At 40.6% G+C, this 57671-nt stretch carries 61 protein-coding genes (1 of these 61 running past the window's edge); 9 read left to right on the top strand and 52 right to left on the bottom strand.

Annotated features, from left to right (window positions below; all coding sequences use genetic code 11):
- The 11 genes from pgsA to CA598_RS07350 form a co-directional block, all read right to left on the bottom strand.
- A protein-coding gene (pgsA, locus tag CA598_RS07400) for a CDP-diacylglycerol--glycerol-3-phosphate 3-phosphatidyltransferase (protein WP_256990391.1) crosses the window boundary here: on the bottom strand, positions 1–17 show its start. 388 nt of this gene lie to the left of the window's left edge; the window shows 17 of its 405 coding nt (coding positions 1–17); it begins with the start codon at positions 15–17; its stop codon lies off the left edge, out of view.
- An 8-nt stretch (positions 18–25) separates the two neighbouring features.
- Positions 26–688, bottom strand: a complete 663-nt coding sequence (locus tag CA598_RS07395) for a uridine kinase family protein (RefSeq protein WP_094876094.1) — start codon at positions 686–688, stop codon at positions 26–28.
- 40 nt (positions 689–728) lie between these two features.
- Complete coding sequence (locus CA598_RS07390) at positions 729–965, bottom strand: DUF3977 family protein (protein ID WP_094869850.1); 237 nt, start codon at positions 963–965, stop codon at positions 729–731.
- Positions 966–1117: 152 nt separating this feature from the next.
- Positions 1118–1774 (bottom strand): CatB-related O-acetyltransferase, encoded by a 657-nt coding sequence (locus CA598_RS07385; RefSeq protein WP_094869849.1) that lies wholly within the window; start codon positions 1772–1774, stop codon positions 1118–1120.
- A gap of 186 nt (positions 1775–1960) precedes the next feature.
- The gene (locus CA598_RS07380; RefSeq protein WP_256990384.1) at positions 1961–2248 is read right to left on the bottom strand and encodes a DUF2691 family protein; all 288 of its coding nucleotides are present in this window, start codon (positions 2246–2248) and stop codon (positions 1961–1963) included.
- 83 nt (positions 2249–2331) lie between these two features.
- Positions 2332–3828 carry a malate:quinone oxidoreductase gene (locus CA598_RS07375; RefSeq protein WP_094876092.1) on the bottom strand — a complete coding sequence of 499 codons (1497 nt, stop codon included), beginning with the start codon at positions 3826–3828 and terminating at the stop codon, positions 2332–2334.
- Between the two features lie 246 nt (positions 3829–4074).
- Positions 4075–4335 (bottom strand): hypothetical protein, encoded by a 261-nt coding sequence (locus tag CA598_RS07370; RefSeq protein ID WP_094876091.1) that lies wholly within the window; start codon positions 4333–4335, stop codon positions 4075–4077.
- Between the two features lie 203 nt (positions 4336–4538).
- Positions 4539–5540 carry a Gfo/Idh/MocA family protein gene (locus CA598_RS07365; protein WP_094876090.1) on the bottom strand — a complete coding sequence of 334 codons (1002 nt, stop codon included), beginning with the start codon at positions 5538–5540 and terminating at the stop codon, positions 4539–4541.
- A gap of 30 nt (positions 5541–5570) precedes the next feature.
- Positions 5571–6659: a Gfo/Idh/MocA family protein gene (locus CA598_RS07360; protein WP_094876089.1), complete on the bottom strand. Its 1089-nt coding sequence runs from the start codon at positions 6657–6659 to the stop codon at positions 5571–5573.
- Positions 6660–6689: 30 nt separating this feature from the next.
- The gene (locus CA598_RS07355) at positions 6690–7451 is read right to left on the bottom strand and encodes a sugar phosphate isomerase/epimerase family protein (protein WP_094876088.1); all 762 of its coding nucleotides are present in this window, start codon (positions 7449–7451) and stop codon (positions 6690–6692) included.
- A 24-nt stretch (positions 7452–7475) separates the two neighbouring features.
- The gene (locus CA598_RS07350) at positions 7476–8639 is read right to left on the bottom strand and encodes a Gfo/Idh/MocA family protein (RefSeq protein WP_094876087.1); all 1164 of its coding nucleotides are present in this window, start codon (positions 8637–8639) and stop codon (positions 7476–7478) included.
- Between the two features lie 158 nt (positions 8640–8797).
- Between CA598_RS07350 and CA598_RS07345 the strand changes: the two genes are divergently transcribed.
- The 3 genes from CA598_RS07345 (at position 8798) to CA598_RS07335 (ending at position 11064) form a co-directional block, all read left to right on the top strand.
- The gene (locus tag CA598_RS07345) at positions 8798–9631 is read left to right on the top strand and encodes a helix-turn-helix domain-containing protein (protein WP_094876086.1); all 834 of its coding nucleotides are present in this window, start codon (positions 8798–8800) and stop codon (positions 9629–9631) included.
- 79 nt (positions 9632–9710) lie between these two features.
- Positions 9711–10142: a GNAT family N-acetyltransferase gene (locus CA598_RS07340; protein ID WP_094876085.1), complete on the top strand. Its 432-nt coding sequence runs from the start codon at positions 9711–9713 to the stop codon at positions 10140–10142.
- A gap of 31 nt (positions 10143–10173) precedes the next feature.
- A complete protein-coding gene (locus CA598_RS07335; protein WP_094876084.1) occupies positions 10174–11064 on the top strand; it encodes a LysR family transcriptional regulator in 891 nt (296 codons plus the stop codon).
- 290 nt (positions 11065–11354) lie between these two features.
- Here the strand turns inward: CA598_RS07335 and CA598_RS07325 are convergent, their stop codons facing one another.
- The 4 genes from CA598_RS07325 to CA598_RS07310 form a co-directional block, all read right to left on the bottom strand.
- Positions 11355–12047 (bottom strand): ABC transporter ATP-binding protein, encoded by a 693-nt coding sequence (locus CA598_RS07325; protein WP_094869838.1) that lies wholly within the window; start codon positions 12045–12047, stop codon positions 11355–11357.
- Entirely contained in the window at positions 12044–13162 is a 1119-nt protein-coding gene (locus CA598_RS07320) for an ABC transporter permease (RefSeq protein WP_094876083.1), read from the bottom strand. Before CA598_RS07320 ends, CA598_RS07325 begins: the two co-directional genes overlap by 4 nt.
- A 69-nt stretch (positions 13163–13231) precedes the next feature.
- Positions 13232–14608: a sensor histidine kinase gene (locus CA598_RS07315; RefSeq protein ID WP_094876082.1), complete on the bottom strand. Its 1377-nt coding sequence runs from the start codon at positions 14606–14608 to the stop codon at positions 13232–13234.
- Positions 14605–15282 carry a response regulator transcription factor gene (locus CA598_RS07310; RefSeq protein ID WP_094876081.1) on the bottom strand — a complete coding sequence of 226 codons (678 nt, stop codon included), beginning with the start codon at positions 15280–15282 and terminating at the stop codon, positions 14605–14607. The genes CA598_RS07315 and CA598_RS07310 overlap by 4 nt, the downstream gene beginning before the upstream one ends.
- A 139-nt stretch (positions 15283–15421) precedes the next feature.
- On the opposite strand from CA598_RS07310, the gene CA598_RS07305 reads away from it, so the two are divergent.
- Positions 15422–15895 carry a ferritin-like domain-containing protein gene (locus tag CA598_RS07305; protein ID WP_094876080.1) on the top strand — a complete coding sequence of 158 codons (474 nt, stop codon included), beginning with the start codon at positions 15422–15424 and terminating at the stop codon, positions 15893–15895.
- 186 nt (positions 15896–16081) lie between these two features.
- On the opposite strand, the gene CA598_RS07300 is transcribed toward CA598_RS07305, so the two are convergent.
- From CA598_RS07300 to CA598_RS07280, 5 genes are all read right to left on the bottom strand, one after another.
- Complete coding sequence (locus CA598_RS07300; protein ID WP_143812400.1) at positions 16082–16297, bottom strand: SDR family oxidoreductase; 216 nt, start codon at positions 16295–16297, stop codon at positions 16082–16084.
- 55 nt (positions 16298–16352) lie between these two features.
- Positions 16353–16817, bottom strand: coding sequence for a MarR family winged helix-turn-helix transcriptional regulator (locus tag CA598_RS07295; RefSeq protein ID WP_256990383.1), 465 nt, complete (start codon positions 16815–16817; stop codon positions 16353–16355).
- Positions 16818–16871: 54 nt separating this feature from the next.
- Complete coding sequence (locus CA598_RS07290; protein ID WP_094876078.1) at positions 16872–18065, bottom strand: metallophosphoesterase; 1194 nt, start codon at positions 18063–18065, stop codon at positions 16872–16874.
- Positions 18066–18252: 187 nt separating this feature from the next.
- Positions 18253–18663 carry a bacteriohemerythrin gene (locus tag CA598_RS07285; protein ID WP_094876077.1) on the bottom strand — a complete coding sequence of 137 codons (411 nt, stop codon included), beginning with the start codon at positions 18661–18663 and terminating at the stop codon, positions 18253–18255.
- A gap of 141 nt (positions 18664–18804) precedes the next feature.
- The gene (locus tag CA598_RS07280; RefSeq protein ID WP_094876076.1) at positions 18805–19674 is read right to left on the bottom strand and encodes a cation diffusion facilitator family transporter; all 870 of its coding nucleotides are present in this window, start codon (positions 19672–19674) and stop codon (positions 18805–18807) included.
- Between the two features lie 248 nt (positions 19675–19922).
- Between CA598_RS07280 and CA598_RS07275 the strand changes: the two genes are divergently transcribed.
- Entirely contained in the window at positions 19923–21281 is a 1359-nt protein-coding gene (locus CA598_RS07275; protein WP_094876075.1) for an outer membrane protein assembly factor BamB family protein, read from the top strand.
- 43 nt (positions 21282–21324) lie between these two features.
- On the opposite strand, the gene CA598_RS07270 is transcribed toward CA598_RS07275, so the two are convergent.
- Complete coding sequence (locus CA598_RS07270) at positions 21325–21828, bottom strand: ferritin (RefSeq protein WP_042127399.1); 504 nt, start codon at positions 21826–21828, stop codon at positions 21325–21327.
- Positions 21829–21956: 128 nt separating this feature from the next.
- On the opposite strand from CA598_RS07270, the gene nagZ reads away from it, so the two are divergent.
- Entirely contained in the window at positions 21957–23255 is a 1299-nt protein-coding gene (gene nagZ, locus CA598_RS07265; RefSeq protein WP_094876074.1) for a beta-N-acetylhexosaminidase, read from the top strand.
- 18 nt (positions 23256–23273) lie between these two features.
- On the opposite strand, the gene CA598_RS07260 is transcribed toward nagZ, so the two are convergent.
- The 11 genes from CA598_RS07260 to CA598_RS07210 all read right to left on the bottom strand — a co-directional run bounded on the left by CA598_RS07260 (position 23274) and on the right by CA598_RS07210 (position 37501).
- The gene (locus CA598_RS07260) at positions 23274–24362 is read right to left on the bottom strand and encodes an efflux RND transporter periplasmic adaptor subunit (protein WP_094876073.1); all 1089 of its coding nucleotides are present in this window, start codon (positions 24360–24362) and stop codon (positions 23274–23276) included.
- A gap of 31 nt (positions 24363–24393) precedes the next feature.
- Positions 24394–25767, bottom strand: coding sequence for an ABC transporter permease (locus CA598_RS07255; protein ID WP_179283610.1), 1374 nt, complete (start codon positions 25765–25767; stop codon positions 24394–24396).
- Positions 25757–26476: an ABC transporter ATP-binding protein gene (locus tag CA598_RS07250; RefSeq protein ID WP_094869825.1), complete on the bottom strand. Its 720-nt coding sequence runs from the start codon at positions 26474–26476 to the stop codon at positions 25757–25759. Before CA598_RS07250 ends, CA598_RS07255 begins: the two co-directional genes overlap by 11 nt.
- Positions 26477–26515: 39 nt before the next feature.
- Positions 26516–29101, bottom strand: a complete 2586-nt coding sequence (locus tag CA598_RS07245) for a hypothetical protein (protein WP_094876072.1) — start codon at positions 29099–29101, stop codon at positions 26516–26518.
- Positions 29102–29237: 136 nt separating this feature from the next.
- Positions 29238–30572, bottom strand: a complete 1335-nt coding sequence (locus CA598_RS07240; protein ID WP_094876071.1) for a hypothetical protein — start codon at positions 30570–30572, stop codon at positions 29238–29240.
- The gene (locus tag CA598_RS07235; RefSeq protein ID WP_094876070.1) at positions 30569–31657 is read right to left on the bottom strand and encodes a DUF58 domain-containing protein; all 1089 of its coding nucleotides are present in this window, start codon (positions 31655–31657) and stop codon (positions 30569–30571) included. The genes CA598_RS07240 and CA598_RS07235 overlap by 4 nt, the downstream gene beginning before the upstream one ends.
- A 3-nt stretch (positions 31658–31660) precedes the next feature.
- The gene (locus tag CA598_RS07230) at positions 31661–32638 is read right to left on the bottom strand and encodes an AAA family ATPase (RefSeq protein WP_094876069.1); all 978 of its coding nucleotides are present in this window, start codon (positions 32636–32638) and stop codon (positions 31661–31663) included.
- 139 nt (positions 32639–32777) lie between these two features.
- A complete protein-coding gene (locus tag CA598_RS07225; RefSeq protein ID WP_094876068.1) occupies positions 32778–33866 on the bottom strand; it encodes a GerAB/ArcD/ProY family transporter in 1089 nt (362 codons plus the stop codon).
- A gap of 20 nt (positions 33867–33886) precedes the next feature.
- On the bottom strand, positions 33887–35044 hold the full coding sequence (locus tag CA598_RS07220) for a Ger(x)C family spore germination protein (protein ID WP_094876067.1): 1158 nt from the start codon (positions 35042–35044) through the stop codon (positions 33887–33889).
- Positions 35041–36483 carry a spore germination protein gene (locus CA598_RS07215; protein WP_094876066.1) on the bottom strand — a complete coding sequence of 481 codons (1443 nt, stop codon included), beginning with the start codon at positions 36481–36483 and terminating at the stop codon, positions 35041–35043. Before CA598_RS07215 ends, CA598_RS07220 begins: the two co-directional genes overlap by 4 nt.
- Before the next feature lie 157 nt (positions 36484–36640).
- On the bottom strand, positions 36641–37501 hold the full coding sequence (locus CA598_RS07210) for a DUF421 domain-containing protein (protein ID WP_094876065.1): 861 nt from the start codon (positions 37499–37501) through the stop codon (positions 36641–36643).
- 206 nt (positions 37502–37707) lie between these two features.
- On the opposite strand from CA598_RS07210, the gene CA598_RS07205 reads away from it, so the two are divergent.
- Entirely contained in the window at positions 37708–37914 is a 207-nt protein-coding gene (locus tag CA598_RS07205) for a DUF1657 domain-containing protein (RefSeq protein ID WP_036678243.1), read from the top strand.
- A gap of 86 nt (positions 37915–38000) precedes the next feature.
- On the opposite strand, the gene CA598_RS07200 is transcribed toward CA598_RS07205, so the two are convergent.
- The 9 genes from CA598_RS07200 to CA598_RS07160 all read right to left on the bottom strand — a co-directional run bounded on the left by CA598_RS07200 (position 38001) and on the right by CA598_RS07160 (position 48295).
- Positions 38001–39749: a sensor histidine kinase gene (locus tag CA598_RS07200; protein WP_094876064.1), complete on the bottom strand. Its 1749-nt coding sequence runs from the start codon at positions 39747–39749 to the stop codon at positions 38001–38003.
- 12 nt (positions 39750–39761) lie between these two features.
- Positions 39762–41342, bottom strand: coding sequence for a response regulator transcription factor (locus CA598_RS07195; protein WP_094876063.1), 1581 nt, complete (start codon positions 41340–41342; stop codon positions 39762–39764).
- 167 nt (positions 41343–41509) lie between these two features.
- Positions 41510–43195, bottom strand: a complete 1686-nt coding sequence (locus CA598_RS07190) for an extracellular solute-binding protein (RefSeq protein ID WP_094869893.1) — start codon at positions 43193–43195, stop codon at positions 41510–41512.
- A gap of 72 nt (positions 43196–43267) precedes the next feature.
- Positions 43268–44164 carry a carbohydrate ABC transporter permease gene (locus CA598_RS07185; RefSeq protein ID WP_042127373.1) on the bottom strand — a complete coding sequence of 299 codons (897 nt, stop codon included), beginning with the start codon at positions 44162–44164 and terminating at the stop codon, positions 43268–43270.
- Positions 44165–44193: 29 nt separating this feature from the next.
- Positions 44194–45162 carry an ABC transporter permease gene (locus CA598_RS07180; RefSeq protein ID WP_094869814.1) on the bottom strand — a complete coding sequence of 323 codons (969 nt, stop codon included), beginning with the start codon at positions 45160–45162 and terminating at the stop codon, positions 44194–44196.
- Positions 45163–45425: 263 nt separating this feature from the next.
- Positions 45426–46646 (bottom strand): FAD-dependent oxidoreductase, encoded by a 1221-nt coding sequence (locus CA598_RS07175; RefSeq protein WP_094876062.1) that lies wholly within the window; start codon positions 46644–46646, stop codon positions 45426–45428.
- An 83-nt stretch (positions 46647–46729) separates the two neighbouring features.
- Complete coding sequence (locus tag CA598_RS07170) at positions 46730–47290, bottom strand: YeeE/YedE thiosulfate transporter family protein (protein ID WP_232061338.1); 561 nt, start codon at positions 47288–47290, stop codon at positions 46730–46732.
- 22 nt (positions 47291–47312) lie between these two features.
- Positions 47313–47540 carry a sulfurtransferase TusA family protein gene (locus tag CA598_RS07165; protein ID WP_094869812.1) on the bottom strand — a complete coding sequence of 76 codons (228 nt, stop codon included), beginning with the start codon at positions 47538–47540 and terminating at the stop codon, positions 47313–47315.
- A gap of 65 nt (positions 47541–47605) precedes the next feature.
- The gene (locus CA598_RS07160) at positions 47606–48295 is read right to left on the bottom strand and encodes a YeeE/YedE thiosulfate transporter family protein (RefSeq protein WP_094876061.1); all 690 of its coding nucleotides are present in this window, start codon (positions 48293–48295) and stop codon (positions 47606–47608) included.
- A 174-nt stretch (positions 48296–48469) separates the two neighbouring features.
- On the opposite strand from CA598_RS07160, the gene CA598_RS07155 reads away from it, so the two are divergent.
- Complete coding sequence (locus CA598_RS07155; protein WP_094876060.1) at positions 48470–49354, top strand: LysR family transcriptional regulator; 885 nt, start codon at positions 48470–48472, stop codon at positions 49352–49354.
- Positions 49355–49356: 2 nt separating this feature from the next.
- Here CA598_RS07155 and CA598_RS07150 read toward each other — a convergent pair whose 3' ends face one another.
- From CA598_RS07150 to CA598_RS07100, 11 genes are all read right to left on the bottom strand, one after another.
- Positions 49357–49572 (bottom strand): sulfurtransferase TusA family protein, encoded by a 216-nt coding sequence (locus CA598_RS07150; RefSeq protein WP_094869810.1) that lies wholly within the window; start codon positions 49570–49572, stop codon positions 49357–49359.
- A gap of 33 nt (positions 49573–49605) precedes the next feature.
- The gene (locus CA598_RS07145; protein WP_256990382.1) at positions 49606–50040 is read right to left on the bottom strand and encodes an NUDIX hydrolase; all 435 of its coding nucleotides are present in this window, start codon (positions 50038–50040) and stop codon (positions 49606–49608) included.
- Complete coding sequence (locus CA598_RS07140; RefSeq protein ID WP_094876059.1) at positions 50031–50924, bottom strand: PhzF family phenazine biosynthesis isomerase; 894 nt, start codon at positions 50922–50924, stop codon at positions 50031–50033. The genes CA598_RS07145 and CA598_RS07140 overlap by 10 nt, the downstream gene beginning before the upstream one ends.
- Positions 50925–50961: 37 nt before the next feature.
- Complete coding sequence (locus tag CA598_RS07135; protein ID WP_094876058.1) at positions 50962–51690, bottom strand: DUF5071 domain-containing protein; 729 nt, start codon at positions 51688–51690, stop codon at positions 50962–50964.
- 165 nt (positions 51691–51855) lie between these two features.
- Positions 51856–52293 (bottom strand): LPXTG cell wall anchor domain-containing protein, encoded by a 438-nt coding sequence (locus CA598_RS32185; protein ID WP_179283609.1) that lies wholly within the window; start codon positions 52291–52293, stop codon positions 51856–51858.
- 224 nt (positions 52294–52517) lie between these two features.
- Positions 52518–53060: a ClbS/DfsB family four-helix bundle protein gene (locus CA598_RS07125; protein ID WP_094876057.1), complete on the bottom strand. Its 543-nt coding sequence runs from the start codon at positions 53058–53060 to the stop codon at positions 52518–52520.
- Between the two features lie 30 nt (positions 53061–53090).
- A complete protein-coding gene (locus CA598_RS33440; protein ID WP_179283608.1) occupies positions 53091–53549 on the bottom strand; it encodes a DUF2569 family protein in 459 nt (152 codons plus the stop codon).
- A gap of 93 nt (positions 53550–53642) precedes the next feature.
- Entirely contained in the window at positions 53643–54500 is an 858-nt protein-coding gene (locus CA598_RS07115) for a S66 family peptidase (RefSeq protein WP_094876055.1), read from the bottom strand.
- Between the two features lie 20 nt (positions 54501–54520).
- Positions 54521–55156: a pyridoxamine 5'-phosphate oxidase family protein gene (locus tag CA598_RS07110; protein ID WP_094876054.1), complete on the bottom strand. Its 636-nt coding sequence runs from the start codon at positions 55154–55156 to the stop codon at positions 54521–54523.
- 11 nt (positions 55157–55167) lie between these two features.
- The gene (locus CA598_RS07105; RefSeq protein ID WP_094876053.1) at positions 55168–55929 is read right to left on the bottom strand and encodes a class I SAM-dependent methyltransferase; all 762 of its coding nucleotides are present in this window, start codon (positions 55927–55929) and stop codon (positions 55168–55170) included.
- A complete protein-coding gene (locus tag CA598_RS07100; protein ID WP_094876052.1) occupies positions 55926–56912 on the bottom strand; it encodes a phosphotransferase in 987 nt (328 codons plus the stop codon). Before CA598_RS07100 ends, CA598_RS07105 begins: the two co-directional genes overlap by 4 nt.
- A gap of 147 nt (positions 56913–57059) precedes the next feature.
- Between CA598_RS07100 and CA598_RS07095 the strand changes: the two genes are divergently transcribed.
- On the top strand, positions 57060–57554 hold the full coding sequence (locus CA598_RS07095) for a hypothetical protein (RefSeq protein WP_094876051.1): 495 nt from the start codon (positions 57060–57062) through the stop codon (positions 57552–57554).
- Positions 57555–57671: the final 117 nt, after the last annotated feature.

Here is a 57671-nt window from a genome sequence, read left to right as displayed (position 1 = left end):
TTATACTTTCTAGCAATATACCCATCTAGTTTGTCAGTGGCTTTTCCCTCCTGAATTCATTTTCAAGAATATAGCCTTCTTTGGAATTTTTTATAACGATATCAAAGTTTCGATGAAATGGATGCATGAATAACTCATATTGAATTCTACGGTCTTCATGAGATTTTCTTAAATATTTGATGTCTGTTCCTCTTTCAGAGACATCACGTATACTCCTTCTCATCAATTCAGTGTCTCCATCCGTATATAAGTAAACCTTCAGATCAAATAAATTTGGGTCTGCAAAAGCAACGCTCATGCCCTCTACAATATTCACTCTGTTTTGTGAAGCTATCATTGTACTCTTTACATAATTCGTGTCTATTGTATAAAAATCTAAACCATCACGCATCATTCGGATGTCTCTCTCTAGAGCAGATATATTATGAGCAGAAGGATGACAAGCTGTCATTTTATTACTATGACGTTCATTGTTATATTCATAATCGATTATAGTGTACTTTCTAAGATGAGAGCCGATAATATAGGGATCAGTATTCATATAATTCACATTCTCATGACCCAGGAGCTTTAAAAGATTATGGGCAAATGTTGTCTTTCCAGATGCACCATGACCCGAAATCCCAATAGTAACTCTTTTTTCCTCACTGCTTATCAAATTGGCTATTTCATTTAATATTTTATCCATAGTTCCCTCCATCTTGTCGTTATATGTACGCTCCTCTATTCTAGAGGCTTGTTATACCAAAAATAATCTTAAACGCGTTATAACTTTTCTTACTTTTTTTAAAACCTTCCTTTAAGTCTAGGATAACTACAGTTTTGCCAATCCAAATCCTGAGATATAACGAACGGAACCTTACCGGTTTCACAATTCCTTTTTCTTCAAATTCACTTCCATCCTCTAACTCCGTTTCAGTTCTAATAAACCATGTATTGCCGAGACCAAATTCAATATATTTCAGAATCTATCTCCCCCCATGAAAGAGTAGGCCTTACGCCCATTCATATTATCATACTAATTAGGATTAATATGGTAAATAACAATATTATCAAACTACCTTATCTGATAAAAGAACAGGCTGCCGAATAATTGTGGCAGCCTGTTGTGATTGTGTTATGATGTTATTTCCCTTAGATAAAACTCATATAATTGATCAATCGATGAACTTGAAAAGATAGATGTAGCTTGTTCGATTTTCTCACGTTTCCAATCGAACCAACGCATTTCCTTTAACTTTTCGATTTCACGATCTGCAAATCGTTTCCTAATCTCTTTAGCAGGGTTGCCACCAACTATTGTATATGGTGCAACATCTTTTACAACAACCGAACCTGCCGCAACAATAGCACCTTCACCTATTTTCACACCTGGCATAATCATTGCATTCATCCCAATCCAAGCATCACTTTCTATGATCGTATCCCCTTTGGGTTCATAAGAGGTTTCAATCTGGTCTAAAAAGGGATACACGGTAATCCATTCAGGATGATGATTGTGATTTCCACCCATTAAAATAATTACACCACTTGCAATACAAACATAATTTCCTATAATCAATTTATCTAAATGCCACCCAAAATCTTCGATCGGGTTAAATAACTTTCTTGACGGTTCATCTCCCCAAAGATATCTGACGCACCCGTCTTCAAAAGGATGACTATCGTAATAACCAGAGTAATATGAGTAATCCCCTACCTCAATCATTGGGTTGGTGACAATATCCTTCAAATACTTCGTTTCTGACCAGTGGTTAAACAATTGCTGTTTCATTCTTTCCCCTCGCTTCTAAGTAATTTATAGCATTTATACTTAGAAGCTTGATACAGTAGCGACATTCTTAAACCGTTTCAAACGACGAACCATCGTCCTCATCCTTTTCCTAATTGATGGGGCCATTGTAACAAACGAATGATTTGTTCGTCAAATCCCCTACGATCTAACAGAACTTTTATTTTTCTACCATACTGACAATCTTGTTCTGAAGTCATTTTCATTCGTAATGTACTGAACATCTTCATATCCATTTGCAATCGCATTATGGTACAGCGCTTCAAGCTTTCCTTGATCTTTACAATAAACTGTAGCATATTCACAATCAACGACTAAAAGTACAAGCTGGCAATCACTATTTAAGAACTCCTCATAGGTCTGAACATCAGTTACGTCCTTCTCTTGCGGAAAAGCCTTGAAGTTCGCAAAGATGATATAGTATTCGTTATTTCCAAAAGTTCTTTCAGAACTCAACAAAAAACCTATGAATTAAATCCATAGGCTTTCTCGAAGAAAATCTCTGTCAATTTTCAGACTTTCGAGCGATTGATCATTTTTTAACTATTCACTCGCTCTTTTCCACCTAGACCCAAAGTAGTTGCCGTTAATGTGTGCACTTCATGCAAAAGCTCTGGATTGTCCAGTAGTGACAGGCCATAAGAAGGAATCATTTCTTTTATTTTCGGTTCCCACTCTTTTATATGCTGAGGGAAACATTTATTAAGTACTTCAAGCATCACGTGAACAGCCGTAGAAGCACCTGGGGAAGCCCCAAGCAATGCTGCAATCGAACCATCTGCGGCGCTAATAACCTCTGTACCGAATTGAAGAATACCTTTGCCGTCCTCTGTATCTTTGATTACCTGCACGCGTTGGCCTGCTACGACTAGATCCCAATCCTCTATTTTGGCATTCGGGATAAACTCTCGTAATTCCTCCATGCGTTTTTCCTTCGATAACAACACTTGCTCGATTAGGTATTTGGTCAAAGACATGTTTTTTGCACCTGCAGACAACATCGTTAGGAGATTATCCGGTTTTACGGAAGTGATCAAATCAAACATTGAACCGGTTTTTAAAAATTTTGGTGAGAAACCAGCAAACGGTCCAAATAGCAACGATTTTTTGTTGTCAATAAATCTAGTGTCCAGATGCGGAACAGACATTGGAGGTGCTCCAACCTTAGCTTTACCGTATACTTTTGCATGATGCTGAGCTATAACTTCTGGTTTATTACACACCATAAATATTCCACTTACCGGGAATCCACCAATATGCTTCCCTTCAGGAATACCTGATTTTTGCAGGATATGCAAGCTTCCTCCCCCGCCACCAACAAAGACAAATTTTGCAGTATGATGTTCAATAGTACCGCTGTCGTTCTTCACTCTCAAGTCCCATGACCCATCGCTTGTACGTTTGATTCCATCCACACTATGTTTATAATGGAGATCTACATTTTTACTCTTTAAGTGATCAAATAATATACGCGTTAAAGCACCAAAGTTAACATCTGTGCCAGAGTCTATTTTTGTTGCTGCTATAGGTTCATTCGATGGACGATTTTGTATAATAAGCGGTATCCATTCCATTAATTTGCTAGAATCATCGGAAAATTCCATACCTTGAAACAATGGATTTTTTGAGAGCGCTTCAAATCTTCTCTTCAAAAAAGCTACATTCTTCTCCCCTAGTACTAAACTCATATGGGGCAAGGGCATGATAAAGTCCTGCGGATTATGTATCAGCTTACGATTTACCAAATAAGACCAAAATTGCATTGAAAGTTGAAACTGTTCATTAATTTGGATGGCTTTACTTATATCCACAGTTCCGTCGGATTTTTCGACAGTGTAGTTAAGCTCGCAGAGCGCCGCATGTCCAGTTCCTGCATTATTCCATTCATTAGAGCTTTCCTCACCTGCATTTTCGAGCTTTTCAAACACTTTAATCTTCCAATCCGGCACTAATTCTTTTAAAAGTGTTCCTAAAGTCGCACTCATGATTCCAGCACCAATTAAAATGACGTCTGTTTCAGTTGCACTTTTGCCCATTATTACCATCCTTATCCCCTGAATTTTGCAGAAAGGATGTGGGCGCTCCTTCTTAGGCGTCACACCTTTTCTGTCTCAATTATACCCTTATCCGAGTGTATTACAATTATTTATAAATTTAATATCTACTATTATATGAAAAAAATAAATTATTTAAAAGCTTGCAAAAAAGAGAGAAATAAGTCCTCTACGGTAAGGAACTTAAGCTACAGCCATAAACCCGCTTCATGCAAGGATTAATAACACCTAAGCATTATTAATAAAATAAATAAACATGCTGCCCACCGCAGCAAGATCAACGATTGCCCATAAGAAGCTTTTTCGAATTAACATGAGTAAAGCCGCAATTAAGCTAACGAAACAAGCAATGAGCATAATAAAAAAGGTGGTGAATAATCCGCCAGAAAGAAACATCAGTACGTATAATATGACAAAGGTAAAAACAATAGTCTGCACAATGGAAATTAGCTTGGTGTTCGTTCTAATGTTCTGTAATATTTTCTCCATATTGTATGCGCCCTCCAGATATCTTGCTGTATATAACCTATACTTACTTTAGATTATTCCACTAAGGAGAATTAATCAAATCTATCCTCGGCAAGTCGTAGTCTTCTTAGTGTTTAACCCAATGCGGGAAGTCCCTAAACACGAAAAAGCTGCTTCATTTGTAGATAAATCTACATATGAACAGCCTTCGCTATATTTATGACTTATTTGTTCCTCTGCGATGAGCTATAAATATGCTTCACCAGTTCCAGCGCTTTTACCCCCTCAGGACCATCCAGCCAAAACTTTGATCCACTGAAAATGTGGTCATAGAAGTCCTCGATTAGTCTCTTATGCCCAGTCCCCCAATACGATTTGCCTTCCGTAGGACTGAATATAGGCTCACAAACCAAGGTTTCCTTCCCATCTTTCCAAAGATACAAATGCTCTCGACGGAGGTTAAGAGTCCCCTCTTCAAAAACTAGCTCCAACTCCACGGGAGTGTTCTCGAGATAGGTATTTGTGCCATAAAATAGCCCGCGAACATTATTGGCGAAGTCAATACAAGCATGGGCAGTATCTTCTACTTCAATGACGCCATCCAGCACATCTGTGGTAATACTGCCTTTCACGGATTTAATTTCACCCCCATACCACTGAAGTAAATCCAAGGTATGAATGGTCTGATTAATTAGAACACCTCCGCCTTCCGTGGACCATCGTCCCCTCCAATTGCTATCTTTGTAGTAACTTTCATTTCGATGCCAGGTTACGACACCTTTCATACAAAGCAGTTTCCCTAATGTACCAGAATCAATCGTCTTCTTCATATAAATGGAAGCATCATTATAACGGTTCTGGAACACCACACCAAGCTGGCCGGAGCTCTCTTCCGCTGCTTCCAGCATACGCTTGGCTGAAGGAAGATCGACGGCGATTGGCTTTTCTGTTAACACATGCTTCCCTGCACGTAATAGCTCTACAGCCATTTCTGCATGCAGATAATGAGGTGTACAGAGATGTACAACATCAATACGATTATCATTTAGTATTTCTCTATAATCATCTGTGGCATCGCAGGCATATTCTTTTCCTGCTCGTGTAGCTTTATCAGCATCAATATCTACAACTGTAAGTAGGTTCACCTCTTTTATAGCTGATATTACTTTAGCATGGAGAGGAGATATCGCCCCGCAGCCAATAATCGCTACTCCAAGTTTGTTCACCTTTACCACCTCCATTCATTATTCCATTCGCTATTTAAGTTGATTAGGGGTTAGATTCATCGCCTGGGCTTGAGCCTTCAAACATAGTTCAGCAGCTTTGAAGACATGTGCTTGAGTCATGGCCAGCTCCGTCCGGTTCAGACAATCGAGGATAAGCTCACCAAAGAACGGAAATCCAACCTTTCCAGCTACATGCTCATAATGCTCCCCTTCCCCGTTCACCCAGTACACATGATCCAGTGTATTTGAACGACCAATATCAGTATATTTGCGCAGTTCAATGTAGCCTTCCGTTCCCATAATCATGGTGCGCCCATCTCCCCAGGTTCCGAGCCCGTCAGGCGTAAACCAATCTACACGGAAGTATTGGGTTGAACCATTGTCCCCAACAAGCGTAACATCACCAAAATCCTCCAATTCAGGGTAGGATGGATGATTATAATTTGCTACCTTACTGTGAACAACTGTAGCATCCTGACACTCTGTATAATACAAAAATTGTTCTATTTGATGACTGCCGATATCACACAGGATGCCGCCATATTTCTCCCGCTCAAAGAACCATTCCGGCCGACTAGAAGCATTTAATCGATGCGGACCTAATCCAATGACTTGAAGAACACGACCAATAGCCCCTTGACGGATCAACCGGCCTGCATAGATTGCGCTTTCAACATGAAGACGCTCACTATAGTAAACCATGTACTTCCGATTGGTTGCTGCGACCATAGCTCTAGCAGCATCCAGCTGTTCTAGTGTTGTAAAAGGGGTTTTATCCGTAAAATAATCCTTTCCATGAACCATAACCTTATTTCCTAAAGGGCCTCGTTCTGAAGGAATAGCTGCCGCTACAACTAAGCGAACCTCTGGATCTTCCAATATATCATCCATAGTCTCAGCAGCCTTAACTCCAGGATATTTGGCTATGAATGCTCTAACTTTCTCTTCATCCGGATCATATACCCATTTCAGCTCAGCACCCGCCTCAACGAGACCATTACACATCCCATAAATATGACCGTGATCTAGGGCAATAGCTGCGATGATGAATTCACCCGGCTTCACTACGGGTTTAGCTTCATATGTGGGTGCATAGGTCATCCCATCTATTCTATTCATCAGAATCCTCCTAATGGCGTTTTATCGATTCTATAATAGGCTAATAAGATAGCGCAGACTCACCTCTAAGCTCTCAAAAGGATCACGTCTACAAACATCCTGCTCCACAACGTACCATTCAACACCCGTCTCACGACAAGTAGTAATGATCTCCGCATAGTTCATGTTTCCTTCGCCTATTTCAGCAAAAACCTGTTTCCTATCAACTATCGCCATATCCTTTAAATGCACGACTTGCATTCTGCCTTTAACTTTACGTATCCATTCTACCGGGCTCGCACCACCAGCCTGCAACCAATATAGATCAAGTATGAAACCAACTGCAGGATCAGTCTCATTGAGCAGTACTTCCATTCCAGTAAAACCTTCAAAGCATTCAAATTCAAAATCATGGTTATGATAAACAAATTGCAGATCATGTTGTTCTTTTAGAGTTATTGCAATTTCAGATATCAATTTCGCGAATTCCCGGTAGCTTTCAAGCCCCGTACGAAATTCTTCCGGTAAACTTCCAAGTCCAATATATTTGCAATTCCACAGCTTATGCTCTGCGGCTAGCGCATCCAGATCATTCAATAACCGATCCCAGGACACATGGGTCGCACATATCGTCAGCCCTGATTCATCCGCATATTGTTTAACAAGCTTCGGATCGATTGGTCCAATTGCTGAAATCTGAATGCTCTCATAACCCATTGCCGATACCTTTTGAAAAGTTGATCTTAAATCCTCCGCAGTTTGAGTATAGTCACGTAACGTGTACATTTGAGCCGCAATCGTCGAACGTTTCATAGGATTTAACCTCTCTCCTTCGATTTAATGAGTTCCTTTAACATTCAATGTTTTAGTTTCTGAGGCTTCCTTTTGGAAAGTCGAATTTTTTACTTTGTCCATCAGCTTTTCGTAGAATAAATCCGAATCCATCGGAAGCTCCACCCAATTGTCCGTCCAAGCCGATAAATACATGGCATTTGAAAGGGTAAGCCCCTTAATCCCTTCCTCCCCGGGAGCAAGTAAAACCTCATCATGCAAAATGGCATTCGTAAAGTTCCGTAGAATCCCTTTATGCTGCTCCCCTCCGCCATCTTGTACAGGTATCTCACATTTCCAACATTCCGGACTACCGAAACCTCCCGTAAACTCTGCGTTGAACTGCGGCTCCGGTGTACGTAAACGCCAAAAGGTTAGCTTCCCGTCCTCCACTACGATTTTCCCATTATCGCCATTGATTTCAAAACGATTAGTTCCGGGTGCATCTCCAGTTGTAGTAATAAACAGACCTGTAGCGCCATTCTCGTATTCCACATAAGCGGTTACATCATCTTCAACCTCAATGTTGCGATATTTTCCAAAGTGGCAAAATGCTCTTATCCGCTTCGGCATCATGCCTGTCGTCCATTGCCATAAATCTAGCTGATGAGGATCTTGATTAAGCAATACCCCGCCACCTTCACCCGCCCATGTCGCCCGCCAGCCACCAGAGTTATAGTAGTTCTGCGATCTATACCAGTCGGTAATAATCCAATTCGTCCGGCGAATCTCACCTAACTCACCAGACTGAATAAGATCTCTCAGCTTCTGATACAAAGGATTCGTACGCTGATTGTACATGATTCCAAATTTGCGGTCAGACTGTGCTGCAGCATCGTTCATCTGTTGAACAGCTTTCGTATAAACACCTGCAGGCTTCTCCACTAGTACATGATAACCATACTGAAAAGCTTCGATTGCAAGTGTAGGGTGATCATAATGCGGAGTACAGATTAATACCGCATCCATGATACGTGACTCGAATAATTCCTTCGGCGTAGAATATTTCCTAACATTCTCAGGTAATTGCTCTTCAGCCCATTTCAAACGTTCTTCTCTTATATCACATACGCCTGTAAGCTCAGCCCCCTTAATCTCACTCAGAAGACTTTGCGCATGTGCGGTTCCCATATTTCCAATACCAATAATCCCATAACGAACTGTACCCATCTCTGATCACTTCCTTATTAATGGTTATGGTTAGAGGATATACTTTATTTAAGGACATGAACATGATCGAAATTAAGAACTATTTGTATTTAAGTAAGATGTTTTAGTTAAATGAAACCGTTATAATGAGGATATAAAAGCTTTAAAGGAGTTAAATGATGAACAATTCAGGGAACTTATCAGGACGTCTCCTGCAGAATCTCAAGGTTACTGTGACCCATGCCCAACTTAGTAATAGATATCCCGGATGGAACCGCATGCTGGAAACCCCCGCTTTTAATCGGCTATATTTTATTGATGGGGGTGAGGGGAAAGTAATTATAAACGGGATTACCTACTATCCGAAGCCAGGTCAGCTAATGATCATGCCTGCGGGGAGCACACAAACTACCGAAACTTCTATCGATGATCCATATATCCGTTATTACTGCCACTTTGATGCTGACATTGGAGAATGGCCTTTATTCCATGCGGAGAAAAAATTATACATCTGTGATTCGCCTAATCCAGATTCAATAAGGGCAATTTTCGTGGAGATGATCGAACAATTTCAAAAGGACGATATCTTATCTATCCTTCGCACTCAGGCTTGTTTGCTTAATCTCATTGCCACTTGTCTTGAATCAAGCGACAGTAGTCATACAGACTTTATGACGCAATTCATACACACCGGAGACCATGGGAAGCTGGCTCATGTGCTCCATTACATCGATAATTGTCTAAATAAGCCCATAGAGATTGATGAACTAGCAGAGCTTGTCCACCTGCACCCGAACTATTTTATACCTTATTTCAAAAGATTCATGGGGGTAACTCCCATGGCCTATGTTCAATTGAAACGTATGGAGCACGCTAAAAGACAGCTTTCTTACACAGATTACAGCATTTCAGATATTGCGGAACAAGTCGGCATGGAATTGGCTCATTTCTCTAAATATTTCAAAAAGGCGATGGGTCTCTCCCCATCCGCTTATCGAAATAGTACGAAGTAATTTACATAGAGATGTTCCTCTGAATGAGATGAACTATAATAAAAAAACAGCATGAAACAACATTATATTAAGGTGGCGGATGATCATACATATTAGGACAGCTTCATTTAGCGACACACAAGATATTGCAAAACTATCCAGTGAGCTCGGATATCCTTTAAATATCGAACAGCTAGCAGATAGACTTCAAGATATCAGAAATCGTAAAGATCATGCTATTTATGTAGCTGAGTCGGATAGCCAATTAATCGGATGGATTCACGCCAATGAGCGAATGTTAATTGAATCTCCACCCTTTGTTGAAATTTGTGGTTTGGTGGTCGATGGGCAGTATCGTGGAGAAGGGATCGGCAGACAACTTGTTGAAACCTGTGAACGCTGGGCAGCACAAATTGGAGTGAACAAATTAAGAGTGCGTACCAACCAGACTAGAGAAGATGCGGTACGTTTCTATACACGTATTGGATTTTCGCAGAAGAAAGCTCAGTTCGTGCTTGATAAGGAATTTTAAATACATTCGGGACTTTTAGTGAGGGAATTCTATGATTGTGGATACATTACGGGTTTTCGTTACAGTTGCTGAGCAAAGTCATTTTTCTAAAGCAGGAGAATTACTGAATCTATCTCAACCCGGTGTCAGTCTACATATCCGGAATCTTGAGAATGAACTAGGCGCAAAGCTTCTACACCGATCTCCGAAACAAGTAAAATTAACCGAAGCAGGTACAATACTTTATAATCACGCCAAACAAATATTGGCCCACTTCGAAGAAGCTCATCAGGAAATACAAATGCTTCAGGATGAGGTTACTGGCAGTATACATATTGGTGCCAGCTTTACGATTGGAGAGTATATATTACCCTCAAGACTTGCGGAATTCGCAAATCAATACCCACAAGTCAAGCTTCAGGTGACGATAGGTAATACTGAAGAAATTATTGGTGGGGTTAGAGCCAATGAATTGGATATTGGGTTTATCGAAGGAGAAGCCCATGAAAATGATCTGATCGTCACGCCTTACATGAAGGACGAGATGATTATCGTCTCCCCTGCCAACCATCCTTTGTCAAAAATAGTCTCTGTGGAACATGGAGTGCTACAAAATCAGGTTTGGGTTCTGCGTGAGCTCGGCTCTGGAACGCGTGCATTCAGTGATCATTTCATTCAAAAAGAAGAGATTTCTGTCAAAAGATCCTATGTCTTCAACAGTAGTCAAGGGGTTAAGGAAGCCGTTGCCTCTGGTTTGGGAATTGCGATGCTCTCCAGATGGATTGTGCGCAAAGAATTAGCAAGTGGTGAAATCTGTGAGCTCCCCATCAGACATCATCATCTTGAAAGACAATTCTCGATTATTCGCCATAAAGAAAGCTCCTCCTCCATGGCTACCCATGTCTTTATTCAAAAACTACTTGTCTCTAGGAAAGATAAGTAATCAAGTAAATCTTATAACTATGCCGGTCAATCTCCTAAGGATTGTCCGGCATTTTGTAATTTATTCGATTCATTACCTCTCTAATCATTGCCGGAGATAATCTGAACGCAGCTCATGCCCGAATTCTATTAGAACTGGCACTGTCATTCAGCAGTGATTTCAACACGATTAAAGGCTGGTTTGACACCTATGGCTCAGGTCAAGTCACCATAGCTGACAAATAAGAACAAACCCTTGTTCACACACAAAAAAAACGATTCATGCCATAAATAGCATGAATCGTTTTTTCACTAATTTTTGCTTAACTCATGTTCAACCAAATGTCCATCTTCCAGATGTAGCACTCGATCACACCATTCGAGCATCCGTTCATCATGAGTGACCATTACGGCAGCTTTACCCTCATTCTTTACTTCGTCAGCAATCATTTGCACAACTTCTCTACCTCGTTTGAAATCTAAGCTTGCTGTTGGTTCATCTGCAAACAAGATTGCAGGTTTATTCATCCAAGCTCTTGCGATAGCTACACGTTGCTTCTCTCCGCCTGATAGTTGCTCAGGATAATGGTTTCGACGTTTCCAGATATCCAGACGCTTCATCAAATCAGCTGCCCGTTCCTTAGCTTCTTTAGAACTCATCTTCCCCTGTTTAGCTACAAAGAGAAGCTGCTCTTCTACCTTCAAGTAAGGCAATAGCTGTGCGCTTTGGAACATAAAGCCTATTTTTTCTAATCGTAGCTCAGTCAGCTCACTTTTACTTTTATCTGTAAGTGATTCTCCGTCTATGAAAATTTCACCACTGGTTGGTGTAAGAAGCGCACCCGCCGCTGATAGGAACGTACTCTTCCCTGTTCCAGATGGTCCAAGGACAGCAACGAATTCTCCTTCATTGACTATAAGATTCAAATTGTTCAAAACAGATACTGTTGTATCGCCGTCTCCGTAGGTCTTGGTTACTTGCTTCATCAATAATTTTGCACTCATGCTCCAGCCCTCCCAATTGCTTCTAATGCATCTACTTTTGCCACTTTAGCGACAGAAATAAGTGATCCTAAAAGAGACATCCCCACGAACAAGCCGCTGGTTAATAGAATCGTAGAAGGTTCCAGTTGGAACGGCATAGTGTCTGGTAGTACCTGATTCATTCCAAAGGTTAGCAGCAAGCTAATACTAAGACTTGCAATGGCCAAAATCATAACTTGCCCGACTACGCTCCAAGCCAAGTAAGACATTTTTGTACCCATGGCTTTCAGAATGCCAAACTGGCTTGTTTTCTGAATTGTAATGACATAGAAGAACACAGCCAGAACAAACCCAGCGATTACGAACAGAAAGGCAATCATCATAAGCAGTGAACCTTGTTCTGATGAATAACCCGGAATATTAGAGATCGCTACTTTTTGTGTAATAACTTCCACATTTTTTGAACTAGCAGAGATCTTATCCACTTGCGTTGCGTTTGCATTGAGCGCAATGACATTAAAAGGCACTCCTGATGTAGCCTCACTACCTTGATTAACGCCTTGTCTCATTTCCTGCCAATCTTTATTGTTAATATAGACTACTGGGGTATGGCTGTATGAGCTATTCTCAACATATCCTGTAACTTTAAATTCCTTCCCAGTTGCCTGATCTTGGATCGTACTGCCAATCTTAATACCCGACTGTTCCAAGTCACGATCAACGATGACACTTCCCTGCATATCATTCGTAATCTTATCACCTTCAATCACTTTTGGAGCCAGTAAACCGTTCATATCGACTGCGAAAAAAGTCACATCTGCTTTAGCATCCGCATCGTTCGTAGTCACTGTACTCATCTGTAGAGCGAGTGAAGAAGCGTTATTATCTCCTACTACTGCTCGAACACTACCCAGCTCCGTATCCGTTAACTGAGAACGTCTAAACGTCTGATCCGCATCCTTCTGCACCACATAATAGTTCGCCGGCATATTCTCTATTGCTGAGATATTAGCATACGCTAATCCTCTGGCCAGGCCCGTTACGAAAAGCACAAGAAAGGAAACCAATAACATGATTACCATTATTAACAGGTATCTGGCTTTAGAATGTCGCATTTCCCTTAAGGCTAGAAACATATTACCACTCCTTCTAATCTGTATAGTCACAGTTTAGAAGATGAAAATGAACGGAGTATGAATAACGAGTTACAAAAGCGGAAGAGTTACAGTAAAGGTCGTGCCTTTGCCAATTGTACTGGATACCTCTATGGTTCCGTTATGTGTCTCTACAATTTTTTGCGTAATCGCTAGTCCAAGACCGCTACTATGCGTTTCTCGTGTACGTGCCCGGTCGACTTTATAAAAACGGTCAAAGATGAGCGGTAAATCTTCTGCAGGAATGCCTTCCCCAGTATCCGAAAAGGCTACTACACAATTCCCTTCGTCTAGCTTTGCGGAAATCATAATGGACCCCTCAGCAGGTGTATATTTGATAGCATTAGTAATGAGGTTCATCCACACCTGATACAATAGATTAGAATCACCATGTACGCTAATGTCCGTAAGAATTAAACGAACCGCTAATTGCTTCTCTGTTAATCTCCACTCCATGATTTGTACAACCTGCCGCAGCTGTGCACGCAAATCTATCGGTTTCTTCTGCAGGGAATCCGGATCATAATCGAGGGAAGATAACGTTAGCAGCTGTTTACTAAGCATCGATAGACGATGGCTTTCTTGATCAATGATATTGAGGTACTCTATCCGTTCATCCTCTGGTAATGTAGGATCTTTAAGGGTTTGGGCAAATCCTTGAATAGAAGTTAATGGCGATTCGATTTCATGCGATACATTCGCAACAAACTCTTGACGGGCACGATTGGTCCGTTCCAGCTCACGACTCATAATCATAAAGTGTGAGGCTAACTGGCCAATCTCATCCCGGCGCCACGTATTTAATTTAATATCATATCTGCCTTTTGAAATCCGTTTAGTCGCCGTTGTCAAACGAGTGATGGGTCTGACTACATGCAGTACGCTGATCATGACGAATCCTAGACTGAATAACACGGTAAAACCGATAATCACAGCAAAAAACACGCGTAGTTCACCGAACTGAACCTCTGCATCCGGCCGCATGAATAACGCAAATGTCTCATGATTGACTTCAATAGGAACGCCTATCGTATTGCGTAATTGATTATCAAAAAAACCTGTAATAAATGCGCTGTCAGGAAACTCAGCAACACCGTGATAAACTTGTCCATTCAGGACCTTCTCTAATTGTTGCGGATCTAAATCCTCTTTCCGAAATGGCTTGCCGTAAAACCGGGATTGACCTTCTGCATCAGTTAAATAGATCTTATATCCCAGTACAGCTACACTTCGCAGGTAATCCTCCATAGATTCCGGGTGAGATTCTGCAAACTGCTGGATTTCAATGGCCATCCCCGTAAGCTTCGCATCGTTCTGCGATTTAATCTGAGCTTGGTAATAAATATTAGACACCAAGAAGCCAAGAAGGCTGCTCACCACAATGGCCGAGCAAAAGAGAATGCACATTCTCACATACAAAGACTTCACGAGCTCACCATCTCCAATTTATATCCAATTCCCCGTACCGTCCGAATCACAAAGTCATTCTGATAATCCACAAATCGTTGACGCAATCGCTTGATATGTACATCCACCGTGCGTTCATCACCTTCATAATCCATTCCCCATACTAGCTCAATCAACTCACTGCGTGAATACAATCTTCCAGGATATTGGGCCAGTTGTGCGAGCAATTCAAATTCCTTTACCGGTAACAATAGTACTTCATCACCATCAGTGATCTCATAATTTTTACGATCGATAACAAGTGAATTCAAGCGAATCCGATCATCTGAAGCGATGGAATAACGCCGAAATAAAGCTTTGATCCGAAACAACAATTCTTCCGGCTCAAAAGGTTTCGTTACATAATCATCTGTCCCCCGCAAATAGCCTTGTTCTTTATCACTTAGCTGTTGACGGGCTGTTAACAAAATGATCGGTATATCATACGTTTCTCTTATATGCTGGCATAGCTCTAGCCCATCTACGTATGGCATCATCACATCCACAATGGCTAAATCCGCAATGCTTTCTTTCAGTTTATGTATCGCGTCCCGGCCATCGCTGGCCTCCATTACTTGATAACCTTCTCTGGTCAATACATGCTTTAATAATGTACGAATATTACTATCATCATCTGCTACTAAAATCTTTTTCATCGTTTACACTCCCTGAATAACGGATGAACCCATAGTATCAACTTTAAAGGGTTAGAACAACTAAAGAACCGAAAGAGACCATTTTGGGCCATTGTACATATACTACTCTAACACTAACTTAACAGGAGGTTATTAAGAAATGTATTGGACACCCTTTTCTCAGAACAGATCTGAATTCAAACCTATATGGTCAACCTCTCTTCCACAAGCATTAAATTTAATTCAAGAAGCTGTGCAAGGTGAACGAAATGATGAGCTTTTCTATGATGAAATTATCCAACTAGCCCCGAACGCCGAGCAAGCCTCCATTATCACCTCCATACGAGATGACGAACGGGGGCACAACTTCATGTTCCGGGGGATGTTCAAAGAAATTACCGGGCAAGATATCACAGGGATTAGTAGTGAACAATATCAACGGATCAGTTCCTATGAAGAAGGATTAGAAAAAGCACTCCAAGGTGAACTGGCTGCAGTCGAAAAGTATCGCAAAATATGGTTTGGTCTGCCTGTTGGAATATATCGCGATACTGTATATGGGATTATATTAGATGAATTAAAACATGCCAGTAAATATAATTATTTACTTACTTTAGATCGAACCACTATATAGTAGAATTAGTCAGGATCATTATTTAAACCTGAAGAAAAGTGAAAAGACTTTCCTTCAAAGGGGTAACAGGCCGTCCCATTAGTCTCTCCATATCTTTTGAAGTAGAAGCTGTATCTATTTTCCCGAGGAATGAATAAATCCAGTGCTGAATGCTTGAATCCTGCCGATGAACGATTCTTTTTCCTGTCAGCTCGGATAATACCTCCGCAAGTTCGCTGAAGTCCCAAGCGTGTAGTGCAGCCAATCGCCAAAGCGAATCTCAACTCCTTTTTCCAAAAGATCATTTGCTTTCTCCCGATCACGAACACATGCGATAATCTGACCTGCTGGAACAAACTGAAGAAGAAGGTCTATAATCAAACTTCCTAATTGACCTGTAGCCCCAGTAACCATCATTGACATAACACTCCAACCTTTCTGTTGCATGTTTTCGAGACCACAACATTATTATTTATATCTAGCCATTGCTAAGCTTTTCTAATAAAATGATGAGTTGCCGAAGCTCTTGTTCATCCAGACCCTGCATACGTTCAGCGACCACTTGACGATTTCCGGGAAGATGCTCTAAAAGTAATCGCTGTCCTTCGCCCGTGATCGAAATCACGCTTTTTCTACCATCCTGGGTATGAGTCCAGCGGGTAATCCAACCCTCTTTCTCTAGGGGTATCAGCAACAGACTAATATTACCTTTGGTAACCCCAATATTGTGAGCCAATGTAGAAGGTGAAATCGTTCCGCCCTGTTTGGATATTTCTACTAGGATACGAATTCTTTCAGCATTTAATCCTTTTGATTGCCAATATTTATCTGAGACAGAAACTAAGCTTGCAGTAGTTTCACTAAATTGAAAAATGCCTGAGTATGCAGCGGCTGATTCAATACGAACGGTTGTAAATGATCCATCAAAAAAAGAAACTGCCACATCTCGCAGAAAATTTCTACGGATAAGGCAGTCTCAGATCAATTATGTTTTCTGTTAGATTAACACCGTTTTTGTAGACACGGCTTCTTCACTGTATTGTTTAGTTCCTTCTAATACCACTTCAAGCTTGATGATCTCCGAACGGCTGGCTAGACGGATTGGAGGTCCCCAGGTCCCATAACCAGAGGAAACAACGACATGCAACTTATCCTTGCGGAGGTAACCCCAGTCCAGTTCGAACAACCGCTTGGTGATCCAGTGATTAGGAGCAATCTGTCCACGGTGCGTATGCCCTGAGAGCAGAATATCTACTCCTTCCTGGGCAGCGACATCAAATCCGGTAGGCTGATGATCCATCATGATCACAGGACGTGTCAGATCAAGGCCATTCAATAAGGAGTTAACGCTCAATCTGCCACCGGCTTCCATCGTCTCGGCAGTCTTATCTTTTCGACCTACAATATACGTTCCCGCCACTTCTTCAACTTCATCCTGTAGAACTTTAATACCTATGCTTCTCATTAAATCTGTATATTCCTTAATCGAACCACCGTAATATTCGTGATTGCCCAGTACCGCGTAGACACCATGACGTGCTTTTAGTTGTTTCAGCTGTTCACTCATACGATTGCGAATAAAAGGCTCAATACTATCGTCAAGTACATCCCCAGCCAGCAATATCACATCAGGCTTCATAGCATTCATCTGGGCAACCATTTTTTTGAGATGCCGATTGCCGACGATATTCCCTAAATGTAAATCGGATGCAACCGCGATGGTAAGTGGTGTACTAGTTCCGATGGATTTATCAATGGGAATAGGATGTGTACGAACTACTGTACTCCAAGCGTTGATCGAACCCCAGACTAGAAAAACAACCAATAATATTAGCAATGTACCACCCGCTTCTGAGATGTAGCGCGTTCGATCGACACCCATCCAGCCCAGCAGCACATATAACAGATCAGCTAATGGCAACATGATAATAGCAAATTCCATGCAAGCTAGATAATACGACCCAATCACTTTGAAGAATCTGGCTAACGGCTTCACTATTGTAGGCCACGGTATCATTCCAATGACATACGCAAAGGCAACAAGCAGGAACAATGTCCAGAACAGAACAGCGGAAGCACCTGAGAACCATTCATGGACAAGCAGCCAACCGTGATACCCAATGTAAAAATTTACAAGGCCCAGAATAAGCAGCATAGCAAACCCTGAAGCTAACATTCGTATTGTTTTCATCGTTCCACTCCCCTTTACCATACTAACTCTATACATCTTATCTCAAATCATAACACAAACCGTTAACCCAGTATAAATTACGGTGCTGTCTTCGGAAAACGTATCAAATAACATACCACAATTCTTTATCACATTCCCCGTCAAAAAAAAGAAAATGCCCGTCGGCATCTTCGTTGGAGGTAATCAGTTATACAGCTCGATCACGGGTGGCCATACACTCACCAATTAGCTTATCGCATTTATTAATGTGATTCAGAAGCCAGTCGGTTAACGTACGGTTAAGCTTAATCGTTGAGAGAACGGAGACTCCCTTAGTTTTGATCGTTTCTTCTAATTCAAGAACGGCTTTTACAAAATCGGCATGCGTCTTACGATGTTCGGCCAATTCAGGAAAATCGATCTCTTCCATCAATTGCTCTTCATTGCTAAAATGCTCGATGGTATATTCCTTCAAGAATTTCAGCGTTTCTTCGATCTTCTCTTTCCCCTGCTGCTTACTGCAAGCATCAAAAAATTCATTCAATTTCGAAAGCAACAGTCTGTGCTGACAGTCTATTTTCTCAACACCGATATCATAAGAATCCTTCCATTCAATCACAAAATCACCATTCCATTTCCTGAAATTAACATATCGATAAATACAATTAATTCTCCACCTTTCCACTCAAAAGATCTATTAATAAAATCACAGAGAAAATCCCATATCCATCCAGAGAAAAATCACACTACGTGTTTGCCTCTACTTCAGTCCCGGTTCTATGTGTACAAGCACAGTTGACACTTGGTGCCTATCTTTCAATTGTTCTTCAATTTCTTCCGTAATATCATGACTCTGCACCACACTAAGCTCGGAATCTACTAATACAGTTGTATCTACTAGCACGTTATTCCCGTGGATGCGAGCTTTGATATCTTTTATAGATTGCACACCTTCAATTTCAGCGACGGTTTCTTTCATGAGTTCAAGCTCTTCGGCATCAAAACCATCCGTTAAGTCATGTGTAGCTTTACTAAAGATATCCCATGCCGTCTTACAGATAATCAGGCCGACAATAATCGCTGTAAGCGGATCAAGCCATGGAATTCCAAATCCAGAAGCTACAATCCCGACAAAAGCACCTATGCTAACTAAAGCATCTGATCGATTATCTAGTGCTACAGCTCGCATAGCGTTACTATTAATTGAACGGGCCAGTCTAATGTTATACCTATATACGCCCATCATTATCACAGCACAAAAAACTGCGGTCCAGGCTGCTATAAGATCTGGACTTTCCAGTTCGGGTTGTATAAATTTGTTCACGCCCTGGTACAGTACCTGAAGTCCTACGACAATCATAATAAATGAAGCAATTAAGGATGCTACGGTCTCCGCTCTGAAATGCCCATAGCTATGATTGGAATCCGGCGGTCTCCTGGAGATCTTAAGGCCGATTAGTATGGCGATAGAAGCGATAATATCCGTACTGTTGTTCAGTCCATCTGCAAGTAGCGCTTGAGATCCCGCGACTGTACCAATAAACAGTTTTATGGCGGATAGGAATATGTAGGTAACTATGCTTAGCCATGCTCCTTTTTCACCTTGTTTGATGTCGTTGTAATTTTCCAAAAAAAAGAACCCCCAAAGAATAGTATTGTTCTATACTACACTCCGAGATTCGGGTGGGTCTAGAGAAACAGTGTTGCTAAGAGGCGTAATAGTTCCCTCCGTCAAATAGAGTTGCTAGGTCATAACTGTTTTGCGGAGTGTAACATAGTTTGCCTTAGTTCAACTTTAATTCCATTCTTATGAATAGTAACTTTTTGCCATTTATAATGTCTAATTATAGTAATCACTATTTTGAGGAGCGTGAAACGATGATTCAGTCTTTGCACAAGACTATGATTAAAGCTTTAGCTGTTACATGCATTGCATCCCCAATAGCTTACAACGGATCATTATCCGTCATTTCCGCAGAACAAGCCGTCATAAGTACAAGCTATCCTTATTACAATGAAGTCAAAGCACCCACTCTTACTCCTGTATGGTCGTTTTCGACCGCTATCTTAAAAGAAGATCGGATTACTGAGCAGAACGTTACAGCCCTTGCCGAGAATGGGAAAGTTTTTGCCTTGCAGCGGAATGAAAAACTAGTCGCATTGAATGCTATAACAGGTAAAAAAATGTGGGAATTCGGAAGTGCATTAGCTCCATTGTTCACTTACAGTAATGGATATATCTACGGACTGACCCAAAGTGGCTCTCTGTATGCTGTTAATGAAGCTGGTAAAAAAGCATGGTCGGCTTCATTATCACTACCTAAAGCCACAAGTATCCAACGGTTAGGCTCCACCATTTATGTAACACAAGAGAGTCAACTTGCAGCGGTCGATACTGTCAGTGGGAAGATCAAATGGAAGGCTGTCGAGGAGAGCAATAACTTTACAGGCTTATCAGAACTTATGGAAACCGATGGGGTTGTTATTCGAAGTTATCTCTCTCAGGGAGCCTTAACAACTGCCGCTCTTGCCGCTTATGACAGTCTGACAGGCAAAAAACTATGGGACCAGACCCGACAATGGTGGCCACTAGCAGTAAAGGATGGCCTTCTCTACTCCATGACCAATACGTTAATGCTTGATGATAACCCTGTAAATCGTAATGTAAAAGTTTCTGTCTTCAACGTAAAAACGGGTGAACTTAAAGGAGAACGTTTATATAAATGGACAGATACCGACAATAAAGATGGAGTGTTCGCATTTGGTGGTGTAAACGGGACTGCGTTCTTGGACGGAAATGACTTCTATATTTTTCAGGGCAGCAAGCTTGTGAAATATAATTTTTGGAATTACTCAGCGGAAGGTAAACCTGTTCAAACCTGGACCTCTATGGCTAAAGAGAAGGATTATCCACTTCACCAAGTTCATCAACAAAGAATGTTATATTCCAATTATGATACGGGTACGCTATCCGCACTTAAACTTGGAAATGGGCAGGCTGTAGTGCTCAATAATGGGGAGAATCCTGTCGTTCAGACGGATCTTTTTGGAAACGTGGTGTATAGTGGACAATCAGATGGCCTATTTCACGCTTATGATCTGTTGACTTTGAAGCCTATTTTTACCGTGAATACAGGATCTCGTAACTTTACTCCTTCGCTTAAAACCGGAGGCATGCTGATGATTCGAACGGATAATAAGCTGCTTGCCATTAAACTACCTTCAGCCATAAAATAAAAAAGCCTGATTTCTCAGGCTTTCAGATCTTCAATACCTTCACTTACTCAGCAGGTGCTGTAAAAGTACGTGCAGCAAACTCAGCATCTAGCATGTAGAAGGCGTTGCTATCTTTATCAATTCGTTTCAGTTTACTAATGATGTTGCTAAAGAGTGCTTCCTCTTCTACTTGCTCGTCAATGAACCATTTCAAGAAATAGATCGTTGCATGCTCACGCTCATCCAGCGCCAAGTCAGCCAAATGATAGAACCGTTTTGTGTTTTGTTGTTCATGCGCAAAAGCATGTTCAAAAGCATCCAGCATCGAACTGTACTCGTTCTTCGGTTCAGGTAGAGCTTCAAGTGTTGCCCGATTATCGCGATCATTAAGAAACTTATAGATTTTCATGGCATGGAATCTTTCTTCTTCAGCTTGAATCAGGAAAAAGTTTGCGAATCCATCCAGACTTTCACCGGAACAATAAGCAGCCATAGCTAGATAAACATGAGCGGAATAAAACTCGAAATTCATCTGTTCATTAAGTGCGTTCACTAATCCATCTTTCATCTTTCTGTCACCTCATAATTCAATTTTTTATATGTAAAGATTTAAGTTCATCTTATCACCGAGTATCTAAGTCAGCAAGGATTCATCCTTCTGACATCTAAATAAGCAATGAAGGGACGTCTTTTTTAATGAACAGATTCACTCGCAATACCCTAAAACTGAAATTCTCTGGCACCCTCTTATTGACTTCAGCTATGTTATCTATGGTTCTGTTAACTAGCTGCTCCAATAGCAGTAACAGTTCTCAAGCTGTCGCTACAAATGCGCCGACTGCTGAATCTACACCTACGCCAGTTACCAGTTCCACAGCAGCTCCCTCCTCAGAGAGTGATCCAATGGCTGTTCAGGTTTCCAGTATGAGCCTTGAAGAGAAAATTGGACAAATGCTCCTTGTTGGTATCGATGGAACCGTTCTAGATGATCAAGCAAAAAGGATGATTGCCGAAGACAAAGTCGGTGGAATCATCCTTTATAAGAACAATATTCAAGACCTGAAGAGTATGGTCAGCCTCATTAATTCCATGAAAGAGAGTAACAGAGGCAACCCTGCCCCTTTATTTATGAGTATCGATCAGGAGGGCGGAAAAGTCAGCCGGATGCCTAAGGAGTATGCTTCTTTCCCCTCTAATGGAAAGGTCGGTACCCGTAAGGATGCTAATGCTGCCGAAATGATGGGCAAGCTGCTCGCTAGAGAAGTATTGTCAGCAGGATTTAATATGAACTTCGCTCCCGTCCTTGATATCAATAGCAATCCAAATAATCCTGTAATTGGTGATCGTTCCTTCGGTAGCTCCGCTGAACTAGTCAGTACGCTAGGGATTGCCGAAATGAAAGGTATGGAGAGTGAAGGTGTAGTGCCTGTTGTCAAACATTTCCCTGGTCACGGAGATACTTCCGTCGACTCCCACCTTGAGCTGCCGATTGTGAATAAGAGCGCTGAAGAACTCGCTAAGTTAGAATGGCTCCCTTTTCAAGCTGCGATAAAAGAGGAAACAGATGCCGTTATGGTCGCTCATATTTTGTTTCCGAAACTTGATCCCGATAAACCCGCATCTTTATCAAGTAAAATCATTGGTGAGCTACTTCGTGATGATATGAAATATCAAGGACTCGTAATCACAGATGACCTAACTATGGGAGCGATCATGAAGAATTATGACCTTACCACAGCTGCGGTAGATACTATAAATGCAGGCAGTGATATCTTACTTATCGCTCACGGCTATGATAATGAGAAGCGGGTATTAGAATCGCTTCTGGACCATGTAAAAAAAGGCAAGGTACAGGAATCACGGATTGATGAGAGCGTCTATCGGATTTTAGCCTTGAAAGCTAAATATAATCTATCCGATGAGCCAGTTCCGGTTCCTGACCTTACCGAGCTAAATAAAAATATTAAATCTTGGCGACTCACGATTGAGAAATAGGCTTAGGTCTATTCCAATCTATTGAAGCACAACAACATCTCCAACCTTTAACCCTGAGACGGCCTCTGTTTTGTCAGCCGTCTCCATGCCCACTTTGATATCTCTTCGTTCATATTCCCCATTGCCTTTATCCACCATCACGTAGGAGAGATCCCCTTCATGCATGACTGCGATGCTGGATACAACGATGGCATTTTCCTTGCGAACCGTCTCGATTTCTCCGCTCAAACTTAGTCCACCAATTAAACGCTCGTTAGGTTGCAGTGAGATTACCACTTCAAATTGCGGAACCGAAGTAGCAGTAGTATTTTGACCCGAAGCAGTCTTAGCAAATTTAGATACCTTAGTCACTTCTCCAGACAGCTTTAAATCTTTTAAAGCTGTCATTTTAACATCGACCTTCATTCCCGTCTTAATACGGAAGACATCTTGTTCACCTACAAGCGCTATGAATTCAAGCTTGTTCATATCTACAATTTTGCCGATGTATTGATTATCTGTTACCGTTTGCGGAATTTCACTCGCACTGTCAAATAGAAAAACACCTGTTGCAGGAGCATGGTAGAGGGCTGTATTTAGCTTAGCCTTCTTTTCTTTTAATTCACGAGCCTGAATTTCAGCATTTACTTGGTTAAGCTCATTCCCTAGTCTTGCTGATTCTTGGGCTGCAAGTGCCTTTATACGTTCAGCTTCTGTTGCACCAAGGGCTGCATTCTCCTCGTCCTGCTGACTAACAAATTCATTTAGTTCCGCTTCTAGCTGAGCCTTACGAATGGTCGCCTCTTGAGTAGCAATTTCATTCTTTAGGGCTTCCTGATCGAGGGTAAACAGTAAATCCCCCTTCTTAACTTGAACACCATTCTCAACCTTCCATTTGGTTACCTTTGAAGCATATGGTGCATATACAAGCGTTTCCTGCTCATATTGTGAATTCCCTTTGACCTGAACAGAGTTGGTGATGGTTTCCTGTGTCACTTCAAAAGTTATCGCCTGTGGGGGTTCAACAGGTTCTAGCTGTGCCTCGGGTTTATACATCTTGGTGTATACAAAATAACCTGCTGCAATAATGATCAATACCAATACAATCCACTTGATTCTCCTCTTCATCACTTCTGCTTCCTTTCAACTAAAAAAATAGCTAATCCCGTTTTATCGCCGTGAGCGCATTTGTTCTGGATGCGCTGATCGCCGGATAGATTCCCGATAGTACGCCTGTCATTACCGCAAATGCGATCCCTATTGGAAGGGTCATCAGAGGAATAGTGATTACTAAGGGCTCACCCATCCCCATTCCTCCTGTGGAACCAATCAGCTTATTTATGCCAAACACAATCAAGTACGAAAAGCCTATACCGAGCAGCCCACCAAGCATACCGAGCAATGCCGCCTCTGTAATGAACATATTTCTGATTTGCCCCATATTGGCGCCTAGCACCTTCATAATACCGATCTGGCGACGACGCTGATGGGTGGACATGGTCATCGCAACAATGATCGAGATCGAAGCAATAATTAAAATGAATATACCAATACCAAGCGCTGCTTTTTTGAACATACTGAAAGTAGACGCCATCGCCTCTTTTTGATACAAATTCGTACTTGTATTTAGTGTGAGTTTCTGGATAAGCTTCTCCACTTGCACAATATTGTCAGTATTGTCGACCTTTACAATGGCTGAGTTATAAACACCCTTCTGCCCAACGGTTCCATTCATTAGTTTCAGTTGTTCTACTAGCCGCTCACCCGTCTCTAACGACACGTACATCTTCTTGTCGTACATCGCCATATCAGGGTTCCCCCCAGTATCCAATATCCCAACAATTTGAATGGGTGAGCTGACTAAGGACTGTCCACTTTGAGAAGCAGGGTCATATGATTGTAATTGAACCTGTTGTTTGTACATATCCGACGGAAGCATGCTTAAACTGTTGTATTGTTCCATAATTTTATTATTATACGGATCTGAATTCAGCTGTTCAAAAAGACGTTGCCGAGTCTCGATATCTATCAACCCTACAGTTGCTCCATAGTTTAGCACTGCCATTCCAATCAAATCAGATGGACCACCTTGCTTGAACTTCTTGTCGTATTTCGTTAGCAACCGAAGGTCCGTTCCGATAAGCTGTACATCTGTAATTTTATTATCGATAGTAGTCATTTGTATGTAGCCAAGCTCTTGAAAAGGTGCTGCTGCGGTAACATGCCGCAGGCTTTGGACAATTTCAAGTTTCTGAGCCGTCAGCCTGCCGGGATCGAGCTTTGCATCAGAAGCAGAAGCTCCACCCCCTCCCCCTTGTGAAGGGATGCCGCTGTTCGGAGTCACCGTTATTTCATCCATTTTGAAATTCCGGTTAATTTCCCGCTCCGTATAGCTTTGTGCGGAATCTCCTATACTTAAAGCAACAATAATAGCAGCACAGCCAATCGATATACCTGCCATACAAAGACCTGTGACAACTTTCCGTCGTTTGACTTGTTCCCAAGCCAAACGTGAAATATCACTAATCCTCAATGCGTTCCCCCCCTTCGAGTTCTGTATCCGAAGAAGTTGGTTTCTCAGTAATCATATATCCGTCCTGAAGCGTGAAAATCCGTTGCATTTGTTCAGCAACTTTGAGCTCATGTGTTACTACGATGAAGGTGGTCTTCATCTTCTTGTTCAGGTTAAGCAGGATATTGATAATTTCCTCTTCTGTCTTTGAGTCCAGATTTCCGGTCGGTTCATCTGCGAAAATAACGGACGGTTCTGTGATCAAGGAACGTGCAATACTGACCCGCTGCTGCTGTCCGCCAGACAACTGTGAAGGGAACAGGTCGGCTTTATCCGGAATGCCGACCCCTTCCAGCAAGGCCAGAGCTTTTTGCTTACGTATTGATGGTGAAACGGATTGGAATACAAGCGGCAACTCAACATTTTCCCGGACAGTCAAGCTAGTAATCAGCTCATAAGCTTGAAAGATAAACCCGATATGCTTCCTACGAAATTCAGATAGCTTGTTTTCGCTCATCTTCACAATATCTTGGTCAGCAATGTAAATGTGGCCTTCCGTAGGCTTCATCAGACCTGCCATCAGGTTGAGCATGGTTGACTTACCGGAACCCGAGCTCCCCAGTAATGCAACCATCTCCCCCTTTTTCACAGAAAAATCTATTTGATGAAGGACTGCCGTCGTTTCATTACCATTCTTAAAAGAATGCGTTACATTTTCCACTCGCAACATTGGAGCTGCTCCTTCTCGTACATTAATAGATATGAATTCTTACTTCTCAGTTACTGATCTATCGATCTTTATGCTATATGCCTGGCTGGCCAGCTCGATCCGTTCTCCTTGGAACTCATCATACAGCGTGATTCTGTAGGCGCCACCTGACAAGTTTTTATACATATTATTGGTAAAGGTTGCAGTATACGAGTTGTTATTTCCTTCGAGAAGTTCAGTCCCGATGTTCAAGCTTCGTTCCTGTGATAGACCATATGGATCTGTCATTTTGAGCACCAGCTTATGGGTGAAGGTTCCCATGTCATAGGTACTGTCACGAAGAAGGTTATAATTCATAACGATATCTATTGTGTTACTACCTTGCATCGATCGCCCTTCCGAACTTAGAACAGACATCGTGTACGGATATAGCGCAACCTTCGTCAAGTTATTCTCCGGTGGAGTAGAAACTGGATTTAGACTCAATGAAGCAATGTTAATGAACCCAGTTGGTTCCTGCCCAGGTTCAGACAGCTTATTTCCAGTAATCCCTGGACCTAGATACATACTAACGTCTGATGGAATAACGGATTTTGGCAATTTTGCCCAGTACGTAATTAATTGCTTACCACCCGGTGTAGCTGAAGTATCTGGCTGATTCACTGTTGCTTCGAATAGCTGGCCATCTCCCGTTTTAAAGTAACCCTGAAGGCGAGCCATTTTGCTTTGTCTTTTTTCCTCACTGCTAAGCAGTAGTTCTGTATATACGATATTAGAATTGAGACCTTCATAAATAATGGTTTTGTTCTCTTGAACACTAGCGTTCTTGCCTTTACCGGTAATTGCATAACTTCCCCCACGTTCAATAGTCGCTACAGCATTCATCGTACTGTTCGTGCTAAGCGATAGGAACGAGCTCTTCTCTTCTTTTACCGTTGTAAAGAGGTTCACTTTTAATTTATCGAACTCTTGCGTATAAGGGATTTTGGCAAATACATAGATCTCCGCATTTTTTCCTGGCGCAATGATCGAGGTTTCCTTGTCCATAAACAGTTCTGTTGAAGAAGATACATCATCATTGTCTACCTGGACAGATCCTTTTAATTCTGGAAGCGTTAATGCCACCGATTGGGAATTCTTAATATTTATTCTTGCAACAACGATATCATCATCTTTCCAAGGAAAACGCTGTAATGACAGCAAGTTATAAGTGAAAGAGCCGTATTCATTCGATGCGCTATACTCCACGCCTTGTTGAATCTCGGGTCGTAGCGTATAGGAAATTGTGTAGTAAGCAACGGGTACTGTCAGCTTGGCTGTATTGCCCGTACTTACATTATTCCCTTCAGATCCAGTTCCCTCACCTGCACTGCCCGAATCTGGATTAGCTGGAGCTGAAACAGCCTCTATCATTTGCAATTGCAGCGAACTCTGCTCAACCTCAAGCGGAATTTGTGCGGTAAGCGGAATGATTTTTTCCTCCAAAGGCTTTATAGTTAAGCCGCTTAATCCCTTCGCATTGATCGGAAAGGCTGTCCCTGTTGAAGATTTAACGGCAAGCTCATAAGTTGGCAGCGTAACTGTCGTCTTCCCTACATTTTTCACTCGAAGCTGGAAGGTCCAAATCCCTTTATTATTCTCAGCGTATACGTTTGCGTTGTTTAACTGAGTTTCTATCGGATTATTATTAATGGTGATTTTCTTGGTCACACCTTTACCTACCACCAAGTTAGGTGTTGTAGCTGCTGGCAGCTTGTACGAAGATTTAGCGATCTCTAGCTTCAGTGCTTCATCTTTTTGCGTAAATTGCAGCTTCATATTGTCCGTCTTCATATAAGGAGGAATCTCGGCAAGATAATAGATAATCTTCTTCTCCTGCGGCTGAATCTTGTAACTAATCTGAGAACGATCAAGTGCTAATTCATACGAGCTGCCACCTGCAGAGAGTAAATAAGCCGCATAACCCGGATCACTGAGTACCTTGCTGCCCTTATTAGTCAGGCTTATTCCCACCTTGGCATAAACTTTCCCATTATATTTATAGAGCTCCAAGGACTCACTTTTGGCGATGACAGGAATGTCATTCATTGTGGTGCTAACATTTTTTCCATTTACGGCAGTTGGGGAATAATTAGCTGGCACAGTAAAACTTCCTGCATGCTTTAAATAACCTTTGGTTTTGGAATCCCATACATACATGGGAATCTTAATCCCTTTTAAAGAATTGGTCTTGCCTATGTTGACGTAATATGTAACCCGCAAGCTTTCTTTAGCACCAATCTTCTTCTTAGCCGCGTCAGCGCTCAGAGGGTTACCTGGAATAACAGAACCCCCTGGCGTCGTCACTCTCGAAAAATAGTACATTAGGTTTGCGTTTTTACTGCTCCCATTCGAATAATTCAGGGTATAGGTTAAAATATTCCCACCAGGTTGTGACCAAACATTGACATCTTCTAATGTAGCTTTGATATTTGCACCTAAAGAAATGGAACCCAGATTGCTAGGGGGTGTTACTGTCGCCGCAGCTACAGCTGGATTGGTACGAACAGCATTAGCGGATGCCGCTGAAGCTGTATGGCCAGTCAGTTGACTGATGACAAAGGTACTTATTAGTAAAACAACATATGTACTGCTATGCTTTCTCATTTACTTCCCTCCACGAGTATTTTGCTAGAATTATTATAGTAGTAACTGCAAATCCAATTGTATCCATGTTGTAACACTTTTGAAGCGTTTGTAACCTATTTGTTCCTATTTACACGAATTTGAAGAATATTCTATTCTATAATTTCAATTCATCTTTCAATGCAGCCACATCATCCGCAGAAGGTTTTTCTTCTCCATATCTAACTTTTTCATATAATTCAATTAATGAATTCGACGTATTAACCGTACGTTCTTCGGCCTTATGTTTAACCTTGTTAAGAGCAATCCATTTTATAATATCGTCTTCTGTTTCCTTCGGCGTAAGATAACTCTTAACTTCATAACCATGATCGTGCTTCAAATGAAGCCAACGCCGATATAACCAACGAACACGTTCCGTTTCACTATTCATCTGCTCCCAGCGGTCTTTTCGATGTCTTGGTGTAAGGCGAGTACTCCAGAAATCCTTAAGACCTTGAAGCGTTTGTTCCCATGTAAATACACTTTTTTCCTCATCAAGATAAGTTGTATTGTCCTTTGGAGTATGCTCTCTGCGCAGCATGGATAACAAGGCATCCATGGATCTCTTTAATTTCCCGCCGGCATTTCTATACAACCACCGAAGTCCATAATAAGCTGCAACGACCAATAACACTGCTCCAGCAACATATAAAGCAACATCTAATATAGCAGCTAGTAGACCAGGCTTTTCATCTCCAACAAAAGGTAGTTCCGGACTCGCTTGAGGCTGTTCTACGGGCGGAGGTAGCGGCTCACTTGACCCTGAGAATAAATTACTAATCCATCCGAAGAACGAACGTACCATATTCCATAGCAGTGTCCCTATAGCTTTTCCGACTCCCGCCGCTAACACTGCCGCAACAATTCCTATTCCAATGACATAAATACGATTATACCTTTGTAATCCTTTTGGCAAAGCTTTGCCCTCTTGAGAAAGCGTACTATATTGTAAATAACTACTATTATAAATAAATAATGTGAGCAATAGACACAAACTACCGCACCAGGTCAGGAGTGTAACACTCTCCTCCAAATCGGTAATTCTCCCAAAGACAATGGTCGCAACAAAATAGATTACCATACCTATCCAATACTTCTTACTGGATTGTTCTCTAGAGTCAGCAGTCATACCGAGAAAAGCGCATATAAAACCTGCGACACCTAAAGGCAGACTCTCGATAGACAGACTTCCTGCTGACAAAGCCCCAACCACCGTCCCAAGAATTAGAGCTGACAGCAGCTGCTTCCATCTAACACTACATTGTTTTCGTAGCAGAATACCTACTAATGATATTAGTGGTATGGCGGTCAGCCACATAGGTTCAACTTGCTTGGGTAGTACATAAACCTGAAACAGAATCCATACAGGTAAAACTAATAATAGTTCTAGGATGGAGAATATCCAGAGTTTGACCGTATTCCATACGTAACCAGATAACGGAAGTTTCATGCGCTCTCTCCTCCCTGTTCCGGAATATCCAGCCATTCTACACCATTGCCCAACACCAATAAGAGGTCAGCAGCCTCTTGTAATTGTGCTCCTCTATGACAGCTAATGATCAGAAAGTCTGTATCATTTATTCCACTCTCGGCCTGCATGGCTAGCAATCGACTCATAGGAAGCGTTCTATCTAGCTCCAGTTTCGCTAACAGCTCTAGCAAGTCTTCCAGCTCAGCCATAGATTCTGCTTCAACAGGATCTCTTTCGCCCCCGTTATCCAATCTGCCGTTACAGATAAATCCCGTCTCAATTCCATGGCGCATGGCGTATTCGGCAATAGTGGCTGCATACCGTATCCCTTGCTCGATACGTTCAACATCTGTTACCGCTCTCCACATGGAATCACTGTCCTCTATATTCAAACAAATGACGAGCCTGGAATCCGCAGTGTAATCTTTCTTATGCACCTGCATAGTCCCTGTGCGCGCTGTTGCCTTCCAGTTTATAAGCCCCATAGAATCTCCTGAGCTATACTCGCGAATACCTGCAGTCAGGAAAGGATCTTCTACGATCCATCTTTTCACTGGAAGTTCACCCAGCCAGCTATGTATCGGAAGCGGAAGATCGTCTAAATTCAACAAATTAGGATAAACTAATAACTCTAATTGGAGAGGATACGTTTTATTTTTCCGGATCAATCCAAAGGGATCTCCAGTGGTCATGGTGACCGATTCCAAACGGTATATCCCGCGCCGCTCGCAAGTTACTTGATGCCGCCGTTTAATATGACGGTAAGATTTAAGAAAGAACAAGCTGATATGATTCTGGTAGATTTCACCCGTGCTAATGCCGAGATTATCCTGACTTCCAAATGCCAAGCCTCTGGCAATACTAGATTCCAGTCGAAGCCAAGGTAAGGGCAGGAGCTTTGCATTCACGATCTCCTCAATCATCTCAAGGTTATCCCCTTCATAAGCGACTTTCGTCGAGAAATACCGAGTGTAACTAAGCGCTTTCAGACCATTCCGTTCATAGATCACGGCAAGTAGGAACAGGAGCGCTATTGTAATAAAAATGAACCAAGGCAACGCCATAGCTCATTCCACCTTTCCGCCTCTTAAGGACGCAACAAGTTCTGTTGGCACTTCTACCTCACGAAGCACTTGTATCACAATTTCTGCGGCCTGACCCTCTTTTGAACCTAATCCACGATGAAGCAGTAGACGATGTGCAAGCACCGGAACAGCTACGGCTTTAATATCATCTGGTGTAACGTAAGATCTACCTTGAATTAGAGCATATCCTTGAGATGATCTGAGCAATGCTCCGCTTGCACGTGGGCTCGCCCCTAGTTTTACTGCCGTAGATTTACGAGTAGCTTCCGTAATCCGAACGATATAGGCTAGCAAATCATCACTAATACTCACAGAAGCGGCCAAATGCTGTGCAGCTTGAATATCTTGAGCGCTAGCCACAGCAAAAGTCTCTTCAAGCGGATTATTCTCACGGAAACGCTGTAAAATATGAATCCCTTCGTCAAATGAAGGATAACCCGTAGTAATCCGCATCAGAAATCTATCTAATTGAGCTTCGGGCAACGGAAAAGTGCCCTGGTTATCAATCGGATTCTGAGTAGCAATAACGAGAAAAGGTGCATCAAGACCATGAGTCACACCATCGATCGTGATTTGCCGCTCCTCCATACATTCCAGCAGACTGGATTGTGTTCTTGGTGTTGCACGGTTAATTTCATCAGCCAATAAAATATTCGCAAATACTGGACCTGGTCTAAACTGAAATTCACCTGTCTTTTGATTATAAAAATTAATCCCGCTTAAATCTGAAGGCAGCAAATCTGGTGTAAATTGTATACGCTTAAATGTACAATCTAAAGATTTTGCAAGGACTTTGGCTAGCAAGGTTTTACCAGTACCCGGAACATCTTCCAGCAGAACATGGCCATTCGCAAGTAATGCGGTTAGTAGCAGATCTACTCCATCCTCTTTTCCAACAATGACTCTAGCTAGATTGGTTCTAATAGATTTGATGAGTTCGGTAACTTCTTGAAGATTCATGTAAATGCACCATCCAATCTGAGGAAATTATTGTAATAATTCCTTTCATCATAACAGAAAGTGTATCCAATATATAATTCACAAGAAAAGGCCCTGCCAATTAAAAAGGCAGCACCTAGATTTCCCTCTCTGTTTTCATTTACCTCGCAGGTTTATTCCGATATCGAAAGTAAGCCGTGATGGCATAATAGATCGGGATGCTTTCAACAATTAGCCAAATGACAACAATAGCATAACTATTATAGTGTTTATAATAACTGCCTATGTGTCGTGAATATAAAAAAGCTATCGATATTGAAGCTATTGTTAAGAAGGGAATGTACATTTTTCTAGCTTTTGTATTAAACAAGCCCGATACACATCTAGAGGCTACGTAAATAAGAAAAGAGCTGTGAATGAACATAGAAGATGACCATATTCCAATTAAGAGCGGATCCGAATTACCTAGCAAATTATCTTGTTTGGAGCTACGCACCAATTCAAGGAAAGGATATTGCAGTTGCTGACCCAAATGTGGACCAAAACTCATCATCGTCAGTGACCAACCAATTAAGACAGTGACTAGGACAAATACCCCCGTTAATACTAATCTTTTAAGCATCTTCGCTTCAAGCTTCAGATCGGGCACAACAAACAAGAGGACAATCCATTCTCCAAACCATGACATGACTACAATAGAGTCTTTCAGGGCAATCCCGGGATCATGATAATGAATGAAGGCTGGCAGCATATTGAAGTCCGCATTCGGTAGAAATAAATTAAATAAAATGATCATCGTGATGAAAAAAACAAGAAAAAGACCATCCGCCATATACGCTATCGTTGTAAAGCCTAAACTTGCCGTATACATAATCACTAGCCCAATTACACATTGAATAAACAGAGGCGGAGTTCCTCTCAAATAATTAGAACCAAAGAATAACACAAAGTTCTCAATATCATAAGATGCATAATAAACACACCAGCTTAAGAGCAATAGAAGCATGAACTTGTGTGGCCATTTACCTATGATCTCTTTTCCAAAGCTAACCCACGCTTGATTAGGGCGCAACATACCGACGTAAAAAGTAAACCACAATAAGATCAACCCTAATAATGACCCCACTATTAATGCAATCCAGCCTTGATAGGATGAAGTAGCAATTAGAGTCGGAATCAAAAAAATAGTGGTTTGAGAGCTGAAGAAAATAATGAAAAAACGGAACAGCTGCCATTTCGATGTTCGCATAACTTCTCCCTCTAAACGTCTTATTTTGCTGTTCCAAAATCCACAATGCTAAAATCTGTCTTCACCTTAATATCAGCCTCTTGAGCGTAATAATTATCCCAGCGCTCTCTAACTTGCTTCCATTGCTTTGGATCGTTCCATTCCAGTAACAATCCGAGCTGTAGAATATCGGCACCTGCTTTTTGGGTATTACGAATAGCTTCGGTAAGATGATCAGAGACTTTCTCTTTAAGCTTTGCAATGATAATTTGGCCGAGTTCCTCTGCATCCCTATTCTTAGGGTCCCTTAAATAAATAACACTAGCTTTCCCCTTTAAATTCACTGTAAACACAGGACCATTATCCGTTTGATTTACCTTCTTTGATGATTTCGTGCTTACAAATATAACACTTGCGCCACCATTGCCCTCATCCCAATCGACGGAGTAAACTGCCAGCTTAAGACTGCCTGCCGCCCAAGCTAAGGCCCTTCCCTCTTTAAGCTTAAGAACTCCTTTCATCTTATCTTTTTGAAAAAGCATTGCCCCTTGGATTCCTGCCCAATACTCCGGTTTTCCATCCTTAGATGCTGCTTCTTCTTTTTTACCAAAGGAAAGATTGTTTATAGCAAAACCAACACCTGATGCTTCTGCAAACAAGCAATCCTTAACCGTAGTAGAAAACAAATATCTCTCTGATCCAAAGTTCTTTAGTACATCCGAAGGCAATTGCTCGTAAATAGGTGCTAGTGTACTCATTTCTTTGGCACTTCCGGGGCTAGCCATAACATACGCACCCAGAGGAAGACTAGGTTCTCTTTCAATCCATAGCAATAGTTCACTTATGCCTTGTTCAGCAAAGGTTTTCCCTAAGACAATTACTTTTAATTGAGCAAGACTAAGTTTACGTGTTAAATCTTTTTGAATTAACAACATAGCGTCTGCAATCGTTCCTGAGGTCTTAGAAACTGTAGAATAAGTTTTCCCGTCTCCTCCTCCGCCACTTGAAGGTTGTCCAGCTGCGTTAAGCCGATTGGGCAAGGGTGAGTTAATCGTAATTTCAATAGTACCTTGTTCTTTGCCTTCATCAATAAACATTCCGTATACAAATGTTAGTTCATCCAATTCTACCTTTGACGACCAGCAGCCTGTTATATTTAGGAGCAAGATTAGAATCACTCCTATCTTCAGGATTCTCATTTCTCTTTCTGTCTCCTTTTATTCCTATCTGTATAGAGGTTGCTGCGTTTCGTCATAAAGTTCGAGGGAAAGCGGGCTAATGTATCCTTCCAGTCCTGTAACACAAATGGGGCAACGGGTTGCAAATATGGAGCACCTAACGGCCTTAAATTAGCTAAATGTCCATAAATCAAAAAAGCTGTAATATATACCCCGAGCAGCCCCATGGTTCCACCCATAATCAGTAACGGGAAACGAAGTAGCCGGAAAGTCAGACCAAGCTCATAATGGGGGATGATATAAGTGGCAATTCCAGTAATAGAAACAACAATAACCATTGGTGCAGATACAATTCCTGCTTGGACCGCAGCCTGACCAATAACGATACCCCCAATAATTGAAACCGTCTGCCCAACAGGCTTTGGAATTCTAGTCCCAGCCTCTCTAAGCGCTTCAAAGGTTAGCTCCATAATTAAAGCCTCGGTAAGCGCTGAGAATGGAATGTTCTCTCTCGCTGAAGCAATGGTAATTAACAGATTCGGTGGAATGATTTGAGGATGAAAGGTTGTAATCGCTACATAAAGTGATGGAAGAATCATGGATATGATTGAGAACATAAATCGAACAATACGAATCCAGCTTGCCGCATAAAAGTTTTGGTAATAATCCTCAGAGGATTGCAGCATTGTAAAAAGGGATGTCGGTGCAATCATCGCGGTTGGTGTTCCGTCTTGTAAGATTCCGACCCGACCTTCCATCAGCGAAGCCGCTACTGAGTCAGGGCGTTCTGTATATTGAAATACCGGAAAAGGGGTGAAGTTTCCCTTTCTCAAATGTTCCGATAGGTAACTAATACCCAGTATCCCGTCAATATCTATTTCATCGAGTTTCTGTTTAATCTCAGCTAGAACTTCTTTTTTGTAAAGTCCTTCAATATAGACCACATACACATCAGTTTTTGTATATTTCCCAATTGAATAATGCATGGTTTTTAGATCCGGATGTTTAATTTTATGTCGAATCAAAGAGAGATTCGTTTCAATATCTTCAATGAAAGCCTCTTGGGGACCAATCACTACAAGTTCGTTTTGTGATTCGGTCACTGATCTTTTTTGATATTGGGTAATTTCAAAATAATAAACATAAGGAAGATCCTCTATATAAAGCACTACTTTCCCTGCAACGATCAAATCTACAATCTTTTGTAGGTCATACATCTTAAAATACGAGATTGGAAAAACAACGCCTTGATCTAACCGTTCTAAGAAGTCAGGCCATTCTAACTTTGCATTGGCTTCTGTAATTAGCGGTAATGCAATACTTTCATGAAGTGTCTTAGAATCGATGATGGAGGGTAAATAGATCAACTGACAAGTATGCCCATGAACAGAAATGTTCTGATACACCGTATCACTGCTTCCCACCAGTTGATCTTTAATGGTCTCTAAAATTCCTGACATTGGCTGTATACCTCCTTTTTTTGCGTTGTATCAATCTGGCTTAGTTTGCCAATGGTTTACCAGGTTTATACTTTCTACTCCATTTAGCTGCAGACAAAGAAAGAACCGGAATGAATAACCGGTTCTTTCGTGTTTTTGTATGAGGTTTGTTAGCCCATCAACTTTGGATTAAAGGCTTTAGCACTTTCAAAGATGCTTGCAATTGCTCTGAGCACTGTTCATACATTTTTTTTGCTTTTTCATTATCTGTCGACAAACTGAACATTTCCAGATCCGCTTCACATTTTTTGAGCAAAGCATATAATTGTGGTTTATCTTGTGGCTGTGGAACTTTAAAGTTATCAGCATACAAATCGACCGTCAGCTCACCGTAAGAATCAACTTGCCCGAGAAATACATTCTCGACGGTTAGCCCCATTTTCTCAAGCGCTCCATCAAGCCAGCTGCGTGTCAGATTTAAGGTGTCTAGCGGTTTATCTAATACTTTCCCATCCATGATGACAGCTTGTGATTCTTTCTGTGGGGCTACCCTCACGCCCAGATCCTTTGCCGATAGCGGGAGATACTCCTTCTTAAGCAGAATATTTATCGCTCCGTCAGACTCCATAATCGCAAACTCAACTTCAGATATGTTGAATACATCTTTAGCACGAAGTTTCGCTAATAATTCATCTGTAGTCAAGAGTTCCTTTTTCATATTATCTTCGAGTATTTTACCGTCCTTAATAAGTACAGTAGCCTTAAAATCAATAAAATCTCTTGCTTTCTTACTCTTGGTCTGAACAAATTCAATACCAAGCGAACAGGCCACCCAAACCACAAGTGCAATCAGGCCCAAATGCCAATACTTATCCGTGTCCATAGAAATGTAGGCGGCCAAGCTACCGATGGTTATTCCCGTAATGTACTCAAAGAACGAAAGCTGTGAAACTTGTCTCTTTCCCAACAATTTCGTTAATAAGAAAAGGACTACCACAGCAAAGAGTGTTCGAACTACAACCTCCAACCACTCCGGCATTACAAATACCCTCCTTTTAAATCAACCCTTGTTTATTAACACTCATTATTTGTTAAATACGGTTTATTCAATCCTAAATTAGACTACTTTTTTATGGAAATCGGGTTACTTGAAAAGTTTGTATTTTTTTCCTGCATAACTAAAGTGGGGGTTGAGGACAATAGGAAACGTCATGCTAAAAACTTTAAACAGAGGAGAGAAACCTAATGACAGTAGCCTCACAAGTAAAAACATGTTTATCTTCTTTAAAAGGTGCACAAGCGAGCCTTGAGCAATTTGCACTTGAAACACAAAACGAAAGTGCAAAAACGTTATTTACAAATGCAGCTGAGCAAACGCAGCAAATCGTAACACAGGTAGAGAATCGGGTAACCGAATTAGAGTCTGAAGAACCTCAATACAAAGGCTTCTAAATTTATCACATGAACAATCAAGGGGTCTAAAAGCTAGCACTAGCTAGCTTTAGACCCCTTTCTCTATAACACAACAACAATGCGCCTTACTTTCTTTTTTTAGCAGGAATCAAGATCTGAACTGAAGTGCCAATTCCGACACGACTAAAAATAGTTACGCCATACTCAGGCCCATATTGCAGTTTAATCCGTTGATCCACATTACGGACGCCATAACCGGTGTTCGTATGACCCTTCGAATCGAATATTTGATCAATCCGTTCCTGTCTGATGCCTATACCGTCGTCAATGATTCGGAAGAGAATACTATCGCCTTCCTTACGTCCTACTATCCGCAAATGAATGTGATCGCCGCACCAAGCATGTTTTAGCACGTTCTCGATAAAAGGTTGTAGAATCAGTTTAATAGTCTCGTAAGGCCAGATCTCTGTATCAAAATCAAACATAACCTCCAAGCGGTCACCATATTTAATTTTCTGGATTTCTAAATAGGCGTTGGCTTGCTCAATTTCGGTTGGAACCGGAATCATCGTACGGCCTTCATTTAGTGTTAAACGATAAAACTTCGCTAACTCCAGTACCATCTTCTGCAGCTTCTCATTTTGACCAAACTTGGCTAATTGAATAATAGACGACAAAGTATTGTACAGGAAATGTGGGTTGATTTGCGATTGTAGGATTTCAAGCTCCGCTTCTTTCTTCTGGAGCTGCGTCAGATATACCTCTTTAATCAACATATCAATATTCTCACCCATATCATTCAGCGCAGTTGCTATCTGAGAGAATTCATCCTTCCCCCGATATTTTATACGCTTGTGAAGATCACCTTCCCGATAAGCATTAAGCACATATACGAACTTATTAATCCGAATCGAAAAATAACGGGATATAAATATGCCTACAAAGCTAAAAACCACACAGCATATGAGACACATTAAAATAATAAACAAACGTACCTTCATTGCATCCTTTTCAAGGATTGCAATTGGAACAAGCGCGATTAATTGCCATGCTTGGTTAGCAACCATAATTGTTTCTTTAATCGTAAGGTAATCCTTATTTAGTTCGGCTTCATTAGTATAGTTCTCCGGTAGTTCACCCGATTGATACATCGTTCTTCCAAACTCATTTTTTATAATTAAATTACTTCCTTTTCCTATCTTCGTATAACTGACACTGTCAAATAGATCTGGAATTCTTACATTAATCCGCAGGAATCCTATCTCTTTAGGCTTAAGAGGTTCGTATGTATCAATTAGTCTACGGAGCAACGAGATGCGGTTATTCTCTACATCGCTCTCGATCTGCCACCATTTCATAGTTTCAGCGTACTTTTCAGTTGGAAAATCATAGTACCAGGATTTACCTTCAATTCGTTTCATGTGGTAGAGATGATAAAAGCTACTATTATCCAAATAGCCCTCAAGTGAATTCGAATAGATCTCAGGGATCGATTCATTCTTTAAGAATAGCGACATTCCTATCTTCACACCTGTAGATTGAATAGCTACGTCAAGCTTCGGCAGCACCTTCTTAGACATCCGATCGTAATTTTCCCAGCCTTCCTCATAACTCCGAAGATTTCGATAAAAATCAAAATCACTGTATAATTGCGTTGATATTCGAGTAACTTCGTCCATTTTATAATCAATATTGTCACGTATCTGCAATAACGTTCCTTTAATATTCGTATTGATATGTTCGCGCAATGAATCATTATACATGGAATGAGAGACAAACCCTATCAAGGATATAGGAATAATAATAAAAAACATATACGTCAGCATTAACTTATACCCAATCGGCACATATTTATGTCTTCTTCGCATTTTCATAATCATCCCCCATCACTTGTCGCGCTTACGATACTCCATAGGTGTCATACCATAAGCCTCTTTGAACTGTCTGCTGAAATAAGGGAGATACCGATAGCCTACCTTGCTAGCGATTTCATAGATTTTGCATGTCGGATCTTTTAAAAGCTTGCCTGCTTGATCCATTCGAAGCTGTGTAAGTACTTCGCTGAACGTTTTCCCAGTTTCCTCTTTGAATAGGTAACCCAAATAGTTAGGGGAGAAAGAGAACTGCTGCGCAATATCTTTAAGCGTAAAGTTATCACTCATTCTGTCCTGCATCGTTTGGATGATTTCTCTAATCAATTTATGGTTCACTGAATCTGATTTACTACGCAGGTACTCTGAGATCTCAAACGTTTTGAGTACGAGCCATGAGCGAATATCGCTGATCGTATCGAATTGGTGTAAAACATCTAAACTATGTATCTCCATACTTAAAATTTCAAATAAATCCTCACTAACATCCTTTAACTGCTGATCCAGCTTCCAAATGATATACATGGCCAGATTATGAATCGTGAATTTGGATCTTAAACTACTTACAGAGCGGAATAACTTGTCTATCTCATCATAAATAAGAACTAACTCATACTCTTTCACCGCTTTAAACAGCGTATCCATACGGGTATCTAACATACGGGCATCGATCATCCCCGGTTCGCTGCTAACGGTTTCATACATAATAAGATTGCCCTTGCCAATAAACATTTTCCCGTCCACAGCTTCCATAGCTTGTCGATAGGAGATATGAATCTGTTCCATAGAAAATGTTGGTTTGCCTACACCTACAGTCATTGTGACTGGAAACTTCGCTCGAATCGAGGCGTAAATATCCGCAGTAAACTTTTCCATTTCCTGCTCGTTAATCAATAATGCAATCCGATAGGCCGATACCTTGTAACAATGTGGCATTCCGTGCTTCTGACCTATTCTATTCACTTCATAAAGGAAGTCCTTGGCCATTTGATGTTTAGATAGATTATCCTGTCCTTGAAGCCAGTTGAAGTAGTCAAGCTCCAAGACAGCTACACGAACAGGCCAATTCAGCTTATCCAAACCGTATGACTTCACAAGCGACAACATTCCGGCCTGGCTACCCTCTTCCCATTCTCCTTCGAATAAGCGGATTAACAAATCATTTTTGGCCATTGGAATCATATGCTGATAGGCTTCTTCAACATCACGGCGCTTACGTTCATCGTCTAAATCCTGCCTTACTTTCTGAAGTGCAGCAATGAGTTCACTATCATCCATGGGCTTAAGGACGTAACTATACGCCTTTAGTGACAAAGCTTGCTTAACATAACTGAAATCTTGGTAACCGCTTACAAATATCACGCGTATATCCTTTTTTTTCTCTATGGCAATTCGGGCCAGCTCAAGACCCGACATATTCGGCATATTCACATCACTTACGATAATATCAATCACATGCTGGTCTAAAATATCGCACGCGGTAAACGCGTTATTTGCAGCCTCCACAACTTCCATACCAAGCTCATTCCAAGGAATAAATTGTCTCATACCTTCTAGATCCAACATCTCATCGTCTACTAATAATACGTTGTACATCAACAAGTCCCCCTTTGAAATGCATTAATCAATCCTGTAAATTCTACCATTACTCTTTCCCAGTATACCATTCATAAATTTGTCTAACAGTCTATAAACAATGAGTCATCAGAATACAACGTAAAAACGAAGGCTTGCCTATTAGCAAACCTTCGCATTACTAATTATTATTTTCCTAAAGCTTTCTTGTTTTCTGTCCATACTTTTGTAACATAATCAAGGAATTTCTCATAGCCAACCTTCATGGAATCATCATGAGCTTTGTCAAGAATGGCTAATGCTTCTGCATCGGTCTTCGCATACATTGATTTCGCTCTAGCAGTTAGCCAGATATCTCTTACGCTTTGTCTGATAATGCCTTCTTCACTGTCTGGAGCCGGATCCCAGTTTAGGAACTCTGTAAAGTCGCCTTGTGAAGCCCACGTTACTTCCATCTGCCAGCGGTTACTAAAGTCGATCTTGTCAGCTGGAAGGGTTTGCAACATCATTTTCTTCGTATTATCCAAGAAAACCGTGTTTCCTACCCAAACCAAGTCACCAGCCTTGCCACTGATTTCAGATAATGCTTCTGGCTCATTCAGATATTTTTCTTTATTGAATTTAGGAGTAAGTCCATCTGCTTCAAATCCATCCCAGTATGCGTCTGGTCCGGGAGGGCCCCAGTTAAGCACCATAGAACCTTCTGCACCTGTCATCCAATCAAGCATTGCGAATACAGCTTCTGGATTTTTAGCGTTTTTAGTGATTGTAGCAACGTTCCAGCCTAACTGATTGTACGTTCCCGGAGTGATTTTACTTTGATCCAAGCCCGGTTTGTAGATTGGTTTAATAAACATATAACCCTCTTCCGGATTTTTCTTCTTCATCTCTTCATCAGCAGTAGCGAGCAATTTCATCGGATCGAATGTCGCAATCACAGCGAACTTGCCATTCATCGCTTTCTCTCTAATTTGGTCTTCTGTTTGGGTGTTCGCATCCTGTGTCATAAGCTTCTCACGCATTAATTTAGCACCAAAGACAACGGACTCACGGAACCCTTCATCTTTGTAAATGGAAGCCATTTTGTCGCCATCAGGTACAGCGTATATTCTAGTATACGAAAGGTTATTCTCTTTAAAAGAGGAGAACAACTGATCAATACCGTTACCATCTTTAGCTAAGCCAGTCTCAAACGGAATAACATCTGGGAACTTCGCTTTAACAGCATTTAAGTAAGCATACAAATCATCCGTAGTCTCTAGCTTTGGAGAACCAAGTTCTTTGTATATTTTCTTATTGATTGCATAACCGGCATTGCCGTTTGGCTGTGTTGTATAGTAATTCGGCAGCTGATAGATTTTCCCATCAGGAGAACGAAGCAATTCCAAATGTCCAGCTGTTAAGTACTTTTTAAAGTTTGGATATTTATCAATGTATTCATCCAAAGGAACTAGCATATCTGCTTGACGAAGACGCTCTACGTCAGCACCTTTCTCCGTCCACACAATATCCGGTAGCTCGTTACCAACGATCATGGTTTGCAGCTTTTGAGCATTATTACCACCAGAACTAATTCCAGTGACATTGATTTTCAAATTATCTAAAATCCATTTAGAAGCAGCATCTTTGCCCCATTTCGGCATTTGATACCAGCCGTAGTTTCCGTAGAATGATACTTCAAGCGGTTCTTTCCCTAACTCATACAAATCAGCCGCTGGAGCTTCAGTCGCTGTGTTAACCGCTGTTCCTCCTTCTTTCGCTGGTTCAGCAGTTGCAGCTGGAGCACTTGAATTGTTGCCACTACACCCCGCCACCACTGTCGACAATAGCAAGGTAGACAACGTTCCGAGAAGCATCTTTCTCTTAGTCTTCAATGTATTTTCCCCTTTCAATTTGTAATCTATGTTCAAAGCAATACGCTCTAAACCCCATCTCATTCTATCATCCTACTCTTTCAATGATCCGACTAAGACCCCTTTAACGAAGAATCTTTGCAGGAATGGGTATACACATACAATCGGAATGGTTGCAACCATGATCGTAGCCATCGTTAATGACTTCGACGTTATTTTCTTGGCTGAGTTAATATGAGCAATGGAACTTGCATCTACATTAGACAGCTGTTCAGAAGCAATATTAGAGAACAATATCTGTCTCAAGATGGTCTGAATCGGCATTAACTCTTCTTTCGTAATGTAAATACTCGCTACGAACCACTCATTCCAGTGATTGACTGCTGTGAACAATGATAATGTTGCGATGACAGGCCCTGACAAGGGAAGTACGATTCGGAGAAAAGTTCCCCAGTATCCGCAGCCATCAATCTTTGCTGACTCCTCTAAACCTTGCGGAAGACCTTGGAAGAAGGTCCGGAATATGATCATATTCCATACGCTGACAAGTGCAGGAATAATAAACACCCAAAATGAGTTGAAGAGGCCTAAACTTCTGATAAGCATGTATGACGGAATGAGTCCCCCACCGAAATACATTGTAATGATACACATAATCATGTAGTATTTGCGACCCATTAGTTCGCGCTTCGACATCCCATAAGCAAATATCGAAGTAGCCAATATCGCTGTTACTGTACCAATTACCGTCCGCAATGTTGCAATGACGAATCCACCCATTAAACGAGAATCTTCAAATACGATCTTATAATTCTCAAGCGTGAACTCACGGACCCAGAAAGTAATTCCGCCTTTGGAAGTATCCATCCCCTCATTAAAAGAAATCACAAGTGAATTCCAAAATGGATAAAACGCGGAGAAAGCCAGTAAGGTCAAGAATACATATATGAATCCAATAAACAATCGGTCTCCTATGTTAGTACGTTTCATAATTCAGTCCCCCTATATTGAGTAATTCATTACCACAAGCTGTTTCCTGCTCTTCTGGCAATGAAATTTGCAAAGGTAAGTAATGTCACACTGATAACGGCCTTGAATAATCCGATAGCAGTCGCATAGGAGTACCTGAAGTTATCTATACCGACACGTACAACATATACATCAACTGAATCTGATACCTCTCGTAGAGCCGGATTGGAAGCCAGGATCAAAATATCTTCAAATCCTGCATTCACCAGATTACCGATAGCCAGAATCATAAAGATGATCACAACTGGCATAATGGAAGGCAACGTTATCAAATATATCTGTTTAAAACGGCTCGCACCATCCATCGAAGCAGCTTCGTATAAGTGCGGATCAATACCAGCAATGGCAGCTAAGTAAACGATTGAGGCAAATCCAATTTCCTTCCATACATTGGTTGTAACTAAAATTCCCCAGAAATATTCGGTCATAGAAAGGAAATTAATCGGTTCATCAATAAATCTCAATTTCTCAAGCAGCATATTTATACTGCCATTATCTACGGATAGCATCGAAGTAACCATCGAGCCGATAACCACCCAAGATAAGAAGTGAGGCAAGTATGTAACGGTCTGAATTACTCGTTTAAAAAACATCTTACGAACTTCATTCAGCATTAACGCCAGAATGATTGGTGCGGGAAATCCAAAACAAAACTTCAGTAAACTAATGATGATTGTATTTTTCATAACCACTTCAAATTCAGGTGCATTAAAGAAGTAAGTAAAGTGCTTTAATCCAACCCAATCACTGCTAATAAAGCTATTCCCTAACTTGTAATCCTGGAAAGCAATTAGAATACCGTACATGGGGATATAAGCAAAAATAAAAACTAATACGAGTGCTGGCAATACCATAAGCTGTAGATCTATTTGCTTAAAAAAGCGTCTTATCCCGCTGGTCTTATGCTTGCCGAGATCCGGTCTTGATGTCTTGTCTGGTGCGACGCTTGCGTTCGCCATATGTAAGTCCTCCTAAACCTAGATTCATATAAATAAAGCATCTTTCATGGCTTTCTCTCTTTTTGCAGCCTTGGCTCTCCTCTACTCTCCCTCCGTTGATTTGCTATCTTATGAATTAATCTTAATATCTAAGCGCTTTCAAAGGTATATGACAAAACAACTATTATTGATACTTTGACACTTTCTTGAAATAGCTCGTCCAATTTAATAAAAGCATAATTAATAAAAGCCCTATGCAGATATCTCTGCATAGGGCTCTTCCATCAATTCGTTAGAGCATTCAATATGTTATCACTTATTTTGTCTGTAAGTACCCTTTGGATCTTTCCATCATCCAGATAAACTATAGAAGGTACTGAATCTATTCCCAGCTTGGCAGCAAGTCCGGGTGATTTATATACGTCAACCTTTGTGACCCTGGTCTCAGTATGGGATTGTTCAAACGCTTCAATGCGCGGTAATAGCTCCCGACATGAAGGATCAGTTGCATTCCATAAATAGACAACGGATGGTTTTCCTTGATTTAGAATTTGATGCTCGTAAGTCTCACATTCAGAGATGTACTTCTCTGCACCATACCCTGCAATGGCACCATCACCGACAGCTGTAGCCACTTGCTTAAGGAACTTATCACACACATCCCCTGCTGCGAATACACCAGGTATATTCGTTTCCATTTTTTCATTGACAAGTAAATATCCATTTCGATTCAACTCGACTACACCTGAAAAAATTTCTGTGTTCGGTGTATAGCCAATAAATAAGAAACATGAATCGACCTTTATATTTTGCAAATCATTCGATTTTAGATTTTTTAAGACAACGGAACTCAAGCGCTCTTCGCCCTCGAAAGAACTTACTACCGTATTCCACATGAATTCCATTTTAGGGTTTTCTAGTGCCTGCGTTTTGGCAATTTCATTACAATCCATTTTGCCAAGATCATGAATGACAGAAACGATCACTTTATCTGCAAACTTAGTCAGAAACATCCCTTCCTCAATAGCTGCATCACCACTGCCAACGACCATAACTGTCTTCCCTGTATTTGCCGCAGCGTCACAGGTTGCACAGAAAGAAATCCCTTTATCATATAAGAACTTATCTTCATTAGCAGCTCCAGTAATTCTTGGCTTGCCACCACTAGCAATGATTATGACCTTGCACTCATAACGAACCCGAAAGGTCTCCACTACCTTAATATCTTCCGCTACCGAAACAGATTTTACATCTGTCATTTTAAAATCCACACCAAATTTCTTAGCTTGTTTATGAAATAATCCCATAAGGTCTGTACCGGTCGTACCTTCAGGAAAACCAGGATAATTTTCTATTTCATTAGTATAAGTGGCAAGACCACCTACCAGTGATTTTTCCAAGAGAAGAGTCTTTAATTTTGCTCGTCCACAATAGATTCCCGCTGTTAATCCAGCAGCCCCGCCACCGATAATAACGACATCATACTTTTCAGTCTTCTTTTCCATTTCTTTTGTCCCTCCTGTGAGTCTGTTCCTTAATAAAATAGGCTGACTCTCGTCAGCACTATAAGCTCAGCCTATTTCACTTTTCACATAAAGAATTTGGCTAATAATTTACTGCCTATAAATGCACCTACCAGCAAGAACAATCCAAAAATCCAACCTGAAAGCGATAATGAAGCTATAGCCGTAAACAATGCACCAATATTACATCCATTAGCCAGTCTAGCTCCGTACCCCATAAGCAAACCACCAAGAACCGCTGCTACAACCTGCTTTTTGGACTTAATTTTCTTCAGCTTGAATTCGGAAGCAAACAAAGTTGCTGCTAAAGCACCTAATATAATCCCTACATTTCGAATGGAACCACCATCATTCAAAAATCCGGAAGATAATGTTTTTTGAGCTTTCTCAGTACTAAAGTACGCCCAGTTATCTACATTTCCTCCTACCAGGCGATACGCCCAAGCTCCCCAGTCTGCAAAAGCACTTGTTACTCCCCATCCTTTAGAGAAAACAGCCAGATGTGCTGTAGCGAACACAGCGAGAAGTACAGCTCCAGTTACATAAGTAAACGGTTCTTTGAGCAATTGCTTGTAAAAGCGGTTAGACGATATCTTCAACCAGAATTCATTCACCGTTTCATTCACCGTCCTTTCCTACTCAGCGATCCTATTTTACCTTCTCAATAACAACTTCCCACTCGCCATCATCGACCTCTTCGATTTCCACATGATGTCCCTGTTTTCTCGCCCATTCTGGTACGTTTTTCATTGCGCAGCTATGATCAATAGCAACAACAAGAACGTCTCCAACATTTAGTTCAGTCATCTTCTTTTCTGTTCTCATTAACGGAACCGGACAAGCTTCTCCCATGCAATCAAGTGTAAATTCAGACATTTTAAAAACCACCTTTATATTTTTTTGAATTACTATTAGTGAAAATATTCACGTAATAACTTAAACTAATCTACGCTTCCCATCTTTTTCTCTTGCCATTTAACTGCAGCGATGTACAACAGAAGAATTATCAGGAACTGAACAACCAGTGCTCCAAGCCAACCAAATACATCAGGCAAAAATACAGTTGGTGCATCCTTTATAACGTTAGCTCTCCACCACCCCATATCATGTGATCCCCAAAGTGAACCAATGACAAAGAATACAAGCGACAGCATCTGCATCGTGAACCCTTCACCTACACGCATCAATGTACCCGAAGCGCAACCACCTGCAATAACCATGCCAATTCCGAATAATACAGCGCCAATGATCAAAGCCAAGCTGATCTGACCCACATTATCCATCCCAGGAATCGGCTTACCTTCCAGAAACGCTGGGTACTTAATCGCTGTAAATCCGATGGTTGCAAGGGAAAAAGCAATCAGAACCGCTCTTGTAACTGATGTGCTGCCTGTAATACAGGGATCTCTTAGTGATGCAGTAAAGCAGAAACGTGATCTTTGCAAAATAACGCCAAACGAAATACCGAAAAGCAGGTAGACAACCATTTTATCGTGGGAATGGTCTAGGAAAAAACCAAACCCAATAATGAGAGCTGTGACCAGCAACGCGATGGGCAACTGACTCTTTTTAGGTTTTCTTGGAGCTCTGGTTCGGGTTGATCTCGTTTCGGGACTTACGGTTTGCCCCATAGTCTAACACCTCCATCGTTTTTATGTAATTGACTATGTGAAAATAGTAACACACTTATTTGAGCTGTAGTTATCGGCTTTCTTTATGCTGTATAAGTGTTACTAATGGCACAGATGAAGCGCAATCAAGTATGCTATAGTGTGCACTAACAGCGGACAACAGGAGGAATAAGTATGAATATGGAAACGCTTAAATTCTTTTTAGATATTGCAACGTTAAAGAGCATTTCTAAAGCCGCTCAGAAATCTCATATCACCCAATCCGCACTTAGTCAGCAGTTGAAATCCTGGGAGAGTACCTTAGGGTCTGAGCTTTTTGTGCGAAGCAACAAAGGGGCCAGCCTAACAGAAGCAGGAATTATTGTAGAGAAATATGCGGGGCAAATCATCAAATTGTATGATGATATGGTCACAGAGATCAATCATTTACAGCCAACACAACATGAGCTGTCTATTTATGCGATTCCAGAAGTCTGTAATTATGCCCTGCCATGTACCTTATATGAGGTAAAAAAACATTTTCCCAATTGCCATATTACTCTAAACGAAGGGGCATCGTCACTAGTAGAAGAACGTTTGCTTCTTGAAGAAGGTGATATCGGGTTTATTTCCGGTCCCTCTCCAAAATCAGAATTAAGCTCACATATGGTATTTTCTGATCAAGTTATGTTGGTGGCAAGCCATACGACCGTTTGTCCTGATAAAATCACACTGAATGAGCTCCCCAATTATCCTTTAATCTGGTCCTCACAGCTTCACTGTGTGCAAAGGGCTTTGAATACCGTGTCAGAGGGCGAGCTTAAATTAAATATACTATTTAATCTAGACTCTCTTGAGGCGGTAAAGCTTGCTGCCATTAGAGGGCATGGTCTCGCCTTTCTCCCTTATATGTCCATAAAAAAAGAGTTGTATAGTAAACAACTCAAGATCATTCCTATTGATCAGTTCCAGGTCAATAACGATGTCTACATGATAAAGAAACAAAATCAGCGCTGTGACAACGATACGAAACAATTAGTTCGATATATTGAAAAGACTTTAATAGATACTTTGTGTTGAGCTTAAGCCTCAATCGTAATTTCCCATACTCCATTAAACACTTCTTGAATGGAACAGTTTAAATTTGAACCACGACAGTAATCCGTGATAGAAACTTTCGCGCAGCTATGATCAGTGACTAGCATTACCTTTTCACCCTTCTGAATAGCTTTTTGATGTTTTTTTAACATGAGTACAGGTACTGGACAGATTTCTCCCAGACAATCAATTTCTATCATGATGCTGCCTCCATTCCATAGATCATTAAAACTCTAGTAATGACCCAGCATAATCTTCTTCACAAAAGGGGTTAATGCAAGGCAGTTTAATTGTTTAATTTCTATCCACTCTGCCCCATCAGAGTCTAGTCCGTCCCCATCGGTCTTAAGCTCAAAGCTCACATCTAGCAAGGAAACATTATAAATGATGCCTATATGGTGTAACTCTTCTAACTGGGTATCATTGTATGGATAAACTAACGTATAGGAAATGGAATCATGAAGCAATCCTTTTAAACTTGTAATTCCGGTCTCTTCCCAAAACTCCCTCTTAAGGGTCTCATAAGGTTCCTCTCCAAACTCTATAGATCCACCTGGAAAGTCCCACTTTCCCGTATGAGGGCCTCTTGCTTTCTTAATTAGTAATACTTTATCGTTCTTCACTAAGACTCCATACACTCCAAGCTGAGTATATTTTATCATTTCCATAAATCCACCTCCCCCACAAACACCGCAGTTCCAGAAATAAAAACATCCATTCTATCAGAATCTAATCGATACACTTCTACATTTACTTTCCCATCTCTACCGATTTCTTGTCCTTGTTCTACATCAAATTGGATCGAGTCCATATGCGGATCAATATATTTCAAATAATAAGCCCCCATAACTCCCGATGCTGTACCTGTTACTGGATCCTCGACGGTTCCCGAAAAAGGCGATGAGAAATGTCTAGCGTGCATTAAAGCGTGCGGATCAAGCGTTTGGAGTGAAAATGGGTGTACAGATGCTTTTGGAAGCTGCGTTAAAATGTCTGGAAACAATGAATTTATCGGCTTCATTTTATTAAAGCTATCTATACTCTTAATTGGGACTAATAGAGTCCATGCGCCAGTACTGCCATAAACAATAGGTTTACCTTCTTCTAATTCATCCACATGTAATCCTAAGGCGTGCGCAAGCTTAACCCTATCACCGTCAAATTCAATAAACTCCGGTTGATCTTGCTTCATTTTTATTAGTAAGTGATTATTGTTGTCCATACTGAATTGGATGGGTAGCACACCCACATTTGTTTCGATCTTTACCGAGCTAACCTCTCCAAGGATACCCTTTGTTTTCAAAGCAAATAAAGATGCCATTGTAGCATGTCCACAAAGATTGATCTCATGGCCAGGAGTATAATATTTAAGCCTTAAATCAGCTACATCTGATGAGATTACAAAAACTGTTTCGTTAAAACCGACTTTATGAGCTATTGATTGCATTTCACTGTCGCTTAAATGATCAGCTTCTAACACTACTCCCGCAGGATTCCCTTTGTTCGGATAAGGAGAAAAAGCATCATAATGAAGGACTTTGACATTGTTCACTGACCTGTCTCCTTTATGTAGATTGAATATAGACTGACTAAGTGAGAAACTCTGCTGTGAAAATCTCTATTTCGCTTAAAACTTCTTGGCGGTTAGATATCGCATTACATATATAAAAACGGTCTTTATTGTGCTCATGAAACTGTTTAATTTCATTAGGCTGCTGATCGAAGAATTCTTTATGAAGAGCTTCACAATCAATTTCAGGATGAGTATCATGAAGTTCCTTGAGTTCAAATACAAGGGCGGCTTTTTTGCGCTGGATTATTTCACAGACCACATCTTTTGCGTATATACCGTGAGTTAATAAGATTCTTAATGCTGAAAGGTCATTGGCTTTTTCCTGTGAAATCTTAATTAATTCTGCTTGTATCTGTACGACTTGGATCGTATTCCAATGATTAATTAATACTTCAAAAATCCAGTACACCCATTCTTGATCTTCGCTGTGTTGATTTAGTACATCTTTAACATATGGAATCATCGGATCCCCTATTTCAAGTAAAAAATCAGCTATTTCCCCCGCGCCTGGCCAATTCCTATCTTGTATCCATTCAAGTAAACCCGGCAATATGCTTTTCACACGTGGATATCCTAAACGTATGACTGTTTCAGCCGCTCCATCCCAATATTCTTTTGAAATAGGCTGTAATAATAAATGAAGATCTTCATCCCTTATGTATTGTAACTTCTTCATTGCTTCTTCCTTTTCATCTTCGGGCGTGCCCCAGGATAACTTTTTGATTACATTAGATACATTTTCCATTACATCCACCTTCTCGTCATCATTTCGTCATCACTGCAAGCTTCATGGATAACCTATTTGGTAGCGCAGCATTTCCCATCTGGTTCAAATCCCCCACCATAAATAAATCTTTAACCGGTTAATAAAAGGCAAAAGACCCTGTCACCCAAAGGCATACGGATAACTCTACACCTTTGATTTCTTTCGTTTCATTATCCATATTATTAATAACACAATAATTAAAGACCCTAGTATAGAAATCCAGATCGTTTTACTTTCCAATTGACCATTGGCATATTGACCTTTATTAATGGCTTTGACAAATTCAGCTTCGTGGGTCTTAATGGCAATGATTTCTTTTGGATCAATATTCTTAATTGAATAATATGGTGTGCCCTTAGGGTAAGTATTTGAAAAGTTGCCGCTATACGTTCCTTCGTGGTCTGAATATCGTTTTACTTGCCCTATCTTCTTGTCAATTTCATTCGATGGGATGAGTTCGTCGTCTGATATTTCATAAATATCACCTGCGTAAACAACAAAAGAATAAGCCCAGTCCGCGTTCATAGAGCGCATTGGCATTAAAGCAACAATGGTTAAAATTACAATAACGAACTTCTTCATTACAACCTCCTCTATCTACGAGATTCAATTGATTCAATTGCTTTATAGAGTTCATTAATGCTCCACCTTTATTTAATCCTTCAATAAGTTCCGCTATGCCTGATTTTCCTACGACCCAAACCATCTAGCAACTTCTAAATAGGCGATCTCATCAAAACATGGAGTTCTACGATAATGCCAAAAAGCCCCCTTCAAATTTTCTCATTTTAGACGGAGGCTTGAGTTTAATCTTCATTCTTATTGGTGTTAGAGTGTGAAATAATCTTTTTCCATTTACGAATCTTCGAACGAAAAGTCTTAAACGGTGCTACTGAATTAATATGAATCCATTTGACCATCGGCCATCTTGGATTGTTTCCTGTCCATTTCCGCACACCTTGCGTAAAGAGCTCTTCATCACTTAAAGAATCAATCCAGTTCTGCCATTGTTGTTCTGTCTCTTTCAATAAAGATCTTAATTCGGCTAATGAGTTAATGGCATAGGTATGATAAAACGATTGATATAATCCGCCAAGTTGATTCCATTTATAATCCGGTGAAGGCATAATGACAGTTAACCCTGCTTTTTCATCCCTATCCCATTTCATCACTAGGTTTAGCCATCCCAATTGATAGGCAAGAATTTCTGCAGGAGTACGATCGACGCCTTCCATACGAGTGTCTTTTTGAGCATTCTCAATGCCTTCAAATTCAAGATCGAGAGATAGATAGGCAGTATGTATAGCATTTTTCAATGCCTCTTTAGATGGGTAGTCGTGTGTAGACATCATAACTCTCCTTTATGAACCATCACTAAATCACTTTATAAAGGTATTTTTTACACGCTCTGATTTAATAAAATACGCAATCCAAATTGCACTCGTCATCACAGGTCTTATAATATTCCGGAGTGACTTTCCAGTTTCAAGTTCTCTTACAAGAGGAATTTGTATAAGAAGTACGTAATCAATGATTCCGACTAAGGGTACCAGCACATAAAAAATAATTAATAATCGAGGTAATATCGATTTCTTCCCATAGAAATTAATTAGTATGTATACACTGAAAAGCAATATAGCTAGAGTAAATACTATTTCAAAAACAACGGTAGCTCCCCATAAAGGATGATAAAATTCTGATTCGTTTGATGTTAAAGCAGTCCAGACTTCAGTATCAAACATCATAGAAGTATTCTGGAAAAACTGCATGATCTGAATGACAATCGTCCCATAAAGACCAATCTGAACAAGGATTAGCCATCCCCCAAGTCCTGACACTCCTAAAGGTTTGTAATTTTTTTCTCTTCGATTATATTTGTTTCCACGACAACGCTCCCTATTTTTACATCTAATGGATTATCAAAGGTTTCCTTATAAAGTTATATTCTCACCCACAACAATACACTTACTGTCACTACCATGCCCGATCTCGTTCGTCTTCACGATAGGAATCCCGCTGATCTCCTTCAAATACGTTTCAACGATTGAAAATTCATTATAGCTCTCAAGCTCAGTAAACAACCCAAGAATCACTCCAGCACATTTTTCAAAAGTTCTAACTTGCTGAAGCTGAGCAAATAAGGAGACGATTTTGTTAGCTCTACCACTTAAACTCTCTAAGAATAAAATCCTGTTCGAAGGGTCTGGAAAATAACTTGTTCCTGCCAGCTTCAAGAAACATCGAATATTCCCGCCAATTACAATCCCACTCATCTGGTTCCCACGGACCCAATGAAAGTCGAAATCGTAAAGATCGTTATGTCCTTCGAAAAATGTGCGATAAAAAGCAGCTTGCTGCTCCACCCCATCAGAAGATACGAGATTCATCAACTGATAATGATAGGATCTTGAATTACTTTGCGTATATAATGCGTTTAAAATGACTGACAAATCACTCATTCCGAAAAAAGGCTTTGGATGTAATCGAATAATATTGTAGTCTATATACTCCAAGATCTGGTTCGCAGAATCCCCACCTGAAATATCAAAAATTGCATTGATTTCCTCATTTTTAAATAGACGATTCAGCTCCCATGCTCTTTCCTTAGGGCTCCCACTGAAATAACTATCTCTTCTAAACAAGGTGTTGGACATTACAACCTCTAGCCCAAACGAATTCATAATTCTAATTAATTTTTCTACTTTAGGCAGGTTCTCTACTCTCACACCATCAGAACAAGCGATAAGTCCCACTTTATTCCCTCGAGTGAGCTTTAAAGCTATACTCATCTCAGTTCTTCCTCTCATTTCTAATATAACCGGTTCTCATAGCTATCCTTTAATGACTTGGATACATCCTCTTGAGAGAGCCCCAGTTTTTTTGCATGCTCTGCTATGATTACCGAGGGTTTAGGCAGCATTTCTTTCAATGGCCAATACGTATTGTCCCATAGATGTGATCTCTTAAAAGCTTTAGCACAATGCATATAACATTCTTTCACTTCAACAGCAATGCCCAATCTTGGTAGTTTCCCTTGAGCCTCCATATGAACCAATATTTCAGGATCTTTAATAATCCTTGCATGCCCATTTATTCTTAAGGTCTCTTCCAGTCCGGGAATAATAAAAATCAAGCCTACTTTAGGGTTGGAGATGATGTTACGCAAAGAATCAAAACGCCGATTACCAGGGCGCTCAGGAATTACTAAATGTTTGTCATTTAACACATATACAAAACCTGCAGCATCCCCACGTGGAGATACATCACAATAGCCAGAAGAATCACTTGTTGCTATAAAGAGTATTGGTGATTTGGAAATATAATCTCGGCAATGGTGATCGATGAAGGTTATACTCTTGTTATTTACCAATTCACTGGGATATCCATACATTGATCTTAATTCTTCTTCAGAGTCTATAACTTCTTTGAAAATATTATGGTGCATCTTTCTCCCTCCTACTTTCGCAGTTTAAAAACCAAAAAATCGCTGCAACGAAAATCCTCCTCAAATGACGGATACTTCTCAATCATTTCAGCAGATGGCTTCGGCTCAATCATTTCTTCGATGTGAAAACCAGCCCGCACAATCGTATTTACATAACTGGACAACGTCCTATGAAAAATCAGAAACTTTTCCTCTTGATCTATAGGGAAGTTTTGATTATAAGTGCCCTCGTAGAAATAATTTTCCACTTTCCAATACAGCTTTTCTCCGGTATCCGACTTCACCCATCCGCTACCCGGGGTTACAAAGCAAGGGTGTGGAATTGAGAATATAAATGTCCCACCATCCACTAACAATCGATTCATTTCATGAATCGCCATATCATAATCGGATAAATCATGAATCACCATATTGGAAACGATGAGATCAAAGCTCTTATTTTGGAGAAAGCTAAGCTCTTCACAATTCCCATGAAGAAAGCTTATCTTTAACGACTCTGGTGATTTTTTCGTGGCTAGCTGAATCATATTCTGCGAATAATCAACGCCAGTTACTGAAGCCCCTGCTTTAGCAATCATTCTGCTTAAATACCCTTCACCGCAACCTGCATCTAACACCTTCTTATTTTCAACTGAACCCATGAGCCTGAATAAGGTTGGATTCAAGAAAATTTCTCGATGGATATCCCCAGTTTCACCATACGAAGATGAGATCAGTTCTGCGTATTTATCCCATCTTTTTATAGCATCTGTACTGCTCAGTTCACTTTTCATTTGATCACCTCTAAATTTCTGAAATAATCCATTTTACTATCGATAAATCCATTGTCAAAGTCTGCTGCACCGATAAGCTCACCTTCACTGAAACATAAAGCAAATAACCAAAGCTGTCTAAGTGCAACGAACATAGGAACAGCACTAATATCATTGTCACTGAGGTCTCTTAAACTTTTATATCCATTTAAAAATGCTGCCCATAACCGTTCTACTTCATCTTTATCATGGCCACTATGAATCTCTCTTGCCAATCTAAACTCTGCGATATCATAGGCTCTCCATCCGTAACCACAAATATCGAAATCATAATGTGTTAGCTTACTCTCGTCAGTGAAAGCCACATTCGTATTCCCATGCAAATCACCATGGCAGATACCCCAGTCTAAACCCGCTTCCAGATTCTTTTCCAACTCCGCTTTTAATCGCATTACTAAGTCATACAAGAATTGATAATCCTCTTGTCGATGTTTCATATATTGTTTGATCGTATGAAGAGGTTTCTCAATTAAATGTTCCAAATCAAGTGTGCCCCTCACATGTTCACTCTTAAAATTATCTGTAGCTTTGTGGATTTGTGCAACTGCCTGACCAAATAAATAACTGTCTTCTACAGCATGAATAGGCTTTTCATTTCCTTCAGCATAACTAAACATAACGCCATACTTCACACCCTCAGGCACCAGAATTTCATTAATCATGATCCCATCTTTTCGAGGAATAGGAATGGAGACGTTTACACCTTTTTCTTGCAAATCGTTCAATAACTCTAATTCAAAATCAATCTCCGATTTACTCCGTCTATCCGCTCGATAAACACGAAAGATGTATTTTTCCAATAGCGTCTCTAAGATGTATGTATCGTTCATGCCTCTAAGAAAATACTGCAGCTGTACTGGTTCTGGAATTTCATAATGTTCTTTAATATGTAATAATAATGCATCTGTTGCTAACAGTGAGTATGTAATAGGAAAAAAATTCAAGTATATCCCATCCCTTTAGGTATTTGATAGTAACACTTACACAATACCATATTTAGGTAGTTGAATCATTTCCTTCTTATATTGACGAAACCAATGTATGGTAATATAAGTATAATAATACAGGATTAAATACATGGGGGTGCTCGAATGCGTAAATCACCGTTGATATTGAGTATAATTTTATTATCCCTAACGTTAATTATGGGCTGTAGCTCAGAAGTGGATGATGCCACTAAAGCCGCTGAGAAGTACAAAAATGTGGAATATACCGTTAAGGTTACAGAGGATTTATTTTCCGAAGAATCCATTCTAGCGCGAAATGAAGAAATGAAACCCTATTTTACGGAATACTATACTGAAAAAGCGATTGGGAGCCGAATCACAACTATCCCTTACAATATCGCTAATAAACAAAAGCTTTCTTTAAAACCAGATCACCTAAAGTTCACCCTTTCCGAACAAAAGAAAGATATTGTTGAGTTAAAATATACTTGTGATCTGGTTTTGTTGGATAAGGATGACAAAGAAAGTAAACGTGTCCCTTTAGAGGGAATACTGACTATGTTTGATGTGGATGGTCAATGGTTAGTGCAAGGAGATCGTTTTGACTCGGAGGCTTTAATGAAATTGATTTATGACTAAACCTTCTTATTTTGAAAAAAAGAGGGTGTCCCAAGGTTTCTTTTTTTATGATTTTAGAAGATTTGTAGAAACTTTACCCGCTTAAATAGCGGAGAGAACGGACTGATTGTGGAAAAG

It is taken from the genome of Paenibacillus sp. VTT E-133291 (genome assembly GCF_002264395.1).
In the GTDB taxonomy this organism is placed as follows: Bacteria; Bacillota; Bacilli; order Paenibacillales; family Paenibacillaceae; genus Paenibacillus_AQ; species Paenibacillus_AQ nitricinens.
This window is presented reverse-complemented; position numbering and strand designations above follow the sequence as displayed.

Bases quoted from the DNA above. Each gene is read 5' to 3' on its own strand.
- CA598_RS07210 (WP_094876065.1), bottom strand. From the start codon at position 37,501: ATGCCGGAGTGGTTGGAGGTTGTAGTTCGAACACTCTTTGCTGTGGTA.
- CA598_RS07375 (WP_094876092.1), bottom strand. From the start codon at position 3,828: ATGGGCAAAAGTGCAACTGAAACAGACGTCATTTTAATTGGTGCTGGA.
- CA598_RS07180 (WP_094869814.1), bottom strand. From the start codon at position 45,162: ATGGCGAACGCAAGCGTCGCACCAGACAAGACATCAAGACCGGATCTC.
- CA598_RS07395 (WP_094876094.1), bottom strand. From the start codon at position 688: ATGGATAAAATATTAAATGAAATAGCCAATTTGATAAGCAGTGAGGAA.
- CA598_RS07215 (WP_094876066.1), bottom strand. From the start codon at position 36,483: ATGTCAGGAATTTTAGAGACCATTAAAGATCAACTGGTGGGAAGCAGT.
- CA598_RS07175 (WP_094876062.1), bottom strand. From the start codon at position 46,646: ATGGAAAAGAAGACTGAAAAGTATGATGTCGTTATTATCGGTGGCGGG.
- CA598_RS07320 (WP_094876083.1), bottom strand. From the start codon at position 13,162: ATGTTTCTAGCCTTAAGGGAAATGCGACATTCTAAAGCCAGATACCTG.
- CA598_RS07105 (WP_094876053.1), bottom strand. From the start codon at position 55,929: ATGAAAAGTGAACTGAGCAGTACAGATGCTATAAAAAGATGGGATAAA.
- CA598_RS07355 (WP_094876088.1), bottom strand. From the start codon at position 7,451: ATGAAACGTTCGACGATTGCGGCTCAAATGTACACGTTACGTGACTAT.
- CA598_RS07270 (WP_042127399.1), bottom strand. From the start codon at position 21,828: ATGAAAGATGGATTAGTGAACGCACTTAATGAACAGATGAATTTCGAG.
- CA598_RS07275 (WP_094876075.1), top strand. From the start codon at position 19,923: ATGATTCAGTCTTTGCACAAGACTATGATTAAAGCTTTAGCTGTTACA.
- CA598_RS07225 (WP_094876068.1), bottom strand. From the start codon at position 33,866: ATGCGAACATCGAAATGGCAGCTGTTCCGTTTTTTCATTATTTTCTTC.
- CA598_RS07115 (WP_094876055.1), bottom strand. From the start codon at position 54,500: ATGAGTATAGCTTTAAAGCTCACTCGAGGGAATAAAGTGGGACTTATC.
- CA598_RS07155 (WP_094876060.1), top strand. From the start codon at position 48,470: ATGAATATGGAAACGCTTAAATTCTTTTTAGATATTGCAACGTTAAAG.
- CA598_RS07385 (WP_094869849.1), bottom strand. From the start codon at position 1,774: ATGAAACAGCAATTGTTTAACCACTGGTCAGAAACGAAGTATTTGAAG.
- CA598_RS07305 (WP_094876080.1), top strand. From the start codon at position 15,422: ATGTATTGGACACCCTTTTCTCAGAACAGATCTGAATTCAAACCTATA.
- CA598_RS07345 (WP_094876086.1), top strand. From the start codon at position 8,798: ATGAACAATTCAGGGAACTTATCAGGACGTCTCCTGCAGAATCTCAAG.
- CA598_RS07250 (WP_094869825.1), bottom strand. From the start codon at position 26,476: ATGTTGCGAGTGGAAAATGTAACGCATTCTTTTAAGAATGGTAATGAA.
- CA598_RS07095 (WP_094876051.1), top strand. From the start codon at position 57,060: ATGCGTAAATCACCGTTGATATTGAGTATAATTTTATTATCCCTAACG.
- CA598_RS07160 (WP_094876061.1), bottom strand. From the start codon at position 48,295: ATGGGGCAAACCGTAAGTCCCGAAACGAGATCAACCCGAACCAGAGCT.
- CA598_RS07310 (WP_094876081.1), bottom strand. From the start codon at position 15,282: ATGAAAAAGATTTTAGTAGCAGATGATGATAGTAATATTCGTACATTA.
- nagZ (WP_094876074.1), top strand. From the start codon at position 21,957: ATGAACAGATTCACTCGCAATACCCTAAAACTGAAATTCTCTGGCACC.
- CA598_RS07335 (WP_094876084.1), top strand. From the start codon at position 10,174: ATGATTGTGGATACATTACGGGTTTTCGTTACAGTTGCTGAGCAAAGT.
- CA598_RS07360 (WP_094876089.1), bottom strand. From the start codon at position 6,659: ATGAATAGAATAGATGGGATGACCTATGCACCCACATATGAAGCTAAA.
- CA598_RS07125 (WP_094876057.1), bottom strand. From the start codon at position 53,060: ATGTCTACACACGACTACCCATCTAAAGAGGCATTGAAAAATGCTATA.
- CA598_RS07325 (WP_094869838.1), bottom strand. From the start codon at position 12,047: ATGAGTGCAAAATTATTGATGAAGCAAGTAACCAAGACCTACGGAGAC.
- CA598_RS07230 (WP_094876069.1), bottom strand. From the start codon at position 32,638: ATGAATCTTCAAGAAGTTACCGAACTCATCAAATCTATTAGAACCAAT.
- CA598_RS07245 (WP_094876072.1), bottom strand. From the start codon at position 29,101: ATGAGAAAGCATAGCAGTACATATGTTGTTTTACTAATAAGTACCTTT.
- CA598_RS07185 (WP_042127373.1), bottom strand. From the start codon at position 44,164: ATGAAACGTACTAACATAGGAGACCGATTGTTTATTGGATTCATATAT.
- CA598_RS07205 (WP_036678243.1), top strand. From the start codon at position 37,708: ATGACAGTAGCCTCACAAGTAAAAACATGTTTATCTTCTTTAAAAGGT.
- CA598_RS07260 (WP_094876073.1), bottom strand. From the start codon at position 24,362: ATGAAGAGGAGAATCAAGTGGATTGTATTGGTATTGATCATTATTGCA.
- CA598_RS07235 (WP_094876070.1), bottom strand. From the start codon at position 31,657: ATGGCGTTGCCTTGGTTCATTTTTATTACAATAGCGCTCCTGTTCCTA.
- CA598_RS07290 (WP_094876078.1), bottom strand. From the start codon at position 18,065: ATGAAAACAATACGAATGTTAGCTTCAGGGTTTGCTATGCTGCTTATT.
- CA598_RS07340 (WP_094876085.1), top strand. From the start codon at position 9,711: ATGATCATACATATTAGGACAGCTTCATTTAGCGACACACAAGATATT.
- CA598_RS07220 (WP_094876067.1), bottom strand. From the start codon at position 35,044: ATGAGAATCCTGAAGATAGGAGTGATTCTAATCTTGCTCCTAAATATA.
- CA598_RS07195 (WP_094876063.1), bottom strand. From the start codon at position 41,342: ATGTACAACGTATTATTAGTAGACGATGAGATGTTGGATCTAGAAGGT.
- CA598_RS07370 (WP_094876091.1), bottom strand. From the start codon at position 4,335: ATGGAGAAAATATTACAGAACATTAGAACGAACACCAAGCTAATTTCC.
- CA598_RS07300 (WP_143812400.1), bottom strand. From the start codon at position 16,297: ATGTCAATGATGGTTACTGGGGCTACAGGTCAATTAGGAAGTTTGATT.
- CA598_RS07165 (WP_094869812.1), bottom strand. From the start codon at position 47,540: ATGTCTGAATTTACACTTGATTGCATGGGAGAAGCTTGTCCGGTTCCG.
- CA598_RS07200 (WP_094876064.1), bottom strand. From the start codon at position 39,749: ATGAAAATGCGAAGAAGACATAAATATGTGCCGATTGGGTATAAGTTA.
- CA598_RS07150 (WP_094869810.1), bottom strand. From the start codon at position 49,572: ATGATAGAAATTGATTGTCTGGGAGAAATCTGTCCAGTACCTGTACTC.
- CA598_RS07145 (WP_256990382.1), bottom strand. From the start codon at position 50,040: ATGGAAATGATAAAATATACTCAGCTTGGAGTGTATGGAGTCTTAGTG.
- CA598_RS07135 (WP_094876058.1), bottom strand. From the start codon at position 51,690: ATGGAAAATGTATCTAATGTAATCAAAAAGTTATCCTGGGGCACGCCC.
- CA598_RS07110 (WP_094876054.1), bottom strand. From the start codon at position 55,156: ATGCACCATAATATTTTCAAAGAAGTTATAGACTCTGAAGAAGAATTA.
- CA598_RS07240 (WP_094876071.1), bottom strand. From the start codon at position 30,572: ATGAAACTTCCGTTATCTGGTTACGTATGGAATACGGTCAAACTCTGG.
- CA598_RS07350 (WP_094876087.1), bottom strand. From the start codon at position 8,639: ATGGGTACAGTTCGTTATGGGATTATTGGTATTGGAAATATGGGAACC.
- CA598_RS32185 (WP_179283609.1), bottom strand. From the start codon at position 52,293: ATGAAGAAGTTCGTTATTGTAATTTTAACCATTGTTGCTTTAATGCCA.